The sequence below is a fragment of the Actinacidiphila acididurans genome (assembly GCF_016918855.1).
Lineage (GTDB): Bacteria > Actinomycetota > Actinomycetes > Streptomycetales > Streptomycetaceae > Actinacidiphila > Actinacidiphila acididurans.
On sequence record NZ_JADKYB010000021.1, the window covers coordinates 1 to 57671 of the forward strand.

Consider the following 57671-nt stretch of genomic DNA (forward strand, 5'->3'; position numbering starts at 1 on the left):
GGTGGTGGGGAGGGAGGGGGAGGGGGCCCCACCCCCCGAGGTGCTCGAGCCGGTCAGGACGCCCAGGTCACCCAGCCTGCTGAGATCGCCCAAGTCGCTCGGGCCACCCGTTCCGTCCCGCCCGTCCGACACAGCCGAACCGCTCGCACCAGCCGGGCCGGCGAGACCACCGGCCTCACCCGGGCCGGCGGGCGCACTACCGGCCTCGCCCGCCTCGTTCCCCCGGGCGCGGTCGCCGTCCGGAAGGGTGGTGGTACCGGAGTTCAGGTTCTGAACGGTCAGGTCCCGCGCGGAGTCCGGGTTCACGTCCTGAACGGACGGAGGGGTCACGTCCGGGGCGGATATGGGGGCCGTGGTGCCGGGACCGGCGGTCGGGGACTCGGCGGGGGCGGCGACGGCGACTCCGCCGGCGCCGACGGCGGCCATGGCGGCTATGCCGAGGACGGTGGAGCCGCGGCTGACGGCGCGTTGGCGGGGCAGGCGGGTGCGGTCGCGCGAGGTGGCGTCGTGGGCGTCGTCGTCGGCCACGGGAGCGAGGGGCGGCAGGGGGGCCGGGAAGACCGGCGGCCGCGGGGGCTCGGGCAACTCCGGTTCGAGGGTCGCGGTCGGCGCGGCGGGAGTCGGGTCCCAGGCGCCGGCGGGGTCGCCGTCCGGAGGTGCGGGTGCGTAGGCAGACTGGTTCGACGCCACTGCGGGCGCACTCCTTTCCTTCCCTTTCGCCTACCGGGTTAGCTGACGGGTTCGGAGGAAGAAGGTCTCCTACGGGCCGCGGCGCTGCCGCCCGATTCACCCCTGTTCTGTTGGTTCCCCGGTTCCCGCGCACGGGATTCGGCAAGCGCACGGTACCGCCGGAAAGGGCGGTGACGACCGCGCTGCGTTATCGAACGTTAATAGAGCCCGACGTGTTTTCCAAGCCGAATCGAAGAGTTGGCGGCGGGAACCAATCGGGCGGGAGGCGCGTAGCAGGGATAAAGCAGGCAGGAGACGTGGCCGGGCAGCGATGTGAGCGTGTGTCAGTTGTTACGCGAGGGACGCCGCGGTGACTACGGTGCGTGAATGGATGGTTGCGGGCAGGCCGGTTTCGGGTAGGTGGGGCGGTTTGGCGGGGTCGGGCGCCACCGGTATGGACCTCTGCCAATACGGGAACCGCTTGGCAGGTCAGGGGTGGTGGTCGCAGGATGAACACGCCTCGCAGATTGTCATGCACGCGACCGTCTGATCGCCCGTGAGAGGGAGTCATCGTGGAACGTTCCCGCCATCAGCAACTCCCGTCCGTCCAGCCGTCGTCAGGCCGACCCGGCACCCGTTCCGGCCAGACCGGCGCCGCCGGCGACACCGACCCGCACCCGACCGGCCGCCGTACACCCGCCTCCGCGCCGGCCCCCGCACCCGACCCCGCCCCCGCCACCACCCGCCGTACGATCCTGCGCGGCGGGCTCGCGCTCGGCGCCGCGGCCGGGGCGGCCCTGACCGGTGACCTCTGGACCGGGCAGGGCACAGCGGCCGCCGCCACCGTCGACTACCCGTCGGCGATCTGGGCCCCGGCCAGCACCGCGAACTACACCGCCGCCAGCCGCCCTTCGACGTATCCGATCAACCTCGTGGTGATTCACGTCACCCAGGAAACCTTCGCCGACACCATCTCCCTCTTCCAGGACCCGGCGCACGCCGCCTGCGCGCACTACGTGGTCCGGTCCGCGGACGGCGCCATCGACCAGTGCGTACGGGAGCACGACATCGCCTGGCACGCCGGGAACTGGGACTACAACACCCGCAGCATCGGCATCGAGCACGAGGGCTGGGTGGACCAGCCGGCGTACTTCACCACGGCGATGTACCACGCCTCGGCCGCGCTCACCGCCGCGATCTGCGACAAGTACGGCATCCCCAAGGACCGCAACCACATCATCGGCCACAGCCAAGTGCCCGGCACCGACCACACCGACCCCGGCCCCAACTGGGACTGGGTCCGCTACATACGCCTGGTCAACGGCACCTGACCGGCACCCCGTTCGCACCCCGGCGCCCCGTTCGCACCCGGCGCCCCGTCCACGCCCCGCCCCCGATCCGCATCCGACACCCGATCGGCACCCCCGCACCCGCACCCGGAACCCCGCGCACACCCCCCGTCACCCCAGAAGTGAGCGCTCACCCCGTCCCCTCCGGCAACGGAAACATCACGCTCAGCCGCGGCAGCCTCCGTGCGGCCTCCGGTTCGTCGAGCACGCTCCAGCGCGAACCGGAGGGCGCCGTCGGGCGCAGCCGGTAGGGCCGGTCGGAGTCGAGCAGCACGGTGGTGGCGGCGTGGAAGGAGTCGCCGTCGTCGGTGGCGCCGGTCACCGTTTCGAACGCCTCGGGCGCCAGGTAGCTCAGCGATTCCCACTCGGGCCAGTCCTCGCCCCAGGCCGCCCGCGGCAGGCCGCTCAGCCGCAGCACCTCGGGCGCGTACGCGAGGGCGTCCGGGTCGTGCACCACGGACTCGAAGACCGGCCGGCCCAGGCCGATCATCCACCGCTGGAAGTAGCAGAAGGTGTCGTCGGAGCACCAGCCGCCGAAGACCCGGTCGGCGGCGGCCCACAGGTTCCAGCTGAACGCCTGGTCGGTGACGTGTTCCAGACACGCCTGGAAGTGCACGATCCCGTCCGGGGGCAGCCGGGTCAGTGCGTCGCGCAGCCACGCGTCCCGTTTGTCACCCCTGAGCCCTTGCCGCCGGCACTCCGCGATGAGCGTCCAGAAGGGATCGGTGTCCATACCGGGACTATGCCAGGGGCCAGCACCGATGGGCCCGCTATTTCACGTCGCGGATGCGGCACCCGGCCGAAGGACAGGTTACGGCCGGGCCCGCACCACGACACCGGACATCAGGGTCAGGACGCCGGCCCCGTCCAGTCCGCCGGTACGTGCCCGAGCCGCACCCGCTGCGGGTGGTCGCCGACGGCGACGGAGGCCGCCTTCTGCCCCGTCGCGAAGTCGATCGCGGTCACCTGGTCGGCGCCGGCCTCGGAGATCACGCAGTCCTTGCCGTCGCCGCTCACCGTCGCCCAATAGGGGGTGGCGGCCGGGATCAGCGGCCCCTCCTGGAGGGTGGCCCGGTCCACCACGGTGGCGTAGTTGTCCATGGTGCCGGCCACGCACAGCTTGGTGCCGGCCGGGTTCATCGACAGGCCGTGGTGGCGGGAGTCGTTGATCCAGGTGGTCCGGTCGGGGTTGGTGGCCGGATTGCCCGGCAGGGTCTTGATCCGGGTGATGCGGTCGGACGCGATGTCGTACTCGATGAAGCCGTTGAAGAAGGAGACCTGGAAGTAGAGCGTGGACTCGTCGGGGCTGAAGGCGGCCGGGCGGATGGCGTTGGACAGGTCGCTGCGGCCGGCCGCGTCCAGCCGGGAGCGCATGTCGATGGTGCGGACCGGCTGGTAGGTGTGCGCGTCCACGATCGTGATGTGCCGGTCGCCCTTGGTCCAGTCCCAGATCGGGTCGTCGAGGGCGGTTTCGACGTTGCCGATGGACATGTCCCAGATGTAACGGCCGTCCTTGGTGAAGTAGTTCTCGTGCGGCTCGTCGCCGGTGCCGAAGGACCCGAGTTGCTGCCCGGTGTTGATGTCCAGGACGTGCACGGTACGGGCGGTGGACGCCGAGACCGCGATCCGGGTGCCGTCGGGCGAGACGGCCATGTGGTCGGAGCGGTAACCGGCCACGGGGAAGCGCCAGTTGAGGTGCCCGGTGGCCAGGTCGATGGAGACGACGTCGGCGAAGCTGGGCCGGGAGGCGACCACCGACTTCCCGTCGGGCGTGGTGTACATGTCGTCCACGAACTGGTCGTGGCCCTCGCCGACACCGTTGCGGATGCCGAGGAAGAAGGCGAGCTTGACCGGGTCGAGGTAGATCTCCGCGAGCCGCTGGGCCTTGTCCGGGATCATGTTGATCCGGGCGATCCGGGCGAAGTCCCCGCTGGATTTGATGACATCGGCGGTGCCGTCCCAGTTGTTGCCGACGAGCAGCACCTCGCGCAGGTCGGTCGCACTGACGGCGGTGGCTGCGTTTGCTGGGCGGTGGGCGGTGGCCCCGGCGGGAGCGGCCGTGGCGGCCACCACGGCGACAGCGGCGGCGAGCAGGGCGAGGCTGCGCGGGCCGCGGCGGGCGCGCGGACGGGACGTGATCGGCACGGTCGGCACGGTCGGCTCCTTGGCGTACGAGGGGGGAGGCGGCGGGTGTCACCTTGCGCCCCCGCGGGCACGGTTGACAGGTACGCGGTCACCAAGCCCCGGGGCCGTCGTTGTACGCGGGCCACAACGGCCGCCTGCCGCACGGCATCCGGGCGCGGCGGTACGTACGGCGGGAGGCGGCACGGTACGGACGGCGGTACGGGGGTACGGCGCCGGTGGTACGGCGGTACGCGCACGCCGGCGCGAAGGCGTACGGGCCGCCCGTACGCGACACGTACGCGACACGTACGCGCGGGCGCCGCGTCCGTACTGGCCCGCACGGGAACGGCGGCACCAGGGACGGCCGTACGACCGGGCCGGCGCGCGAGGGAGGGCGGTTGACGATGACGCACCTGGACCACCGGCACAACCCGAACGGTTCGGGCAGGCCGCAGGACGGGAACAGGTCGGGCCGCCCCGGCATCCCGCCTGGCCTCGATGACCGGGACGGCCCGAACAACGGGAACGGCCCAGCCAACCCAGTCGCCCCCAACGACCTGAACGGCGCGAACAACGGGAGCGGCTCCGACAACCCGGCCGCGCTCGGCAGCCCGAGCGACATCGAGAGCCCGAGCGCCCTTGACAAGCCCATCGGTCCGGAAGTCCCGGCCACCCCCGGCAAGCGGAACCGGCCGAACAACCGGAACAGCCCCCACAACCCGAGCGCCCCCGACAGCCCAACCCGTCCCGAAGCCGCCCCCGATCCCCCCGGCCCGCCCCACCCCGTCGCCAAAACCCCGCACCGCGCCCTCGCCGACGTCCTGCATTCCATGATCACCGACCCCTCCGTCGTGGACGAGGTCGTGGCCGCCGCGCGGACCTCGCCGGAGGTGGCCCGGCTGCCGGTGGCCGAGAACCGTCGGCACGTACGGGTGCTGCTGGCGGCCGGGCTGACGACGTTCGAGCGGGCCTACGAAGGAGCCGGCGCTTCCGGGGACAGGGGCGAGCCGGTCGAGGAGGATCCGCGGGCGGCACTGCTGGGGGCCGACCGCGCGGTGCAGGGCGTGCCGTTGACCGGGCTGCTGCGCGGGGTGCAGGCCGGGCGGCGGCGGGCGCTGGAGATCGGGGTGGCGCGGGGGCGGTCGGCCGGGGTGCCCGACGCGGTGCTGCTGGACGCGATGCTGCACTTCGACCGGCACGCCTCCGCCATGGAACGGCAGGTGATCGAGGGGTATCACACCGCCGAGCTGGAGCTGGCCCGCACGGCGCGGGACGCCCGTACACAGGTGCTGCGGCGGTTGCTGCACGGCGATCCGGCGGTGCACCCGGGCGCGGAGGAGGTGCTGGGGGCCGGGCTCCATCCGGACGTGCGGTATCACTGCGTGCTGTCGGACGTGGCCGGGCCGGTGCAGGCGCACGCGCTGGAGCGCCGGCTGACCGTGCCCGGCGGGCTGTTCGGCCTGGTCGACGGCCGGCTGGCCGGGCTGACCCCGCGGTTGCCGGCGCAGTTGGACCCGGACGGCCCGCTGCTGGTGGTCTCCCCCGCGCTGACGCTGGCCGAGGTGCCGGCCGTGTATCCGTTGTGCGAGCGGGCGTTACGGGCGGCGGACGCGGCGGGGCTGCGCGGCCCGCACCACCTGACCGATCTGGCCGCCGAGACCGCGCTGGCCGCGCAGCCCGACCTGGCCCGGCTGCTGGCCGACCGCCTGCTCGGCGCTCTCGACCCGGCCGACGGCTTCCACCGCGAACTCGCCCTGACCGCCCTGGCCTACCTCGACCACGACCGGCGGCTGGACCGTACGGCCGCGGCGCTGCACGTCCACCCCAACACCGTCCGCTACCGCCTGGCCAAGCTCGCCCGCGCCACCGGTGCCGCGCTGGACCCGCCCGCCCCGGCCGGCCCGGACGGCGGCGCCCCCGCCACGGGCCCGGCCGCCGGTTCCGCCGTGCCCGGCACCCTGCGCTGGTGGTGGGCGCTGCGCACCTGGCTGGAGGGCTGAGCCGGGCCCCGCCACAGCCGCCCGCCACGCCCGCCCGCAGGCGCCTGGCATATGCCCCGATGCGGTCGCTTGCCGGTTTTTATCACGGTCCGGCAAATGTCACTCCGCCTGCGGCCGTTGTGGTGGCATGCTCCCGCTCGCTACACAGTGCGAACCTTTGGGGGCTGTTGTGCCGCATCCGGATGTGCCCGGCAGAGTCTCGGCGCCCGACCGCGAGGACGAGGGGGGCCGCCGGCGGGCCCGGCACGGGACCGGACGTCCTCCCGGCCGGGGCTCGGCCGGGTCGGCGCTGCGGGCCGGCCTGCTGGGATTCCTCGGCACGCTGGCCGTCGTCGTGGTGGTCGTGGTCGCGGTACGGGCCGGCGGCGGCGCGCACTCCGGGGGCGGTACGGCGACCCCGGGCGCGAGCCGCGGCTCCTCCCCCGCCACCGCCACGGCACTGCGCGGCTGGTCCTCCGGCGGCGGCACCACCGCCATGGCCACGCTGTCCCGCGACGTGTCCGCCGTCCAGGACGACTCCTCGGCCGGCGACACCACGAGCATGGGCCAGGACTGCGTGACCTTCCAGACCGACCTGCGCGCCGCCGAGGTCTACCCGGCCGTCCCCGAAGCGACCGTTCAGGCCCACTGGTCCAAGGCCCTGTCCCTGCTCGCCCAGGCCGCCGCCGACTGCTCCGACGGCGCCACCACCGGCAATTCCTCGCTGCTGGCCAAGTCCGTGACCGAACTGGGCTCGGGCAGCACCGAATTGGACCTGGCCACCACCCGCGTCGACGAGCTCGCCGGGAACTGACCCTCCCGGCGAGGGTTCCGTGACGTGCGGCGCCGCCGCCCGGCTCCGGGGCGGCCCGGGGCCCGAAGACGGACCGTGCCGGTCCCCGCAGCCGTACAAGCCCACAACCGCAGGAGCCCAGCAGCCGCACGAACCCACGACCGTACGAGCCCCACGGCCCTACGAGCCCGCGGCCGTACGCTCTCCGCGGTCCACCGGCCGCACGAGCCCACGACCGTGCCGGTCCCCGGCCCCGCAGCGGTACGGGCCCACGACCGTAGGACTCCCCTTCGTACCGTCCCCGAAGCCGCACAACTCCCGCGGCCCAGCGGTCGTATGGCTTCCGGTCGTACGACCGCTCGCGCGGCGCCCGGTTCAGCCCGCCGTCGCTGTGGCCTCGCCCCGCACCAAGTGGTCCTCGCGGGGCCTTCGTTGAGGTGCGACCGTGGCCGCCCGGCCGCCGCCGAGATCGGCCAGCGCGCGCACGGGACGGTCTTCGGATACCGAGGGCACGGGCGCCGCCGCGACTGCCGGCACCGGAGCGGCAACGGGCCCGCCCGCCGATGCCGCACGTACCACCCGGGCCGCCTCGACCGCGGCGGGGCTCAGGTCCACGGCGGTCTCGGTGACCGCGATCCGGCCGCCGAGCCGGGGCGCGGGCAGCGGGCCCGCGTCGCCGTGCAGCAGCAGACGTACCGCGGCCCAGGGCAGGTTGACCCCGGTGAAGGCGGTCTGGAAGACGCCCGCCGACGCCCTCGGGTTGGCCTCCAGCAGCACCGGTTCGCCGTGCAGGTGCCGCACCTGGACGTTGGACAGGTACGCCAGCCCGAAGTGCGCCACCAGCCGCCGGGCCAGGGCGACCGGGGCCGGGTCGTCCAGGATGTGCCGGTAGCGGCCCACCTTGGACCGTGCGATGCCGGCCAGCATCCGCCCACCGGGCGCGGACAGGCAGTCCACGCTCACCTCGGGGCCGTCCAGATACGGCATCACCAGCAGTTCGGGCACGGCCTCGCCCTCGTCGGCGGCCTGCCGCAGCGCGTCGGCGACCGCGCCCACGGAGGCCACCGGCAGCGGCGGGGCGAGCAGGTCCCTGACCCGCAGCGGCCCGTCGTCGAGAATCCGGAAGCCGAACGCCGAGTACTCCCCCGCGGGTTTGACGCACACCTTGTCCCCGCCCGCCGCCAGCTCTTCCACGGCCTCGCGGAAGGAGTCGGCGTCGGTGGCCACCCGCCAGGGCGGTACGGGCACGCCGGCGGCCCGCGCCTCCTCGTACGTACGGCTCTTGTTCGTCAGGACACGGATCGCCGGGCGCGGCGAGCACATCAGGTGTGTGCCCACTGCGGCGAAGCGTTCCTCCAGGCCGGCGAGCGCGCCCAGGCGTCTGGGCGGTACCAGCACGTCGATGGCGTGCCGCCGGCAGAAATCCAGTGCGAACTCCGCGTAGTCGGCGTCGCCGACATAGCGGGGTTCGACCTCCCCCACGTCCCCGGCCGACAGCGCGGGGGCGTCCGGGTCCACGTTGGTGGCGTAGATGCGGACGGCCGTCCCGTCCGGGTTGTCGCGCAGCATCCGCATCACCTGCGTGGTGGCCACGCCCGCGCTGCTGAGCCAAATCCGTAGTGCTATCGCGGATCCCCCTTGTCAGCTTCCGATCATGTGTGAGCGAAGCGTAGTACGTCTCTGTGTCAACGAGATTTCGCACACACTTACGGGGGTGACCGCGGGGCGAACGGTAAGGAATCGGGCGCGAGTTGGGCCGTCCCGGGGTGAATTTTGGGGAACTGCCCGGTGGATTCGGTGACGGCGGGGACCGGGAGAGGCCGGCGTCAGTGGCGGTGCGGCCCCGTGGACGAGGCGGCCGGCGAGGTGGAGGGGGACGGGGAGGCGGAGGCGTGGGCCGCGGCCGTGTGGTGGGTGGCGGTCGGCGCCGTGGGGGTGGGCGCGGTGGTGGCGGCCGGCGACGGCGAGCCGGACGGGCTCGGGGTCGTGGTCGGCGTCGAGGTCGGGGTGGACTTCGGCTTGGGGCCGGCGCCGTTGGTGGGGGTGCCCGCGCCGATGACGGCCGCGCAGTAGGAGTCCACCTTCGCCTCGCCGCCGGCGGCCTGGGACAGCCGCAGGCGGATGGAGACCGACGCCTGGTGCCCCTGCTTGGCGGCCTGGGTGTACGACTCGCACAACCCGTGGTTGTCCGTGTCGGCATGGGAGCCGGTGACGGGGTGGGTGGGGTGCGCGGGGTGGGTCGGGGCCGCGGGGTTGCGGCCGGCCGGGGACCCGGCGGCCGGTCCGGCGGTCCCGGCCGGGCGGTTCGCGCCCGGTGCCGTATCGGAGACGGTGACCGGCGGGGCCGGCCTGCGGTGCGGGGTGCCGCCGGAGTGGAAGGGGTGCGGCAGGGCGCCGGTCTGGGCCGCGATCGCCACGCCGCTCAGGGTGAACGCCGCGGCGACCCCGCCGACCAGCGCCTTCACCTGCCGGCGGGAGCGCTGCGGGGCGAGCAGCGGGGCCGCGCCCCGGCGCCGCGCGTCCCCGGGGCGGCCCGCCGCGCTGACCTGCCGGAAGGCGTCGAGCACGGCCAGCTCGTCCTCCGCGCGGCACGGCAGCGGTTCGCCGGCGGCCACCAGCAGCCGCACCAGGCCGGCCAGCTCGTCGTCGGCACCGCCCGGCGCCTGCCCGCTGAGCAGCCGCTCGGCGTCGTCGGCGGCCAGCAGGGCGCCGCGTTCCCGGCTCTCGTTCATCCGTCCACATCTCCCTGGCCGCCGCGGCCGTCCGGGCCGCCCTGACCTCCGTGACCGCCGCCCGTCTGCCGGTCCTGCCGTCCCGGCCCGAACTGGCCGGGCTGCGTCCCGATGCGTTCCGACAGGCGCTTGAGCCCGCGGTGGGCGGCGGTGCGTACGGCGCCGGGCCGCTTGCCCAGCACCCGCGCCGCCATCGGCGCGTTCAGGCCGAGCACGACCCGCAGCAGCACCGCTTCGGCCTGCTCCTGCGGGAGTTCGCCGATCAGGGCCAGCGCCTGCTCGGTGGAGATGTTCTCCAGCGCCAGGCCCTCGGAGTCGCCGGGGGTGGCCGGTTCGGCCGTGATCTCGTCCAGTGCGGTGGTGCGCGGCCGGACCTTGATCCGGCGCAGGTGGTCCAGCGCACGGTGCCGTGCGACGGTGGCCGCCCAGCCCCGGAACGCCTCTCCGTCGCCGCGGAAGCGGTGCAGGTCGCGCACGATGTCGTGCCATGCCTCGGAGGTGACGTCGTCGGCGTCGTCGCCGACCAGCCCGTAGAGGTAGCCCACCAGCCGGGGATGGACCTCGCGATAGACGGCCGCGAACGCGGCCTCGTCGCCGTCGCGGGCCCGCTCGACCGCGTCGCCCAGCTCCCCGTCGCTCATCCTGCCGTGCCGGCGTACCACCGCCCTGCCCACGTATATCCTCTTTGGTCCTTTTTCGGTCCTTTTCGGCTCGCCGGCACCGTACGGCGCCCCCGTCTCCCGATTCCCCCGGGCGCTGCGGCCGTCCGCCGGGATCTCAGGTGCGCGTGCGGGGCCTCGTCTCCCCGCCGTCTCGGGCGCGCACACCCCCGGGCGGTCCGAACATAGCGCGCCGCCCCGAACCGCCGTTCCCCCGGGCCGTACTCGCCCGGGCCTCGCGGCGCGGCCCCGCGGACAGGTGCGGGCCGGGCACGGGCACCGGGGGGGTCACCGGTGGGCACATCACCGCGTGCTCGGCCATCACACCACTCCACAGGGTTGCTCCACCGCGGTCCACGCGGCTTCGAACAGGGGAGCGTACAGCGGCCGCAAATCGTTACTGAGGGCGGGGCGGCACCCGGCGGGGGCGGCGATACGTACCGGATCGCCCCGGATCGCACGGGAGGAAGCCGGCCTCGGTCGCGGTCCTCGGTCGCGGTCCTCGGTGGGAGTCCTCAGTGGGGGGTGTGGGCGCGCACGCGGGACGCCTCGATCTCCGCGTACGCCTGCGCGCGGCCCTCCCAGTGCGAGCCCTCGACGGACTTGCCGGGCTCCAGGTCCTTGTAGACCTCGAAGAAGTGGGTGATCTCCAGCCGGTCGAACTCGCTGACGTGGTGGATGTCGCGCACGTGCTCCCAGCGCGGGTCGTGCGCCGGCACGCACAGCACCTTCTCGTCCAGGCCCTGCTCGTCGCGCATCACGAACATCCCGATGGCCCGGCACTCGATCGCGCACCCGGGGAAGGTCGGCTCGCCGGTGAGCACCAGGGCGTCCAGCGGGTCCCCGTCGTGGCCGAGGGTGCCGTCCACGTAGCCGTAGTCCGCCGGGTAGCGGGTGGAGGTGAACAGCATCCGGTCCAGCCGGATCCGCCCGGCCTCGTGGTCCATCTCGTACTTGTTGCGCGATCCCTGCGGGATCTCCACGATCACGTCGAAGTCCACGGCCGCCTCCTCGCGCCCTCTTTCTCCACCCTGCCCCGCCGGGCGCCGGCCGGCACCCGGAACGCGGCCGGAAAGCACGCGGAAACGTCCGGAAGCACCCGGATGAAGCCGGAACCGCCGGTACGGCTCAGGGTTCGGTACGGCCGCGCACCCCGCCGCGCATCGGGATGCCGCGGAAGGTCTGCACGAGGATCACCACCGACCCGGCCGTCACGCACTGGTCGGCGAGATTGAAGATGCCGGAGTGGCCGATCTGGATGAAGTCCAGGACGGCGCCGCGCCCGAAGCCGGGGGTACGGAAGAGGCGGTCGATCAGGTTGCCGCCGGCACCTGCGAACAGCAGGCCGAGCCCGACCGCCCAGCCGGGCCGCCGTACGGTCGGCGACACCCGCGCGATGACGCCCACGACGACCAGCGCCATCAGCGTGAACACCAAGGTGGCGTGCGGCGCGAACGACCCGGCCGCGCCGGAGTTGCGCATCGCGGTGAAGGTCACCGCGCCACCGAGGGCGTGCGTGGCGCCATGACCTTCCACGAGCACCGCGGCGATGGCCTTCGTGCTCTGGTCCACCGCCAGGCCCGCGCCCGCCGTGACCCACAGCAGTGTCGTCGGCCGCACCGCCCCACCACCTCGCCTCTCCACCACCGGCTCCATGGCGCACCGGCTCTGTGGCCCGCGGCCTCACCGGTGCGTCCGCCCCCGATCGAGCGTACGCGCCCGGCCGCGGAGCCCGGCTGTGCGCTCGGTCTCACGGACGACGTATCCGATCTACGTCTTTTCGGATTTTCCGGGCGCCGGCCCGGCGCGCTCCCCTAGGATTGCGGCTCTCGCCGGCCGACGAAGGCCGGCTGCCGCCAGGGGGCACCTTGTACCGCATCAGGACTGTCGCTGCCGCATGCCGTGCCACGGCCGCCGTGGCCACGGGCGTCGCCGCGGCGCCGCGCCGCTCCACCGGTGCCCGCGCGGACATCTGCTCGTACAACAACCGCTCGCGCAGCCACGTCTACTGCTGACGTCACGGCGTACCGCTGACGCGGAGCCCACACACGCGGAGCCCCGGCCGGGGAGGCGGCCGGGGCTCCGTTCGTTTCCGCCCGCATCACGTAGTCACGCGGGAGCACAACCAGGGGTTGTGGGTTCGATCAACGGCCGGCGCGGCGGCGCGGGGCCAGCTTGAACAGGGCCGTGCCCGCGGCGACCAGCGTGGTGGCGGCGACGAACAGGGCGAGGTTGTGCGCCCAGATGCCGGTGGCGGCCAGGGTGGCGCCACCCGCACCCGTGGTACCCGCGCCGATGACTCGTCCGTACATGAAGGTCCTCCCGAATGAGGCGAATGAGGTGGGAACGTGGTGGTGCGTGATGTGGGGGGACATTCACGGGGGCGGGTGCGGGATCAGGTGGGCACCCAGGTCTCCTCGCTGCGCCGGACCAGGCCCCACAGGGAAGCGAAGTACACGGCGTGCTGGAACAGGTCGTAGAGCATCTCCGGCACCATCATCAGCGCCACGAGGATCGCGGCCGGGCCGGCCCGGCGCACCGAGACGGTCTTCTCGACGATGAAGATCGCGCCGATCGCCGTCCAGAAGGGCGACAGTCCCGGCCAGCCGGTGGTCAGCAGGGTGAGCGCCATGAAGAGCAGGTACGCCAGGAAGCTGAGCGCGCCGAAGCCGATCATGAACTGCTGCGCGAAGTAACGGGACGTCACCCGGGTCCAGCCGTAGTCGCGCAGGTTCTCCAGGGCGCCGCGCTGCCAGCGCATCCGCTGGTGCCACAGCTTGGGCACGGTCGTCATGACCTCGGTGGTCACCGCGCAGCCGGCCGGGGACATGGTGCGGTAGCCGAGCGTCTTGACGGCCTTGGTGATCTCGTCGTCCTCGGTGAGGGAGGCGAGGCTGTAGTAGCCGCTGCCGCCGCCGATCCGCCCGGCCAGGCGGGCCTGCCGTATCTCGCGCAGCACACGGGCCCGGAACATCGTGCCGGTGCCGGTGAGCACCGACGCCTTGCCGCCGCGGCGTTCTATCTCCCAGGCGTAGCGGTGGAATTCCATCCGCTGGAGGAGGCCGAGCAGGCCGCCACCGGCCTCGCCGTAGAAGACCCCGCCGACCGCGCCGACCTTGCGGTTGAAGGTGCCGGCCGCGGTCTGCACGAAGTGCGGGTTGAGCACGGTGTCGGCGTCCTGCACCAGCACCAGGTCGCGTTCGGACAGGTGCGGCAGGATCCATTCGATGGCCTGGTTGAGCCCCCCGGCCTTCTTGTGCCGGTTGCCGACGGTCGTGAACACCTCGGCGCCGGCCCGGCGCGCGACGGCCGCGGTCCGGTCCGTGCAGTTGTCCGCGACCACCACGATCAGGTCCGGCGGCAGCGTCTGCTCGTGCAGCGCCTGGATCGCGTCGCCGACCCGCTCCTCCTCGTTGTGCGCGGGTATCAGCACGACCAGCCGCGGCTTCTCGTCGACGGCCGCCGGCTCGGCATGCGCCGCATGCCCCCGCCTGCGCGCGGCCGTCCGCGGTTCCCCCACTTGCTGCACAGCCACGCTCCGCTTGTGTTCGCAGGCCGTCTCCCCGGCGGGCCTGGGCCACCGCATTCTGCACGACTTCTCCCCAAAGGTGCAAGGTGGCTCCACTTCTTGGACACGTGACAACCCCGGACACCCCCACCCTTCCCGGGCACCCCACCCGTAACGGGTCGCACACGGCGCCCGGATCACCGTGAAACCGGCGAAATCGCCTACCGGCAGGGCCCGTACACGCCATCGCCCCGGCCACCATCAGGCGGCCGGGGCGACAGGTCACTCGTCGGAGTGGGCGGGAAGGATCAGACCAGGTCGAAGCGGTCCAGGTCCATCACCTTGGTCCAGGCGGCGACGAAGTCCGTGACGAACTTCTGCTTCGCGTCGTCGCTGGCGTAGACCTCGGCGAGGGCGCGCAGTTCGGAGTTGGAGCCGAAGACGAGGTCGGCGCGGGTGCCGGTCCACTTGAGGGCGCCGGTGGCGGCGTCGCGGCCCTCGAAGGTGGTGGCGTCCTCGGAGCTGGACTTCCAGGTCGTGCCCAGGTCGAGCAGGTTGACGAAGAAGTCGTTGGTGAGGGTGCCGGGGGCGTCGGTGAGGACGCCGAGCGAGGACTGCTTGTGGTTCGCGCCCAGGACGCGCAGGCCGCCGACGAGGACGGTCAGCTCGGGGGCGCTGAGGGTGAGCAGGTTGGCGCGGTCGAGCAGCAGGTACTCGGCCGGCAGGCGGTTGCCCTTGCCGACGTAGTTGCGGAAGCCGTCGGCGGTGGGCTCCAGCGCGGCGAAGGACTCCACGTCGGTCTGCTCCTGCGTGGCGTCGGCGCGGCCCGCGTGGAAGGGCACCTCGACCTCGACGCCGCCGGCCTTCGCGGCCTGCTCGACGGCCGCGCCGCCGGCCAGCACGATCAGGTCGGCCAGCGAGATCCGCTTGCCCCCGCTCTGCGCGGAGTTGAAGGACTCCTGGATGCCCTCCAGGGTGCGCAGGACGGTCGCCAGCTCCTCGGGGTCGTTGACCTCCCAGCCGCTCTGCGGCTGCAGGCGGATGCGGGCGCCGTTGGCGCCGCCGCGCTTGTCGCTGCCGCGGAAGGAGGAGGCCGACGCCCAGGCGACGGACACCAGCTGCGCGACGGTCAGGCCCGAGGCGAGGACCTGCTCCTTGAGTGCGGCGGCGTCCGCGGCGTCGACGAGCTCGTGACCGACCGCGGGCAGCGGGTCCTGCCACACCAGGGTCTCGGCGGGGACCTCCGGGCCGAGGTAGCGCACGACCGGGCCCATGTCGCGGTGGGTCAGCTTGAACCAGGCGCGGGCGAAGGCGTCGGCGAACGCCTCCGGGCTCTCCAGGAAGCGGCGCGAGATCTGCTCGTACGCCGGGTCCACGCGCAGCGCGAGGTCGGTGGTCAGCATGGTGGGCGCGTGGCTCTTGGCCGCGTCGTGGGCGTCGGGCACGGTGCCGGCCCCGGCGCCGTCCTTCGGCTTCCACTGGTTGGCGCCGGCCGGGCTCTTGCTCAGCTCCCACTCGTAGCCGAACAGGATCTCGAAGAAGCTGTTGTCCCAGGCGGTCGGGGTGTTCGTCCAGGCGCCCTCGAGGCCGCTGGTGATGGTGTCGCCGCCCTTGCCGGTGCCGTACGCGTTGCGCCAGCCCAGGCCCTGCTCCTCCAGCGAGGCGGCCTCGGGGTCGGCGCCGACGTTGTCCGCGGGACCGGCGCCGTGCGTCTTGCCGAAGGTGTGGCCGCCCGCGATCAGGGCGACGGTCTCCTCGTCGTTCATCGCCATCCGGCGGAACGTCTCACGGATGTCGCGGGCCGAGGCCAGCGGGTCCGGGTTGCCGTTGGGGCCCTCGGGGTTGACGTAGATCAGGCCCATCTGGACGGCGCCGAGCGGGTTCTCCAGCTCGCGGTCACCGGTGTAGCGCTCGTCGCCGAGCCAGGTCTTCTCCGGGCCCCAGTACACGTCCTCCTCGGGCTCCCAGACGTCCTCGCGGCCGCCGCCGAAGCCGAAGGTCTTGAAGCCCATGGACTCCAGGGCCACGTTGCCGGCCAGCACCATCAGGTCGGCCCAGGACAGCGACTGGCCGTACTTCTTCTTGACCGGCCACAGCAGGCGGCGGGCCTTGTCGAGGTTGGCGTTGTCCGGCCAGCTGTTCAGCGGGGCGAAGCGCTGCTGGCCGGCGCCGGCGCCACCACGGCCGTCGCTGATCCGGTACGTGCCGGCGCTGTGCCACGCCATGCGGATGATGAACGGGCCGTAGTGCCCGTAGTCGGCCGGCCACCAGTCCTGCGAGGTGGTGAGCACCTCGGCGATGTCCTGCTTGACCGCCGCCAGGTCGAGGGAGGAGAACGCCGCCGCGTAGTCGAAGTCCTCGCCGAGCGGGTTGGCCACGGCGGGGTTCTTGGCGAGGATCTTCAGGTTGAGCCGCTCCGGCCACCACTCACGGTTTCCACCGCCCTGCGTCGGGTGCGGGGCGCGGCCGTGCGGGACCGGGCAGACACCTCCGCTCTCCTCCGCCTTCGGGTCGGTGACGATGGCATCGTGGTTCTCAGACATGGGAATCCTTCCGGACCAAGCGGGTCAGCGGATCGCGGTACTCAAGGCTGGCGGTCACCGTGCCGGGCGGCCGGGAGCGGCGGGGCACGGGCAGCGGCTCGGATGACGCGGGCGGCCACCGGTGGCGGCGCGCCGCGGACGACGGTGGCCCGCAGGCCGGCACCGCACGGCTCCTTGGCGGTGGTCCGTCACGTCATCGTCTCCTGCCCTACGGGAGGCTCCCTGCCTCTTGGCTGTCGCCGGAACCGATCCTACGATCGACTGAGTCCAAGTCAAGAAGTGCACCAAACGCATATCTGATCGGAATCCGGACGTCAACTGGTAAACTGCGGGTATCCCACGAACCTGAATAGGTGAGCCGACATGAGCGACCTGCTGGAACGACTGCGAGGGCGTGGCTGGCGGATGACCTCCCAGCGGCGCGTCGTCGCAGAGGTCCTCGACGGTGAGCACGTTCACCTCACGGCGGACGAAGTGCACGCCCGTGCGGCACGCCGGCTGCCGGAGATCTCCCGGGCGACCGTCTACAACACCCTGGGCGAACTGGTCTCGCTGGGCGAGGTCCTCGAGGTCGCCACGGACGGCCGCGCCAAGCGGTACGACCCCAACGCCCACCACCCCCACCACCACCTGGTCTGCTCCGGCTGCGGCACGATCCGCGACGTCCACCCCACCAACGACCCGCTGGCCGACCTCCCGGTGGAGGAACGTTTCGGCTTCACGGTCTCCGAGGCGGAGGTCACCTACCGGGGGCTGTGCCCGGACTGCGCGTAGCCGCTTCCCGACGTCTCTTCCGGCGTGCGGCCGGGCCCCCGCCGGCCGTCCGGGCACGGTCGCGGATGACGGCGACCGCCGGTGAGGTGGTGAAGGCGGCGGCGACCTGGAGCAGCCAGGCGACCTCGGCGTCGACCGTGCCGGGCACGGGCTGCGGGGCGTGGCCGCGGGGACCTGTGTCGCTCTGCGGCCGGCCGACCCGCTTGTTCTCCAGGGCCGCGGCGATCATGGCGGCCTCCAGGATCGCGCGTTCGCCCGCGCCGCCGTCCGTACCGCTCGTACGGTCCGTGCCGTCCGTACCGTCAAGCGACCGGTCGGGCCGGTCCGGCCGGTCGGACCAGTCCGGCCAGTCGGAGAGATCGCGGGGAAAGTACGGCCGCAGGGCGAGGTGTCCGTCGCGGATCTCGATGACCCGGCGGTAGAGGGCGAACTCGGCCCGGCGCAGCCCCGGAAGCCGGTGCGCCGGGGACGGGTTGAGGGCGATCTGCGGCAGCTCGTCGTGCAGCGCGGACCACAGCGGTTCCAGGCTCCGGTGGCTGCGGTACGCGACCAGCGAGCGGCGCGGCATGCCGAGCGGGCCCTGCCGCAGGGCGGTCCACCGGTCGCCCCACAGGGTCGCGGTGGCCCCCGCGGTGGCGAGCACGGCGGTGACGAGCCCGAGAATTCCGGCGCCGGTCTCCTCCCGGGGGTCCTGCAGCCCCCGGGTCAGGTTGGCCGGCAGGAAGGTCAGCACCCACAGGGTCCACAGGGTGCCGACGACCGCGGCCAGCACCATCAGACGCAGGCCGGTGCGCAGCGGCCCGGGCTCCAGCCGGCGTGTGTGGTGCGTCAGTTCGCGGATCAGGACCAACAGGCACCAGGACCCGTACGTGGCGAAGAGCACGTTGTACGCCGCCAGCAGCCATCCGCGCCCACCGCTCGCCACCAGCAGCCCGTGCTCCGCCCTGGTGTCCGCGGTGAGCAGGATCACGGCCGCCACCACGGCGACGGCGAGCGTGAGCCGGAGCTGCCGGCGTACCGAACGCACGGGCGGCACGGGCACCTTGAGGGACAGTGCCAGGAACAGGATCAGTGACTGGGCGCAGATCCGCAGCTCGTGGGTGAAGATCATCAGCGGCGCGTCCACCGGCCCGAGCCGGTGCAGGACGCCCACCACCACGTGGGCGCTGAACAGCAGCGAGGCTCCCATGCAGGCCGCGAAGCCGGTGATGCTGCGGTGGCCGGGGTCCGCCCCGGCCCACCCGTTGGCCACCGTCTGGTGGAAGGCGAAGGCGAGGAAGACGGCCGCGGCGAGCAGCGTGACGAGGTCAGGCATGCGCTTTCCGTACGCCGCGGCGCTTGCGGTCGGCGCGCGCGCCGAACAGGGCGTAGAGCCGGGACCGGTCACCGGCGGGCGACAGCGGCGCGCCCCCGGTCCTGACCGGGTGGGCCGCGCGGGTCAGGATGAGCGAGGCGACGAGTTCGGCCTCCCGCTCCTGCGGCTCGGTGTAGACGGTCCGCCCCAGCACCCGCTCGATCAGCGAGGTGGGCAGGTGCGGCAGCAGCACCTCGGCGGCGCAGGACATGGCCGGCGTCGCGCTGTCGTGGCCGCAGATCAGGTGGGCCGCCTCGTGCAGCAGGATGTGCTGCTGGTGCAAGGGTGTGGTGTCGGCGGCGTAGAGGATGTAGTCGGCACGGGCGGTGGTGACCAGCAGACCGCACGGCGTGTGCGGCAGGAGCGGGACCGGGAGCAGTTCGATCGGGCGCCCGCGCCGGCGCGCCAGAGCACCGATGAACGCGGCGGCGTCGAACGGGGTGGGCAGATCGAGTCCGTCCACGATCCGGCGGCATCGCCGCCACTGTCCTCTGTCCGGGTCGGTTCTCACGCACCCGTCCTCTCACGCCGGCCGGACTTGCGAGCTGTGCAGAGCCGTACGGAACCGTGCTGTGCCAAGCGTGGGCGTACGGTCAGGGCCCGCTGCCGTTGGTGTCGCGCTCCCGGCGGGCGATCACGTCGATCATGTCGCTGATGGTGCCGACGCCTTCGGGCGAGAGGTTGACGGCGCGCAGGGCCACGCTGCGCACCTCGGCGTCGCGCAGCGCACCGAGCAGCTCCAGCTCCTTGGCGATCTCGGCGCCCCGCACGTCGTCGAAGAAGTACCAGACCGGCACGCTGAAGAACTGGGCCAGGGCCTCGAGGTGACGCTTCGTCGGGTTGTCCCGGCGCCCGGTGCGCAGCTGCCACAGGTAGGTCGCGGAGAAGCTCTCCCCGGTCGCCTCGCGGCAGGCCCGGGCGACCTCCTCGTGGCTGTACTGCTCGCGGTTGGGACGGCGCACCACGCGGAACAGGGCGTCGATCCGCTCGGCCAGCGTCGAGTCGGACGGAGCGGTCACCGCGGGCGTCTGCGGCCCGGCGGTCGCGGGTTCGTCCATCGTCTGCTCCTCCCCTCCGTCGGACCGGTCGCGGGGGCACGTCCATCCCTTCGAACGGTAGCAGGGCAACTGCCGGAATCGGCACCCTCCGTCCCTGTTCACCCCACCCCTGATCATCTGATATAAGTCGAACGCCCTTCGTCATTCATCTCAGCTCATGACTTCCGGGTGAGAGGGTGAGCCAGGTTGGCCGCATTGCCCCGCACCTTCGTACGGTTCTCCATCTTGGGCCCGCTGTCCTTCGAATCGGCCGAGCCCGCCGGACCCGCCGAGCCCTCTGCCGAGGTCCTGCCGCTCGGACCGCTCAAGCAGCGGCTGCTGCTCGCGATGCTGCTGTGCCGCGCCAACTCCCCCGTGTCGCCGGGCCTGTTGACGGACACGCTGTGGGAGGACGACCCGCCGCGCACCGCGCGCAAGAACATCCAGGTCTACGTGTCGGCCTTGCGCAAACTGCTGGACCGCACCGGCGACGGGGGCCGGCTCGTCCACCAGGGCGGCGGCTACCTGCTCCGGGTCGGCGCCGACGAACTGGACGCGCTGCGCTTCCAGCAGCTGGTTCGCAGCGCCCGGGAGGCGACCGGCCACGGCGCGCACGCCCAGGCGTCCCGGACACTGCGGGAGGCACTCGCCCTGTGGCGCGGCCCGTGCCTGTCCGACCTGCGGTTCTCCTCCGCCCTCCAGTCGGAGGCCGAGCGGCTGGACCACCGCTACCTCCAGGCCTACGAGGACTGGGCCGAGGCCGAGTTACGGCTGGGCAACGCGCACGAGGTCGCGGACACCGTCGGCGACCTGGTGGAGCGCCACCCCGAACGCGAACGGCTGCGCGCCGCGCAGATGAACGCCCTGTTCCGGCAGGGCCGGCAGACCGAGGCACTGGCCGCGTACGAGGGGCTGCGCGTGTTGCTGGCCGCGGAGTACGGGCTCCGGCCCAGCCCGCCGCTCGAAGCGCTCTACCGGTCGATGCTCTCCGGCGGCCGGCCGGACACGGGCGGCCCGTTCGCCGCGGCGGGCCCGGGCGCACCCCGCGGGGCGGCCGGCGCGCTCGGCACCCTGCTGCCCCGGGACCTGCCGGACTTCACCGGCCGCCACGCCCAACTGCGGTATCTGCTCGCGCTGTTCGGTTCGCCGGAGATCCGGCGGCCGCGGCTGGCGGTGCTCACCGGGCCGGTCGGCACCGGCAAGACCGCGCTCGCGGTGCACGCCGCGCACCGGCTGGCCGGCGCGTTTCCGGACGGCCGGGTGCTGGTGCCCATGCGGGACGAGGCCGGCGCGCCCCGCTCCCCCGCGTCCGTACTGACCGAACTCACCCGGCTGGCGGGCCTGCCCGGGCCCCGCGGCCAGGACGGACGGGACCTGGAGGAAGCCGCCGCCGCGTGGCGCGAGTGGCTGGCCCACCGCGACGTCCTGCTCGTCCTGGACGACGCCGCCGACGAGTCCGCGGTCCGGCCGCTGGTGCCGGACGCCGGAACCGGCTCCGTCCTGGTGACCGCCAGGACCCAACTGGCCGGCCTGGCCTCGGCCGACCGGCTGGAGCTGACCGCCTTCGACGAGGCCGAGGGCCGCGAACTGCTCGGCGCGATCATCGGCCCCGGCCGGCTGGACTCCTGCCACGAGGAGACGGCCCGCATCCTCGAAGCGACCGGGCGGCTGCCGCTGGCGGTACGCATCTGCGGCCTCGCCCTGGCCGTACGGCGCTACCTTCCGCTGGTGGAGTACGCCCAGCGGCTGGCGGACGGCCGGGCCGTACTCGACGAACTCGTCGCCGGGGACATGGCCGTACGACCGCGGCTGACGGCCGGCTGGCGGGACCTGTCGCAGCCCGCCCGGTCCGCGCTGTGCCTGCTCGGCGCGCTCCCGGACGGCCCCTTCACGCTGCGCCAGGCCGCCGAGGCCCTCAACTGCGGGCAGGACGGCGCCCGCCGCACCCTGGAGTCCCTGATGGACGCCGGGGCGATCCTCGCCCCGGACGACGAAGTCACCTCGCACGCCGCCTTGTACGAGCTGCCGCGGCTCCTGCACGTCTACGCCCGGGAGCAGGCCGCCGGCGCGATGGCCCCGGCGCCGCGGGCCACGGCCTGATCATCCTGCCCGGTGGGGAGGGTCGGCCGGTATGCGGCTCGGCGGGCAGGTCGGCGGACACGCGACTCGGCGGACACCGCCACCTGCGGATTTACCGTTTCCCAACCACTTCCGACCCGTTGCCCAACCGCCGCTGCCGACACTCCGGAAGGAAGGGGGAGGAGGGAGGAGGCCGCGGTGGAACTCGCCGAACTGATGTCGCTTCGCCCCGTCCCGGGTGCGGGCGTGCTGCTGACCGTCACCGGGCGCTGCCCGCTGCACTGCGCCCACTGCTCGACCGCCTCCACCATGGCCTCCGGTGAGCCGGGCGCGGATCAACTGCTGCGATTCGTGGGCTCGTTCGAGGGTGGCGGCCCCGCTGTTGTGATGCTGACCGGCGGCGAACCGCTGCTGCGGCCCGCGCTCAGCGCCGAACTGGCCCGCACCGCACGGGCCGCGGGCACCCGCAGCGCGCTGCTCACCGGCGCTTTCTTCGCCAAGGGGGCCCGCTCCAGGTCGGTCCCGATCCCGCCGCCGATCATGCGGGCCGTCACCGCGGTGGACCACTTCTCGGTGAGCATCGACGCCTTCCACGAGCGCGAGGTGCCGCGGGCCGACGTCTTCGCCGTGTTGCGGCAGGCCCTCGACGCCGGAGTGGCCACCAGCGTCCACGCGGTCGGCTCCGGCCCCGGCGACCCCTACCTCGCGGACGTCACCGCGGACATCCGCCGTACCTTCGACGACCGGGTGCCCGTACTGGTCAACACGCTGCGGGCGGTGGGCCGCGCCGCCTCCTGGTCCGCCGCACGCGCCCCCGGCCCGGCGGGACGGGCCGTCCTGCCGTGCGCGATGGCCGCCTGGCCGGTGGTCGCCGCCGACGGCCTGGTCCTGGCCTGCTGCAACCAGGACACGGTGGACCGCAGACCCGCCCCCGCCCACCTCACGGTCGGCCACATCGCCCGCGACGGCTGGGCCGCGGTCGCCGAGCGCGTGACCGCCTCCCCCGCGCTGCGGATGATCCGAACGGTCGGCCCGAGCCATCTCCTGCACCGCTACGGCACCTCCGGCGACGGCCCGCAGCCCGGCTACTGCGCCGGCTGCCGGTCCCTCGGCGACCACCCCACCGTCCTCGCCGCCGCCGACCGCCTGGCCGGCGGAGCTGCGGGCGCCCTGCTCGACGCCCACGTGGCCCACGAGCAGACCGCGGCCGGCCCCGTGGCGTTCGTCCGGCGCCACGGTGCCGACCGGTACGCCGACCTGGTGGCGCTCGGCGGAGCGCCGCGATGAGCGTCGCTGCCGCGGACTCGGTGGTGCCCGCCCGGGCCGGCGGGGCGCCGGAGCCGGTGCCGGTGATCGGGGGCGGCGGGCCGGAGCCGCACGTGGTCGGCGGTACGCCGAAGTCGGTCGCCGGGCTAGACGCACGGGACGCACCCCGGGCCGGCGGGGCACCGCCGGTCAGCGAGGCCAGCGGGGCGGAGCCGCACGTGGCCGGCAGTACACCGAAGTCGGCCGCCGGGCTAGACGCACGGGACGCACCCCGGGCCGGCGGGGCACCGCCGGTCAGCGAGGCCGGCCGGCCGGAGCCGCACGTGGCCGGCAGTACGCCGAAGTCGGTCGTCGGGCTAGACGCACGGGACACACGCCGGGCCGGCGGGGCACCGGGGCCGGTGCCGGTGATCGGGGGCGGCGGGCCGGAGCCGCACGTGGCCGGCAGTACGCCGAAGTCGGTCGCCGGGCTAGACGCACGGGACACACGCCGGGCCGGCGGGGCACCGCCGGTGAGCGGGGGCCGCGGGGCGGAGCCGCACGTGGCCGGCAGTACACCGAAGCCGGTCGCCGGACTTGACACACGGGACACACGCCGGGCCGGCGGGGCACCGCCGGTCAGCGAAGGCCGCGGGGCGGAGCCGCACGTGGTCGGCGGTACGCCGAAGTCGGCCGCCGGACTTGACACACGGGACGCACCCCGGGCCGGCGGGGCGTCGCCGGTCAGCGGGGCCGGCACACCGGAGATGTACCGGACCGGCAGCGTGCTGGGGCCGGCCGGCGGGCCCGGCCGCCGCCTGGTGGGGGCGTCCGCCGGGGTGGCATTGCGCGCCCGCCTCGCTCTCACCGACCCCGCGCTGCGGGCGGCGAGCGCGCGGATCTGGCGGCCCGCAGGGCTCGACGCGCGCTTTCCGGCGTATCTGGCCGCCATGCACGGGGTGATCCGCGCCTCGGTCCCGCTGATGGAACGGGCCGCCGAGCGCTGCGCCGGCCTCGGCCCGGGCGACCCGGTCGCCGGCCCGCTGATCCGGTACCTGCGGCAGCACATCGAGGAGGAGCGCGGTCACGACGACTGGCTGCTGGCCGATCTGGCGGCGCTGGGCACGGATCCGGCGGCGGTCCTCGCCGGGCAGCCGTCGGCATCGGTGGCCGCGCTGGCCGGGGCTCAGTACTACTGGATCGAACACCACCACCCGGTGGCCCTGCTCGGCTACATCGCCGTACTGGAGAGCTGCGCGCCCGCGCCCTGGCTCGCCGAACGGATCGCCGCCACGTCCGCGGTGCCGCCCGCCGCGCTGCGCACCCTGCGCGAGCACGCCGGGCTGGACGGCGGCCACGCCCGGGCCGTCTTCGACCTGCTGGACGAACTCCCGCCGGCCGCCGCCCTGGTGGACGCGGTCGCGCTGAGCGGGCTGCACACCGTACGCGGCCTGATCGACCTGTTCACCCGTATCGACCGGGCGCCGGGGCGGCCCGGACCTCTGGGAGGCACGAGCACGCCATGACCGATGGGACCGGGCGGACGGACGGCCGCCGCGAGGAGGACCCGCTCGGCGAACTCGAAGCCCACGGCTTCGGCATCGCCGCCCTCACCGACGAACAGCGCGACGTGCTGCGCGGGCTGAGCCGCGAGGAACTCGACCTGCTGCTCGACATCAAGGACCGGCTCGACGAGGTCGGCCCCGAGGTCCAGGCGCACAGCGAGATCGCCGGCGGAGCGCTCTTCTGATCCCGTCGCCGTTCCGGCGGAACAGGCGGGACCAGGCGGGACCAGGTGGGAACGGGCGGGAACGGGCGGGAATCGGCGGTCGGCGTGGACACCGGAGCGCGAGCGAGGAGAGGACGACAGCCATGCGGTGTGCCTCCTGCGCGGGGGAGTTGCCGCCGAACGCGCGCTTCTGCCCGTTCTGCGGTGTGCCCTCCGGCCCGGCCGCACCGGTCGAGGAACGCAGAGTGGTGACCGTCGTCTTCTGCGACCTGGTCGGCTCGACGGCGCTGTCCGGCGTACTGGACCCGGAGACGCTGCGGACCGTGACGCTGCGGTACTTCGACCTGATGCGGGCCCGGCTGGAGGAATTCGGCGGCACCGTCGAGAAGTTCATCGGGGACGCGGTGATGGCCGTCTTCGGGGTGCCGGTGACCCATGAGGACGACGCCGGCCGCGCTCTGGCCGCCGCGCTCGCCATGCTCGACGCCGTACGGGAACTCAACGAGACCGAGCTGCGCCCCACCCTCGGCATCCGCCTCGACGTACGGATCGGCGTCAACACCGGGCCCGTGGTGACCAGCGCCGACATCTCCACCCGGCAGGCTCTGGTCTCCGGCGAGACGGTCAACATCGCCGCGCGGCTCCAGCAGCACGCCGGGGAGGGCCAGGTGCTCATCGGGCCGCAGACCCGCCAGGCGGCCGGCGGCGCCCGTACCGAACGGGTCGGCCCGCTGCGGCTCAAGGGCAAGACCGAGCCGGTGACCGCCTACCGGCTGCTCGGCGTCGTCGAGGACGACCCCGAGGTGTCGCGCCGCTTCGACACGCCCTTCGTCGGCCGCACCGCCCAACTCGCCGTCTTGCGCGAGGCGTTGCGGGATGCCGTCACCGGACAGGGCGACCCGCACCTGCTCGTCGTCCGGGGCGAGGCCGGAATGGGCAAGACCCGGCTGCTCCACGAGTGGCGGCGCGGTTCGCCGCGGGCGTTCCGTTACGGGTCCGGGCGCTGCCGTCCCTACGGTGAGCGCGGCTCCCTGGCGCCGCTGGCCGACGCCGTACGGCAGTTGCTGAGGGCGGCGGCCGAAGTGCCCGAGGCGGCCGATGCGTTGGGGGCGAACCCTTCCGGTGTGGCGGCCGAAGTGCCCGAGGCGGCCGATGCGTCGGCGGCGAACCCTTCCGGTGAGGCGGGCGAAGTGCCCGAGGCGGCCGATGCGTCGGCGGCGAACCCTTCCGGCGTGGCGGGCGACGACCGGCCCGGTCCGGACGAGAGCACCGGCCTCGGCCCGGCGCTCGCGGTGCTCTCGGCCGGCCTGCTGGCGGACGGCACCCCCAGCCCGTCGGTGGACGACACCTGCGCCGCCCTCGTCGACCTGCTGGCCCTCCTCTCCCGGCGCGAGCCCGTCGTCCTGGTGGTGGACGACTGCCAGTGGGCCGGCGACCCGCTACTCGACCTGCTCGGCACGCTGGCCGACGAACTCGCGTCGTCCGCGGTGCTGTTCGTCTGCGCGACCCGCCCGGACCTGTACGACCGCCGGCCCGGCTGGGGCACCGAGTGGCCGCAGGCGCGGTCGCTGACGCTCCCCGGGCTGACCCCCGAGGAGGCCGGCGCGGTGGCCCGGGCCCTGACCCCGGACGGCGCCGCGGCCGCGGGCGTGCCCGGCTCCGTACTGGAAGCGGCCGGCGGCAACCCCTTCCACCTGGAGCAACTGCTGGCCGCCCTCGCGGAACCCGGGTCCGGCTACCGGGCCGACGGCCGGGGCGACCTGCCCACTTCGCTGGTGGCGCTGCTCGGTGCCCGGATCGGCGCCCTCGGCCGGGCCGAGCGAGCGGCCCTTGACCTGGCTGCGGTGGTGGGACGGGACTTCACCGTGGACGACGTGGTGGGACTGGCCCGCACGGACCGCGAGGGCAGGCCCGGCGGCGGCCTGTACGAGGAACCCGGACGGGAGGGCGCCGCCGCGGAGTTGTGGGCCTCGGTACGGTCCGCCGTCGTCCGGCTGCGCGGCCACCGCCTGGTCGGCGCGCCCGACGGCCCCGGGCACAAAGCGCTGTCGCTACGGTTCAGCAGCGGCGTGGTGCACGAGGTCACCTACCAGTCGATGGCCAAGCGGGTCCGCGCCGAACGGCACGAGCGTCTGGCCGTCCTGCTCGCGGCGCACCTGCCGGCCGGGGCCGCACAGACCGCCGAGCGCAGCGCGGCGGCGGCCGGACACCTGGAACGCGCCTACCGCTACCGCACCGAACTCGGCGCCGTCGGCCCGCGGGCCGACGAACTGCGCCGCACAGCCGTCCGTCACCTCGTCGACGCCGGCTCCCAGGCCCTGGCCCGCTCCGACCTGGCCTGGGCGGACACCCTGCTGGAACGCGCCGTCGCCCTTTCCCGCCCGGCCGACCCCGAATGGCCGTCCGCCACCCGCCGCCTCGGCGAGGTCCGCCTCGCCACCGGCCGCACGGAGGAGGGCCGGGCCCTGCTCACATCGGTACTCGCGGCGGTCGAAGGGGCTTCGCCCGCCGTCCCCTTGGCATTTGAGGCGACCTCCGCCAGTGCCCGCCGGACAACCGAAACGACGTCCACCGCCGCCCGCTCGGCTACCGAAGCGGCACTCGCTTCCATCCCCCCGGCGACCGAGGCGACCCCCGCCAGCGTCCGCCGGACAACCGGGGCAGCCCCCACCGCCGACCCCCTGACGACCGAAACGACCCCCACCACCGATCCCCCGGCGGTGGAGGCGACAGCCAGTGTCCGCCCAGCGGTTCAGGTGGACGCCTCCACTGCCGGCCTGGAGACCGAAGCGACCTCCACCGCCGCCCGCTCGGCTACCGAAGCGGCACTCGCTTCCATCCCCCCGGCGACCGAGGCGACCACCGCCAGCGTCCGCCGGACAACCCCGGCGGCCCCCACCACCGACCCCCTGACGACCGAAACGACCCCCACCGCCGTCCCCCCGGCCCCCGCGACGGTGGAGGCCGCCCACGCGCGCCTCTCGCTCGCCACCGTTTCCGCGTCGTCCGGGCGGGGCGCCGCGGCGGAGGCGGCTCGGCAGACCCTGCCGGTGTTCGAGCGGGCCGCCGATGATCTGGGGCAGGCCAGGGCGTGCATCCGGCTGGCGCAGGAGTCCCAGCTCCAGGGCCGGCACCGGGCGGCCGACGAATTCCTCACGCGCGGCCTGGGGCACGCGGCGCGGTCGGGTGCCGAGCCGGAACGGGCCCTGGCGCTGGGCGCCATCGGCATCTCACTGTGGCGCGGCCCGGTGCCGGTGCCCGACGCGGTGGCCAGGGCCCGGGCGCTGCTGGACGAGCACGGCGAACGCCGGCCGACCGTCCGGCTGACGCTGAACTGCCCGCTCGCCGTCCTGCTCGCCCTCCAGGAACGCTGGGACGAGGCGCGCGCCTGCCTGGACCGGGCCCGCCGGTACGGCGACGCGCTCGGGTACGCCGAAGGGGCGGTGGTGCTACCGCTGTTCGGCGCCACCGTCGAGGCCCTGGCGGGCCGGGCCGAGCAGGCACTGCTCCTGCTGGACGAGGCCGCGGGCGCCGCCCGGGCGCTTCGGGCCGGGGCGATGCAGGCCACGGTCGCCCGTGCGGCGGCGCGGCTGCTGGTGGACGCCGACCGGATCGAGGAGGCGGCCGAGCGCCTGGCCGCCGCCGACCGGACGGCCGGCCCGGACCGGCCGGCCCGGTCGGACGCCGCGGACCTCGACGGCCTGCGCGGCCGGATCGCCGCGGCCCGCGCCCTCCCGGCGGAGGCGGACGACCTCTCGGAACGCGCGGTCCGCACCGCCGCCGGCACCGACTCCCCGGCGGTCCAGGCCGTCGCGTGGCTGGACCGCGCCGACGTCCTGCGCCGGACGGGACGGCCGCGGGACGCCCGGGCCGCGGCGGCCAGGGCCGAACGGCGCTTCGCCGCCAAGGGCGATCTGCCGAGCCTCCGGCGGGCAGCGCGGTTCGGCGTGGACCCGACAATCGCCCCGGCCGCCCCACCGCAACAGCCGGACCACCGTACGGAGCCGAGCGCGGACCCCCGTACGAAAACGCACCCGGAACCGGGAGGCCGCTGATGGACCCCGTGAGGAGGGCTCCGCAGCCCGGGCTCGTCTGGAGCCTGCGCGGCAGGGGGCCGCAGGACATCGCCGTCACCGCCGACGGCGAGCGGCCGGACGCCGTGCGGGACTGGGAGGACGCGCGCGGCCATGGCGTACGGGTGTGCGTCGTGGACTCCGGGGTGGAGGGCGACCACCCGCTGGTCGGGCGGGTCGACGGCTCCTGGACGGTGGAGGAGCACGAGGGCGGGATCAGCGTGCGGGAGACGGAGCCGGGCGACAGTTGCGGCCACGGCACGGCCTGCGCGGGGATCATCCGCAGGACGGCGCCGGAGTGCGAGCTGTACAGCGTCCAGGTGCTGGGCAGCGGGTTCGCCGGCACCGGGGACGTGCTGCTGGCCGGGCTGCGCTGGGCGGTCCGGCAGGGCTTCGACGTGATCAACCTGAGCCTGTCGACCACCAGGGCCCGTTTCGCCGAGGAGCTGCGCGCGCTCGCGGACGAGGCGTACTTCCGCCGGACGGTGATCGTGGCCTCCGCGCACAACACGCAGGTGGAGAGCTTCCCCTGGCGGTTCGCGTCGGTCGTTTCGGTCGGCAGCCACATGGAGGACGACCCGGACCTGCACCTGTACAACCCGCAGCCACCGGTGGAGTTCTTCGCCCCGGGACAGAACGTGCAGGTCGCCTGGCTGGGCGGCCGGACCATCCGGACCACGGGCAACAGCTTCGCCACGCCGTACGTCACCGGGCTGTGCGCCCGCATCCTGTCCCGGCACCCGCGGCTGACGCCCTTCCAGCTCAAGAACGCGCTCTACCTTTCCGCCGCCAACGTCCGCATCGGCACCAGGGGGGCTTCGTGAACGCAAGCAGCAGCGAAAGCAGCGCGGAGACGACCGATCCGCTCTCCCGCGAGCTCGTCCAGTCCGTGGTCGACACGGCCCGGGCCCTGTTCGGGGCCGCGGCCAGCTCCGTGTTCCTGCTGGACCGGGAGCGGCACGAGCTGGTCTTCGAGGCGGTCTCGGGCCAGGGCGAGAACCACCTGGTCGGGCGGCGCTTCCCGGCCGAGAGCGGCATCGCCGGCTGGGTCGCGATGTCGGGCGAGCCGATGATCGTCGACGACCTGACCGGCAGCACCGCCTTCGACCGGGACTTCGCCGAGTCCACCGCCTATGTGCCGGACGCCCTGATGGCCGCCCCGCTGACCCACGGCGACCTCGTCCTGGGCGTCCTGGAAGTGCTCGACCCGGCCCCCCAGTCCCGCTCCGACCTCGGCGAACTCGACCTGCTTGCCCTCTTCGCCCGCCAGGCCGCCGTCGCCCTGCGAGTGGTCGTCGACCGCCGCCACCAGTCCGCCGGATCCCGCTCCCGGGCCGACGACCGCGCCGCCGCCCTCCGCATGGCCGAGGACCTCCGCCGGCTCCTGGAGGCCTCCCAGTAGGGCGCGGCTGTATCGGCGCGTCCGGTTCAGCGGCCGGGCCGGGACGCGTCCGCCCCCGGCCCGGTGTGCCGCCGGCGCGCCTGGGCCGCGCGGATACCGGCCGTCAGGCGCAGGGTGCGGGAACGGGCGGCGCCGGAGAGCTCGTAGGGCAGGATCATCAGCTCGTCCGCGCCGAGTTCGTCCGCGAGCCGGGCCAGTCCGGCGGCGACCCGCGGCGGCGCGCCCCGCACCACCTGGTTCTCCTCCAGAGCCCGGTGCGCCAGATACTCCCGGCGTACGGGGGACAGCGCGGCTGCCGAGGGGTTCTTCTCGGGGTGCAGGGCCATGTAGGCGGAGGTCTCCAGGGCCGCGGCCTCCGCTTCCTCGTCGGTCTCGGCGCAGACCACGTTGACGGCGACGACGACGTACGGCCGCGCCCCCTGCGGCCCGGGCCGGAACGCCGAGCGGTAGCGTTCCACGGCCTCCGGGCGGCACTTGGAGCTGCCCTGGTGGTAGCCGTAGGCGAACGGCAGGCCGCGTTCGGCGGCGATCCGGGCGCTGTTCTCGCCCGCGCCCAGGACGTACACGTCGGGCGGGGTGGCGGTGCGCGGCGTCAGCGGCAGGGCGTGGAAGCGGCTGCCTTCGGGCGCGCGGTGGTGCAGGAAGTCCATGAGTTCGTCGATCCGGTCCGCGAACTCGGCGCCCGCTCGCGGATCGCGGCGCAGGGCCGCTTCGAGCAGCCCTTGGGTCGCCCCGGTGCCGCCCGGGGAGCGGCCGAGGCCGAGGTCGATCCGGCCCGGGTACAGGGCCTGGAGGGTGGCGAACTGCTCGGCGACCACGAACGGGGCGTAATTGGGCAGCATGACACCGCCCGAACCCACCCGGATCCGCTCGGTCCGCGCGGCGATGTGCGCGATCATCACCGCGGGGAATCCGCTCGCGGTCATGAGCGAGGAGTGGTGTTCGGCGACCCAGACGCGTTCGTATCCGTAACGCTCGGCGGTCCTGGCGACCTCCACCACGTCCTGGAGGGCCTGCGGGCCGTCGACCTCCAGGAGGCGGGCGCCGAGTTCGAGCACGGAAACCGGAAGGGTCAGCGCGGAGGGAGCCGGTGCGTCCGGCGTGTTCGGCTGAGTGATGGTCATGGTCTGCTCCGGGAGGATGCGGGGTGGGAGGCCGGGCCGGTCAGGGGCGGAAGGCGCCGCCGAAATACAGCAGGGGTTCGCCCGGTGTCCCGTGGGAGAGCCCGAGCACCGAGCCGACGACGATGGAGTGGTCGCCGCCGTCGTGCACGGCGGCCACGGAGCACTCGAGCCAGGCCAGCGCCCCGCTGATCAGCGGGGCACCGGTGACAGGGCCGGGGAAGGTGTCGACCGGGTCGAATTCGCCGCCCTCCCGGGCCCGGTGGTGATCGGCGAAGTGCCGGGCCGGCCGCGACTGGCCGGCCGAGAGGATGGAGACGGCGAAGGCGCCCTCGCCGAGCACGGCCGCGTGCGCCGAGGCGGTGCGCGCCACGCAGACGAGCACGAGCGGCGGGTCCAGCGACACCGACGTGAAGGAGTTCGCCGTCATTCCTCTCGGGGCCCGCCGTCCCGCGGTGAGCACCGTCACCCCGGTCGCGAACTGGCCGAGGACCGTACGGAACGCGTCGCGCCCGGGAGCGCGGGCGCCGGCAGGCAGGGATGTCGTCATCGGCGCGCGGCCTCCCGCGGCCGGCCCTGCCGGATCCCCGCCGCCAGGCGCAGGGTGCGGCAGCGGGCGGCCCCCGAGAGTTCGTAGGGCACGAGCATGAATTCGTCGGCGCCGAGTTCGTCCGCGAGCCTGCCGAGTTCGGCGGCCACCGTGGCGGGCGCGCCGTGCACCACCTGGTACTCCTCCAGCGCCCTGCGGGCCAGGTACTCCTCGCGGACCGGGGACAGGGGGACGTCCGCGATGCTGTCCACGGGGTGACCGACCAGGTAGGCGGCGTTCTCCAGGGCGAGTGCCGCGGCCTTCTCGTCGGTCTCGGCGCAGACCACCTGGACGGACACGATGAGATACGGCCGCGCGCCCTGCGGCCCGGGCTCGAACGCGGTGCGGTAGCGCGCCGCGGCCTCCGGGCGGCAGATCGTACGGCTGAGGTGGTGGCCGTAGACGAAGGGCAGGCCCCGTTCCGCGGCGGCCCGGGCGCTGCCCTCGCCGGCGCCCAGCACGTACACCTGCGGCGGCTCGGCGACGTGCGGTGTCAACGGGAGGGCGTGGAAACGGTGTTGCTCGGGTCCGCGGTGGTGGAGGAAGCCGAGCAGTTCGTCGATCAGGCCGGGGAACCGGGTGGCTGCCTGCGGATCGCGCCGTAGCGCTGCCTCCAGGCGGCGGTGGGCGGTCGTGGTCCCGCCCGAGGAGCGGCCGACGCCGAGGTCGATCCGGCCGGGGTGCAGGGCCTGGAGGGTGGCGAACTGCTCGGCGACGGCGATCGGCGGGTGATTGGGCAGCATGACACCGCCCGAACCCACCCGGATCCGCTGCGTCCGGGTGGCGATGTGCGCGATCGTCACCGCGGGGAAACTGCTGGCGCTGCGCTGGGCGGAGTGGTGTTCGGCGATCCAGACGCGGTCGTATCCGTAACGCTCGGCCGTCATGGCCACCTCCACCACGTCCTGGAGGGCCTCCTCGCCGGTCGCCTCGGGGAAATGGCCGCCGCGTTCGAGCACGGACAGCCGGAAGGGCAGTTCGGAAGGGCCGGCGGGCGGCGTGATGGTGGTCATGCGTCACTCCGGAGGGGTTTCTGGACGGCCGGTGGGGGCGGGCTCCGGCGCGGGCAGGGTGAGGGCCAGGACCGCCAGAACCGCGAAGCAGGCGGCCAGGACCAGGGCGGTCGTGGCGAGCGAGCCGCGGACCAGCAGCAGCCCGGCGGCCAGCGGCGCGCACGGTTGCAGCAGTTGGACGACGAAGTCGTTGGCCGTGCCGACCCGGCCGTAGATCTCCTCCGGGATCGAGGTCGCCATGACGGCGACGACCGCGGCGTTGATCGCCGGGACCAGCAGGCACATCGCCGAGAAGCCGGCGACGAGGGCGAGGGTGCTCCCGGTGAGCCAGGCCGTCACCAGCAGCGCGGTGGCGACCGCGGGACCGGTGGCGACGAGGACCGGCAGCGGCAGCAGGCGCCGCAGGTACGGGGCGGACAGCGAGCCGAGCAGCCCCGCAAGTGCCGCGGTGCTCAGCGCCCAGCCCACGGCCCTGGCGCCGCCGGATTCCCGCCCCACGCCGAGCAGCAGGGTGGACCCGAGCATGGTGAAGGTCACCGTCAGGCCGCTGAAGAACACCGTCGAGCGGCGCAGGAACGGGTCCCGGGCCACGTGCCGCAGCCCCACGGTGAGCCGGCTCCAGAAACCGGGACCCTGCGCGTGCCGCGCGGCCGGTGCGTCCTCCGGTACGGCGGGGGCCGGCCGCAGCCCTCTCACCGTCGCCGCCACGCACACCGCGGAGGCCAGGAAGGACAGGGCGTCCACCGCGAAGGGGACGGCCGGACGCGTACCGATGAGGAGTCCGGCCGCGGCCGGCCCGGCCATGTCGGCCGCATAGGCGCGGGCCTGGTTCAGCGAGATCGCCGACGGGATCTGCCCGGGGGTGACGATCCGCCGGATCAGCCGGAACTGGGACGGCTTGAACACCTCGGTCGCGGCCGCCGAGACCACGACCGCGCCGAGCGCGAGCCACAGCGGCAGCGGCCGTACGGCGACCCACACGGCCACCGTCCCGATGGCGACCAGCCGCAGCAGATCGCAGCCGATCAGCAGAACCCGCTGGTCGTAGCGGTCGCTGATGAGGCCGGCCGGGATGCGGAGGGTGAGCCCGGCGAGCGCCACCGCCGTGCCGACGACGGCGACGGCGGTGGTGGGACGGCCCGCGGCCAGCAGGACGAGCGGCAGCGCCACGCCGGACATCGAGGAGCCGAAGCCGGACAGCACCTGGCCCGCCCACAGCATGCGGAACCGGCGGTTGTGGCGCAGCTTCGGCTCCTGGTGCCGGGCCGACAGGGTCGCGGTGGTCACGAGCCGCCGCCCACGGCGGACGGCGGACCGGGCAGCAGGTCGTCGAGCACAAAGTTGCGGTTGGTGCGCAGGCCCGGGGCGGCGTGGCGGACCCGGTCCAGGAACAGCGCCACCCCGGCCGACCCGGTCGCCAGGTCGCAGCTCTCCCGCAGGGTCTGCTCCCCCGGGAAGACGATGCCCTCCGGCCGCCGCACCGCGCTGCACAGCACCGCTTCGGCCGCCCGCTCCGCGTCGCCCAGCAGCTCCGGGTCGCCGAGGAATTCGTACGCGTCCAGCAGGGCGTTGCCGATGCCGCTGATCCCGTGGAAGAGCTGGGGGAAGGCGGTGTACTTGTGGCGGGCGTCCGGTAGCAGCCGGTCCACCTGCTTGCGCAGCAGGTCGTCGCCGGTGACGTGCCAGTAGCGCAGGAGGGTGGTCAGGACGCCCGCGGTTCCCTCGTCCCAGTAGCTGCGCCGCACCGCGGGAATGTCCCCGGGGCGGTACGACGGGAACTGGGCCAGTCCGCTGGGCGAGTACACGACGCAGGAGAGGTCGAAGTCCAGCGCGGCCCGGCCCAGGGCCAGCGTGCTCCCGTCACCGGTGGCCGCGTGGAGGGCGAGCAGGAACATCGCCACCCCCGAGGCCCCGTTGCCGTATCCGACCGGGACCTCGCCGGCCGAGTCCGGCCAGTACGCCCGGCCGTCCTCCCACCGGGCGGTCGCCGCCAGGTGCTCGCCGGTCTCCCGGGCGCGGTCCAGGAACTCGGGCAGCCCGCTGTCCCGCCACAGCCGCAGGCAGGCCATGCCGTGGCCGGCCGCTCCGGTCAGCACACCGGGCTCGGTGTACTGCAGCGGGTGACCGGCGGCGCCGCGCAGCACGTTCACCGCCTGATCGCGGTGGCCCATGGCGGAAAGTGCCCAGGCCACACCCGCCGAGCCGTAGTAGAGGCCGGGCGGCATCGCCGCGTGCGCGGTGGACCGGCTCAGGGCCCAGGCCAGGAGCGTGTCGGGGACGTCCTGCCGCAGGGAGTGCATCGCGTGCAGGCAGCCGTAGGCGCCGTGGGCCAGCGACAGCGGATTGGTCTCGAAGACCAGGGCGTCCGCCGGGAAGAGCCGGTCCTCGCGCGTGGTGTCCGCCGTACCTTCCATGTACGCGACCACGCCGTCGAGCACCGCGGCGATGCGCCGGTGCAGGTCGGGCGAGCGGGTGGACTCCGCCGGCACCGGGTGGGCCAGCGGCGGCGCCTGGCGCCAGGCGGTGGCGAACGGGAGGTCGGCTATCCGCCGGCGCAGGGCGGCCGGCTCGGGCAGGTCCGCGTCCTCGGCGAAGAGGTCGGTGATCAGCGAGACCAGTTCGGCCGGCAGCGCCAGGTCCGCGGCCACTTCGCCGAGCAGGCGCAGCGGCAGATCGTGTTCGACGATGTCGTTCTGCTGGCAGGCGAAGACGGTGGCGAGCATGACCGCGCCCAGCGCGTAGTAGTCGGTGCGGCGGTCGCCGTGCCGGGCGGCGAGGGCCCGCCGGGTGACCATGCCGGGGGTGCTGAGTCCGGCCCCGTGGTCCACGCCCTCGTGGAAGGCCGACTCCAGGTCGATGATGCGTACCCGGTCGTCCGGGGTCACCATGACGTTGGTCATCGACAGGTCGCCGAGTACGATGCCGCGCTCGTGGGCGTACGCGATCGCGTCGGCGAGCTGCAGCCACAGCCGCTGGAAGCGCTGGTAGTAGTCGACCAGCCGGCCGGGCGTCATGTCGAGTTCGTACAAGGGGTTCTGGGTCGTGGTCAGCGTGCCGAAGTGGGTTCCCTCCACGACTTCCTCGACGAGGAAGGAGTGCTCCCACCGCGTGAAGAAGCCGAGCGGGCGGACGAACAGCCCGCTGTCGGCGAGTTCGGTGAGCAGGGTGTGCTCGTGGCGCAGCAGTTCGACCGCGTCGATGCCGTGCGGTCCGATCTCGACCCCGGGACGGGCCTCGCGCAGCACGACGTCCGCTCCGGTCACCGTGTCGATGCCGTGGTAGATCCCGCCGCGGTTGCTGAACGCGATGGCGCCTTCCACCTCGTACCGCCCGTCCAGCAGCCGTTTCGTGCCCGGTGCGGCGGTCGACGAGGCGGCGGTCGACGACGCGGCCTTCGCGGGGGCTGCGGCTTTCGGCGCGGCGGCGGCCGGGCCCCGGTGGGTCGCCGTCACCGGATCGGTCGCCCACGCCGGCACGGTCCAGTACGGGGTGCGCTCGTCGGGCACGAGGGAGCCGTCCGGGGACTGGATCAGCAGTTCCGGCACGCCGATCGGCTGGAGCCGCACGATGCGGGCGAAGCCGCCGTAGCGGTACGACACCACGCGGGAGCCCGGATAGCGGCGATCGGACAGGACGTACGGTCCGTCGAACCCGCGAAGCGCCTCGGTCAGGGCGCCGGCGACCCGGTGGAAGGACTCCTCGTCCGGCGGATAGACGGTGATGAACTTCCCGCTCGCCGAGCGGGAGAAGCTCTTGCCGTTGAGTTCCGCCATCGCCGCGGGGTCGATCAGGAACTTGAACCGCACGCCCGCGTCGCGCAGCACGGGCAGGCTGCGGCGCAGGGTGTCGACGCTGGTCCGTGAGGTGGCCGAGACATGCAGCTTCCAGCCCTGACCGACCTCGTCCGCCCCGGGCGGCTCCGCGACGAACCAGTAGCTGTGGCGGCGCAGGCCCCAGCTTCCCGGCATGACCGCACGGAACTCGGCGACGTGTGTGCTGTCCGGCCGGCGCCGGCTGATTCCTTCGAACCATCGCGGATGGTACGTCAGGTAGCGCAGCATGGTTTCCCATGTCAGCGGCATGCCAGGTGCTCCTCTCGGCTGCTTCGGCTGCTTCGGTTTCCTCGGCTTCTTGGCCTGCTTCGGGTTCTTCGGGTTCTTCGGGTTCTTCGGGTTCTTCGCGGTCCTCGTCGTCTTCTTCGTCCCGACGAATCCCGGACCCGCCGGGCCGGTGGCCGGTGCCACCGGCCCGGTCGGTGCCTCAACGCTCGTGGATCACATGCACAGGGAGCCCACGCAGGAGCTGCAGCTCCCCGCCTGGCCCGGGCTGGTGAACCCGGCCCGCGACTCCTGGTCGATGCTGATCCCCTGGAGGTCCAGCACCTCCTCCGCGGTCTCCGCGGTGTGCGCCTCGACCTCGGGCGACTCCTCGGTCTCCTCCGTGGTGGGCTCGTTGTCGTCGGCCACGGTGTCCTCCTCTCCCAGCGGGTTCGGCCGGCGGCTGCCGACCGATGGGCTCGACGCTAGGAAGGGCGAATTCGGAATCGGTGAATCACCGGTATGCAAGCGGTATGCGGGCCGACCGGCCATGCCCGCGGACCCGGTCCGCCACCCTGCTTGCCGGTTGTCGCAAGCAGCGCGAAACGACCTCTTTGGTCTAGTCCTCTTGACGCGGACGCCTACTCGCGGTTTGGTATGCACCAACGCCAGGCCTGAGCGGCACCACCCCCCACCACTCCACGCCCAAGGGGCATCCCCGAGAGGGGTAATGTCATGCACCTGGCAAAATTTGCCGCTTCCGCCTGCGCGCTCGCGCTCACCACCGCGGGTGCGGTCGCCGTACTGGCCCCCACCAGCAGTTCGGCGGCGACCAGCGTCTACTCCGTGGCCCCCTACGTCGACATGTCCAACGGCCAGGAGGCCCTGCTCGACACGGCCATCACCGGACACCATCTCAAGGCCTACACCGCGGCCTTCGTCATCGGCGAAGGGTGCAACCAGATCTGGGGCGACACCCTCCCCATCGGCAACGACTCGTTCACCGACCCCGAGATCGCCCGGGCGAAGTCCGAGGGCGCGTCGGTGATCATCTCCTCCGGCGGCGCGGCCGGCGAGCCGCTCGCCTGGACCTGCGGCACGCAGAGCAGCATCGAGGCCGGCTACCAGGCCATCATCAACGACTACGGCGTCAACCAGCTCGACTTCGACGTCGAGGGCGCCGCCGTCGCGGACACCGCCGCCGCGGCCCGCCAGATGCAGGCGATGAAGGACCTCAAGGCGTCCCACCCCGGCCTGCAGTTCTCCATGACGCTGCCGGTGCTGGCCAGCGGGCTGACCAACGACGGCGTCAACATCCTCAAGGCCGCCAAGACCGCGGGCATCAGGATCGACGTGGTCAACATCATGACCATGGACTACTACTCGGGCACGGGCACCGAGATGGGCCAGGGCTCGGTCGCCGCCGCCAGGGCCACCCTCGCGCAGATGCAGTCCGTCGACTCCGGCTACACCTACGCCAACCTCGGCATCACCCCGATGATCGGCAAGAACGACGACGGCTCCACCTTCACCCTGGCGGACGCCCAGACGGTGGAGAGCTTCGCCGCGCAGAACGGCGTCGGACGCCTGGCGTTCTGGTCGGTCAACCGTGACCAGCCGTGCGGCGGCACCGCCAACTCGCTGTCCACCTGCAGCGAGATCAGCCAGAGCCCGCTGGCGTTCACCGACGCCTTCGTGCCGTACACCGGCAGCGGAGGCGGCGGAGGCGGCGGCACCAGCGACTTCTCCCTGTCCGTCGCGCCCGGCTCCGCGTCCGTCGCGCAGGGCGGCTCGGCCACCGCGACCGTGTCCACGGGCGTCACCTCCGGCAGCGCGGAATCCGTCAGCCTCTCCGCCTCCGGCGCGCCCTCCGGCGTCACCCTGTCCCTCAGCCCCACCTCCGTCACCTCCGGCGGCAGTTCGACGCTGAAGGCGACAGTCGGCTCCTCGGTGGCCGCCGGCACCTACCCGATCACCGTCACCGGTACAGCCGCCACCGGCAGCCACAGCGCGACGTACAGCCTCACCGTCACCACCACCGGCGGCGGGGGCGGAGGTGGCGGCTCGCTCACCAACGCCGGCTTCGAATCGGGATCCTTGAGCCCCTGGACCTCCACCGGCGGCAGTTCGGTCGTGTCCTCCCCGGTCCACTCCGGCAGCCACGCCCTCCAGGTCACGCCGGGCTCCAGCAGCACCGGCGAGACCGACCAGACCGTCACCCTGTCCCCCAACCACACCTACACGCTGACCGCCTGGGTGCAGGGCCCCTACGCCTACGTCGGCGTCAGCGGCGGCGCCACCGCCAGTACCTGGTCCAACAACTCGAGCTGGAACCAGCTCACCGTCTCCTTCACCACCGGCAGCAGCGGCACCGTCACGGTGTACGTGCACGGCTGGTACGGCCAGGGCAGTGTCTACGCGGACGACTTCACCCTGAGCTGACCCGGTCGAGCCCCGCATGCGTACGGCGCCCCGCCCGGGTTTCGGGCGGGGCGCCGTACGCGCGTTTCCGGTGTGCGCGGGCCGTCAACCGGATTGGCCGCAGCGCCGATAGCCCTCGGGCGACTCGCAGGGCAGGTGGCCGTGGGACTTCAGCACTTCCTTGCCGCCGCTGGAGAGCGTGTAGTTCAGGAAGCTCTCCGCGAGTGAGCCTTCGGCCGGATCGCCGTAGGTGTACGCGTACTCGATCTCGGCGAAGGGGTAGCTGCCGTCGGCCGCGGCCGCGGGTGCCATGCCGCCGATGCTCAGCACATGCACACCCTTGGCGTCGCGCGCGGCCTGCAATTCGGCGTAGCCAATGCCGCCTTGTGTCCTGCCCACCATGTCCAGCACGTCCTGTGTGCTGGCGAGTTCGCAGCGCAGGGGCCCGATGTTGGACGGGATCGTGGGATGCGCGCAGTCCGAGGAGGTACGGCCGGGCTCGGTGTGGCCGAGAACCCGCTGTTCGAAGATGTTCCGGGTGCCGGACCCGCCCGCGCGGCTCACCAACCTGATCGGCAGGCCGGAAGGGCCGCCGACCTGATCCCATTGCGTGACGTACGAACTGATCCCGTACATTTTCCGGATCGCGCTCAGCGGAAGATCCTTGACCTTCACATCGTCGTTGACCACGAGGGCGAATGCCACCACGGCCACCGGTTTCCCTTGCAAGTGCCGGGAATCCCCCTCGCTTTGACCGTCGGAGAAAACGACCACCGCGGGGGAAGCGCCTTTGGCCTTGTCACCCTCGGCGATCAGTTGCTGCGTGTCCACCTCGCTGCCGCGGCCGGCCACCGTGATGTGCGAGCCCGGACACTGCTGCTCGTACCGCGCGGCCAGATCGGCCGCGGCCGGTTGGAAGGCGGTGGAGCCGGCGACGGTGAGACTCCCGGTGGCGCAGCCCATCGGGTGCATCTGCCGGGTGTCGAGCCGCACGACGAGGGCCCCGAGCACCGCGAGGGCGACGCAGAAGACACCGATGATCCCGTAGGCCGTACGGCTGATCGCGGGCGTCGTGGCGTCGACCGTCCGGGCCTTGTTCTTGTGCACCTTCCCCGCGCGCAGGCCACCGGTGACCCGCACGTCCGCGCCGGCCGGCCCGCCCGAGAGCAGCACGAACAACTTGTAGTACTGGCCCCGGCTGAGCGGGACCCGGGGCAGGTGCACGTGGCTGCCGGCCTCCATCACGGCCCCGGGCGCGGTGAAGTGGTCGTAAAGGTGCTCGTCGCTGAACTGGGCCACCGCGATGCCCCGCACCAGTCGGTCCCTGAACGTCGCCGTGAGGGCGTTCGGGCTGGTGTAGTCGCTCTCGCCGACCGGCACACTGCCGTCGTTCTCGATCCGCAGCAGAACGACCGTCGCGTCGTGCGGCAGTTCCGAGATGTTCTGGAACAGACCGAGCCGGACGTTCTGCTGTTCCACCCCGCCGTTGTCGCCGCCGACCAGAGTGTCGAGCTGTACGCGGTATCCGATGCGCTGACCGCCCCGGCCCCGTAACAGAAGAATCAGATTGACGAACGGCGTCACCCCAAGGGCGATCACCGAGGTGACGATCGCCACAATGCTGTCCACGCTCATCGGGCTCGCCTCCCGGTCCCGGTTTTCCGGATGCGCACCGCATTGTGGGGGAACGGTGGTGTACGTCACCGTACGATCGGCCGGCCGGCGGAAGGAGGGCCTCCCGTGCCCGTTCGCCGCGCATTCACCGAACTTTCGCTGCCCGGTGGTTCAGGAGAGGTCCCGCATTCGGAATGCTGAGTCGGTGGTGCGTGCTTGGTAGCGGGGATCGCCCCGGAATCACGTACCGGAATTACGCGTCGGTCCGGGCGAGGGCGGCCTCCACCGCGACGGTTTCCATCGCCCGGGCCAGCGCCTCGGTGCCGGCCGGCGAGATGAAGTGGGTGTCGACGCGGAACTCGTAGCGCGGGCCGTCGGGAGTGTCGTCGATCGTGACGAAGAGGCGTTCGGTCGGGGTGTCCTGGCGGAGTGTCCAGCGGAACTCGGTGTCGGCCAGTGCCGTACGCAGCGTCCGCGCGAGCTCGTCCGGGGCCGGGAGCGGGGCGTCCGGCACGGGAAGGCTGCGGTCGTTGAAGAAGCAGCCGACGGTGACGTCCGTACCCCGTTCCCGGGAGACGCGGGCGACCAGATCGGCCAGCCGCTCCGGGTGGAAGTAGGCGTGCTTGTACGCGGACAGGGTGCTGCGCATGGCCCGTTCGACCGCCTGGTCGACGTCCGCGCCCTCCACGTCGAGCAGGCAGACGCCCGACTGGGCGACCATGCACACGACGTCGGCCAGGGCGGGCCGGAAGCGGTTGTTGACGACCGGCCGCACCGCCACCGACCCGATCCCGGTGGTCCGGTGCAGCGCGACCGCGAACAGGGCGAGCCGTACGGTGGCGAGTTCCGCGCCGGTCCGCGCGGCGATCACCGGCAAGGCCGCCGTCAGCGCGGGTGACCGCAGTTCGGCGTGCCAGTGGCGCGGGCTGCGCAGGTCCGTCGGGCCGGGCAACTGCCGGTCCGGCACGGCGCGCAGGACGCCCTCCCAGTACCGCAGCGCCCGCTCGTTCTGCCGCTGCCCCGCCGGTGACCGCTGCCACCGGGCCTGTTCGAGCTGCTGCATGCCGGTGACCGGCGCCGTCCGCCGCGCCTTCACCTCGCGCTGCATGATCTCCCCGCCCAGCGCGTCGGTGACCAGGTGGTTCATGACGGCGACCAGGTGGGTGGGCCGGCCGTCCCGCCGTACCACCGCCATCCGCAGCGGCCACTCGGCGGCGTAGTCGAAGTCGGTGCCCCGGTACGTCTCTTCGACCGCGGCGGCCACTTCGTCCGGGTCGCTCGCGTCCGCGGCGTCGTAGATCTCCAGGCCGATCGTGCCGGAGGCGAACAGCTCCTGCCGGGGTGGGCCGTCGGAGCCGAACCTCAGCCGGGTCCGCATCGAGGGGAAGCGGCTCATCAGGTAGCGCAGTTCGGCCACCACGCCGGCGACGGTCGTGCCCGCGGGCAACGGGGAGCGGCCGCCCAGCGGCAGCGCGCTGCGCTGGCTCTGCATCGCCCGCCAGATCTCCAGCATCCCCCAGGACATCTCGTCCACGCCCGACCCGTCACCGGCGAAGTCGACCGCGAGCCGCTCGGTGGCCTCGGGCAGTTGCGGGACCTGTCGCGTATCCGTCCCGCCGTCGGCGAGGGCCGCCCGTCCGGTCACCCCGGTACCCGCATCGGTCACGGCTTCCCCCCTCGCACGCCCATGCGACCACCGAAGGCCACCGACGGCGCGGTGAACGGCCCGGCTCGGACGCTCAAGGCTGACAGCCCGTCAGGGGCCGATCAACCCTTGATGCCTGGCCGACTTCGGACACGGCGGAGACGGCGGACCGGCGTCGCCGCATCCCGCCCCGGGGATACTCGGTGGCCGCCGCGCCCGGGCCGTCGGTACCGTCGGGCGCGTGACCGACCGGCAGCAAGCGACGACGACCCTGTGGCGCCCCACCGGCCCGCGGGAGCTCGAGCTCGTCCGCGAGCTGGACTGGCGTGCCTGGCCGCCGCGGCTGCCCGAACAGCCGATCTTCTACCCGGTCCTCAACGAGGACTACGCGGTGCGGATCGCTCGGGACTGGAACGTGCCGCGCGACGGCGCCGGCTTCGTCACCCGCTTCGAGGTCGAGTCCGACTTCCTGCGCCGCTGCCCCGTCCAGCAGGCCGGCGGCCGGACGATCCTCGAGCTGTGGGTGCCGGCGGAGGAACTCGAGGAGTTCAACGCGCATATCGTCGGCAGGATCCAGGTGGTCCACGAGTTCCGCTGAGCGCCGGCGCGACGGCGCCCCGTCCCTGGGGGCAGGGGCGGGGCGCCGCGCGGGGTCGACCGTAAGGGGGCTCGACTGCCTCAGCAGTAGAGGTTGTTGCCCGCGGGCACGCCCAGGATGGACGTGAAGTTCTGGTAGGCGTTGACGCGGTCCTGGACCTCGGCGGGGTTGCCGCCGTTGCACTCGATGCTGCCGTTGATGCTGCGGATGGTCTCACCGAAGCCGGCGCCGTTGACCATGGCGTTGTGCGAGGTCATCGTGCCGGGGCCGGTCTGGGTGTTCCAGTACCACAGGCCGGTCTTCCAGGCGACGGCCGCGTCGGTCTGGACGAGGTTCGGGTTGTCCAGCAGGTCGATGCCCAGCGAGTCGCCGGCCGCCTTGTAGTTGAAGTTCCAGCTCAGCTGGATGGGGCCGCGGCCGTAGTACGCCGACTGTCCGGCGGGGCAGCCGTACGGCTGGCTCCAGTCGCAGTAGTGCGAGTAGTTGGCGGTGTTCTGCTCCACGATGTAGACCAGCCCGCCGGTCTCGTGGCTGACGTTGGCGAGGAAGGCGGCGGCCTCCTGCTTCTTGACCGTGTCGCTGCCGGTGGTGGCGAAGCCCGGGTACGCGCTGAGCGCCGCGGTCAGCCCGCTGTAGGTGTAGAAGGAGTTCCGGCTCGGGAACATCTGGTTGAACTGCGCCTCGCTGACCACGAATCCGCCGGCCGGCGGCGGGTTGGTGCCACCCGAACCCCCCGTACCGCAGGTGTACGGGCTCCAGTACCAGGTGCTGATCGTCGGGTCGTAGCCCGGGTTGTCGTGGGTGGCGATGTAGAACAGGCCGTTGGTGTACTTGACGATGTCGCCGGTGACGTAGGAGTGGCCCGCGACCCAGGCCGGGTAGCTGCAGCCGCTACCCCCGGTCGTACCGCCGCTGCCGCCCGTACCACCGGTGCACGCACCCTGGTCGGCCCACACGTCGGCGGCGCCGGGCGTCTCGCCCTGCGTCCACCACTTCGCGGACCAGTTGTGGCTGTTGTACGAGGCGGTCATGCCGCCGGTGTAGACGGACGACGAGTTCCACGGCGCCGCGCAGTCCGACGCCAGGGCGGGGGACGACATGGGGACCAGGATCGCCAGACCGACGATCGCCGCGATGGCGGCCAGGAACGCGATGAGCCGTTGCCTTGACAATTGACCACTCCTTATGGGGGTTGAGTGGGGTCGAAGCACACTTCAACGTATTGGTCTGGACCTGTCAACCCTTCCGTCCCACACGTCTCCCCATTTCCGCACACAACCAGCCGCCCCCGACCGCGCACGCACCCTTGGGTCCCCCCATGCGACCCGGCATCAGCCGGCTTGCTCCTGCGGCCGGAGCCGAGGAACCAGCGCGGGGGCCGAGCCGTCCTTGCCCGTGAAACTGCTCCGCAAGCGCTGAGCAGCCCGGGGGGGGGCGATGAAGTGATCAGACACGGCATCATGTTCGTGATCGGCGGCGCGGTGCTGGTGGCCGCAAGTGCCGCGCTCGGCACCGCCGTTGTGCGCGGCATACGCCGGCAGCGCAGGACCCTGGCCCGCGGACTGACGGCCGAGGCCCGCTGCCTGGAAACCTACGTGACCCACGACGGCGACCACAGCAGCAGCACCCGCCACGTCATCCTGGGCTTCCGCACCCAGGACGGCAGCGAAATCCGCATCGAGGACACTTCCCGCGTCCCCCGCGTCGTCGGCGACGTCGCCCAGGTCCGCTACCTCCCCGACCGCCCCCACCGCGCCATCGTCATCGGCTCCTCCCCCATGATCTTCGGCTGGACCCTGCTCACGATCTTCTGCCTGCTCCTCGCCTGCGGCAGCGCCCTCTCCTTCATGAAGGGCTACGGAGTCTTCGACCCCACCCACCCGACCGACCCCTCAACGGTGTTCCCGAACCCGGATGACCCCTTCCCGACCTTCCCCTGGCCCACCTACTGAACCGAGCCGCGCCCCGTCAGACGACGGATTGGCCTTGCGGCAAAAAAAGGCGCCCGCTCCGGAACGTGTCCGGGCGGGCGCAGAGCGCACGCAGGCCCCCTTAGGAGACCCTTCACCTGCTGAGGATTAAGGGGCCCGCGCCACAGCCGTGGCCTGTCCTGGGGCGGGCAACAGGGAACCTACGGGGTGATTTCCCTTCGCCGGCATTGTCCGGATCAGGTATTAGGGGTCGCCTCCGGACCCTCGCTACATGGTCCTTCGGCCTCTCAGTCCGATCGTCGACCGAGGTACCAGCGGCAGACCTCGATCTGTCACCACTGCCTCCTGCGGTCGAACTCCCTCGCTCATCCCGTAGGTCCATTACTCACACTACGCCGCAGACAGGACGATGCAAGAGGGTTTGCGGCATTTATTCGCCTTCTGGTAGTGCTCGACCCACGGACCGTCACAATCAGCAGCGCCCCTGGACAGTAAGTGATGGGGTAGCCGTCATACCCGGCCCTGGCGTCACTAGGCTCGCAGCCATGAGCCACTTTCTGCAGGTGTCCACCGCGACGGAGACGCGGGAGCAAGCCGTTCGGCTGGCGGAGTCGGTGGTGCGGGGTCGGCTGGCGGCCGGGGCGCAGATTGTCGGGCCGGTGACGTCGGTGTTCTGGCACCTCGGGAGGTTCGGGACCGGCGAGGAGTGGCAGCTTCTGCTCAAGACCACCGCGGAACGGTATCCCGCACTGGAGGCCCACTTGCTGAAGCACCACCCCTGGGACAAGCCGGAGGTGGCTGCTGTGCCGATCATGGCGGGGTCGGAGGCGTACCTGCGCTGGGTCGAGCTGAGCACGGAGTCGCCGAAGCCGGCGTAGGCGTCGGGTATCACCCATCGAGCGCGCTCACGCCTCAGCGGCACCGTCATGCAAGAACTTGGGCAGATGAAGGCGAGTTGGTCGTCCGAGGGGTCGTACGGAGGAACCCAGTCGACGACGAGCAGGCCATGGAGGGTTATGACCACGCCGAGTTCTTCCGGGCTCGACGCGCACGGGCTCACACAAGTGGCGCACCAACTCCGTGCCCGAGCCGACCTCCTGGGGCAGCAGATCGTTCCCGCGCTCGGCCCGGCCCGCACCGACTGGGGCACCACCGGACCCCGGCGCAACTGTGCCCCGACCGTCGTGCGACAGCCGGGGCACCGTATCCGCAGGTCAGCGACCCCGCAGAGGGATCGACCTCGTAGGCCGTGTGGGACTCGAACCCACAACCAATGGATTAAAAGTCCACTGCTCTGCCAATTGAGCTAACGGCCCGCACACCGCAGCATAGCCGGGATCTACCGGTGGGTCCGAGCCATATCGGGGTGGGCCGCCGCCGGGAGGGGGACGGCTCCGAGCGGAGGCCGTCCCCCGGGGACGAGGGGGCGCCCCCGGGGAGTGGCCGCGGTAGCCCGAGGGCGCCGGCCCCGGAGGGAAGGGCACCCTCCCTCCGGGCGGAAAAGCGTCAAGCCCTCACAGGAGCACGCGATAGGCCCCGTATCCCGTTCCCACCCGCACCCGGCTGGACAGGTTGCCGTTGGAAGCGACCGCGTAGCGCCACAGGACGCCCGAGGGGTCGCGGGCCAGGAGGTCGGCCAGGCCGTCGCCGGTGAGGTCGCCCGGGGAGAGGACGGTGTTGTACATGGTCCAGCCGGAGCCGATGCGGACCCGGGAGGAGAGGTGGCCGGCGGAGGCAACGGTGTAGCGCCACAGGACGCCCGCCTTGTCGCGGGCCCACAGGCCGCCCGGGGAACCGCCGGACGTGGCACCCGGGGCGCCGAAGAGGAGGGAGTAGATCTGGTAGCCGGTGCCGATGAGGACCCGCGGGGCGAAGCCCTCGGCGCCGTTGTCCGCGTAGAGGTAGAGGTTGCCGGAGGTGTCGCGGGCCACCAGGTCGTCGCGGCCGTCACCCGTCAGGTCACCGGCCGACGTCAGAAGGTTGTAGCCCTGGAAGCCCGAGCCGACCTGGACGTGCGGCTGCGACGGAGTGAAGGACGACCCGCGCCGGCCCGGGAAGAGCCACAGCCGCCCCGCCGAGTCCCGCACCAGCAGGTCGTCGACCCGGTCCTGGTTCAGGTCGCCGAAGGGCACGAAGGTGGTGAACGTTCCCCACCCGGTGCCGGTCGGGCCGGACGTCGCCGGGCCGCCCGACGAGGTGCCCGCCCGCAGGTCCAGGTGGCCTGCCGAGGTGAGGCCCAGCAGGTCGCCCCGCGCGTCGCCGGTCCAGTCGTGCCGCGCCGGGCCACCGGTCAGCGTCACCGTGCCGGAGGACACCGCGGCGGCCCCCTGCCCGTCCAGCGGCTGCGCCGTCAGCTTCCAGCCATACCGTCCCCCGGGCACGTAGCGGCCGGGGCCGGCCGTCAGATCCCACGACGACGTGACAGTCGTACCGCCGGCGGCCCCCGTACCCGTACGGGTCGCCACCACCTGCCCCACGGCATTGGTGAAGCTCAGCGTCCACGCGCCCACCGGCCGCGAGAACACCCACTCACCGGAGAACGGCACGTACGAGGCCCCGGCCGCCCCCAGCGCACCCCCACGGGTCGTGGCCCGCAGCACCGAGACCCCCTGCCGCGGCACCGAGGCCAGCGGCAGCAGGTGCACGTTCCCGTCGGCGTCGGCGTACGCGACCCCGCCCCCGTACTTGTCGACCGTCCAGGTCACTCCGCGGTCGTCGGCGAGGCCGCCGGCCGGAACCGCCGCCAGGGTGCTGGAAACCGCCGTGCCGGTATGGAAATCGGTCAGCGTCAGAGTGCCGGACGAGTGCCGCACCAGGAACCCGTCGCCGAGCAACGCCGGCCCGGGCCCGGCCGGCACCGGGATGTTGCGGCCCGCGCTCCAGTCGTAGATCCCGGCCGTGCCCCCGCACGACCAGTACAGCCACCGCCCGTCGGCCTGGAGTTCGGTGAAGGACGCGCAGGTCGCCGGGGTCTGGAAGGTGGTGCCGAAGGTGTGGCTCACCAGGTCGTACGGGCGCACGCTCCCCTTGCCGGCCGCCCCCGGCACCCACAGGATCCGGCCCCACAGGGCGGCGGCACTGGTCGTACGGCTCACCGCGACATCGCCGCCCGAGCCCTGGCGCAGGTCGATCACCCACTGCTTGCCCTTGGCGGGGCTGGTGACCAGGACGTAGTCGCCGGAGGCGTCGCTGACGGCATTGTCCGTGGCGCCGCTCTCGCCGACGTACATCGTGTTCGCCGAGCCCGGCACCGGCGACTGCACGAAGTCGGTGCCGGGCTGGGTCCAGGCGACCGAGCCGTTGCCGAGGCCGCTCATGGGGGCGCACAGCACGCCGGTGGCGCAGGCGGCCAGCGACGGCGCGCTGTTCCAGAGGGTGACGGGGTCGGTGACCGTGCCGTCCGGCGCCACCGTACGGGCCCGCAGCTGCGGCGCCGAGGTCGCGTCGCTGGCGTACACGAGCTTCCCCGCGCTGTACGCCAGCCCGAAGATCCGGGCCGGCACGGGCGCGAGCGGGCGCACCACGGCGAGTTGCGGGTCGGCGCCTGGCGCCGCGGTCACCCGCCGCACCGCCCAGTCCTGCGGCCCGGTGCCCCCGGCCACCAGCACCGAACCGTCGGGCGCGACCGCGTACGACGACTCGGCGTCGGGCAGCAGCGTCTGCACCGCACCGCCACCAACCGGTTCGCTCACCAGCGGCTTGCCGGCCAGGCCGCCGAGTCCGGGCTGCGAGCCGAGCACGGTGGTCTCCTGACGCAGGAACAGCACCTGGTCGCCCACCGGCACCGGCGTGGTCCCGTTGAGGTCGGCCGCGCTGCCGGCCGGGAACGGGGTCTGCTCGACCGTGGCGGCGGGGTCGTCGAGCCGTACGGTGTACGCGGTCGGGCCGCCCGTCTGGTAACCCAGCACCCGGGTGCCACCGATGATCACATGAGCGACCGCGGCCGCGGGCACCCCGGCGAAGACCTCCCGCAGCGAGGCCCCGGCGAAGTCCAGCAGGTACGTGTGGGTGACGCCGGCCACGGCGAGGCGGATCACGGCGTAGTCCGGCCCGAGCGCGGCCGGTCCGGCGTACGACGCCCCGTCCGGGACACCGGTGACGAGCTGGTCGGTGGCCGGGCCGCCGTCGGTCCCGGCCCGCAGCAGATGCAGCGTCATCGAACCGCCGACGGGCTGCGCGGTGGTCAGGACGGCGTCGGACCGGAAGACGTCGGTGTACCGCTCGCCGGACGGTACGGCGATGGTGGCCGTCGCCGTGCCGGTGGACAGGTCGGTGACCGTGACGGCCGACCCGGACAGCGTGGCCTTCAGCCCCGTGTTCGGCAGGCCCGGCGCCGGTACGGACGGACCCTCGGCCCCGGTGGCGGCGTCGACCCACCGGGTGGTGCCCGCCTCGTCGGTGGCCAGGTAGCCGGTGTCACCGGCGGTGAGCAGCTTCTCCTGCCGCGGCTCCCAGCGGGGCGCGGCGGGCAGGACGGTCTCGTCCTGGGCCGATGGGGCGGCGGCTTGGGCGGCCGGTACGTCTGCGGCCTGCCCGCCGGACGCCGCGTGCGCGGTACCGAGCAGGGCGGCCGGCACCAGGCCCGCGCCGAGAACGATGGTGGTGGTCGCGGCGGTGATGCCGCGGGTGAGCGCGCGTCGAGGCACTCGGTCTGCCCTCCCAGGACGACTTCCGGCCCCCGCGGGACCGGAACCGAACGACGTTAGCAGTCGCGGGAGTTGACGGATCGGCGGGGTACGGCGCCCGGCGCCCGCACTGCGACGACGGGCCGGGCCCGGGAGGTACGCGAGTGCGTACCTCCCGGACCCGGCCCGTGGCCGATCAGGTCTCCCGGAGGCGGGGCCCCGGCTCAGCCGTTGCGCTTCCAGCGGGGCTTGCGCTCGTGGGAGGAGGGGCCGTTGTCACGGCTGTTGTTGTACGAGGTGGGACGGTCGCGGTCACGGTCGCCGTAGGAGGGGCGGCGGTCGCGGTCGCCGTAGGACGGCCGGGAGTCGCGGCGGTCGCGGTTGAACGGGCGGTCGTCGCGGTGCTGGACCGGGCGCGAGTCGCGGCGGTCCCGGTCGCCGTACGAACCACGGGAGTTGTAGCCGCTGCCGTACGAGGAGCTGTGCCCGCCGCCGTACGACGGCCGGCGCTCGTCACGGCCGTAGCCACCGCTCGAACGGCGGTCGCCGTCACGGTCGCCGTAGGACGGCCGCCGGTCGCGATCACGGTCGCGGTCCCGCTCGCCGTACGAAGGCCGCGCGTCACGACGGTCACGGTCGCGATCCCGGTCACGGTCCCGGTCGTAGGAGGAGGACCGGGAGTCACGGCGCTCGTACGAGGAGCCGCGCTCGCCGTTCGACGAACGGTCCCGGTCGCCGTACGACGGCTTGCGGTCGTACGAACGGCGCTGCGGGGCGGACCGCTCGTCGTCGCGGGAATCCCGGGAGTCACGCGAATCACGAGACGGACGGGAGTCGCGGGAATCACGGTCCCGGTACTCGCGCGGCTCGCGCTGCTCCGGCACGGCGGGCTGCGCCGCGGCGGCCTCGGCAGCGGCTGCTGCCGCGGCCTCCGCGTCGGCGGCCTTGGCGGCGATGGCCTCGTCCGGGTCCTCGCCGCGCTCGCGGGCCGAGCGGGCGGTGAGGCGGTTGGCCTCGTCGCGCAGTTCGGCGGCGCGGCGCTGGACCCGCTCGAGCTCGCGGGCGACCTCGGCGACCTCGCGCTCGGCCTGCACCGCGGCGTTCTCCGCGGCGTCAGCCTGGACGTCGGTCAGCGAGCGGGCGCCGGTGATCCGGGCCACGTCCTCGTCGAAGGCACCGGCGCCGCCGATGATGTGGCGGGCTGCGTCCACGCCGGCGTCCTCCATCAGGCGGAAGATCTGCCGGCGCTGGTGCGGCAGGGCCAGCGAGACGACCGTGCCGGACCGGCCCGCGCGGGCGGTACGGCCGGAACGGTGCAGGTAGTCCTTGTGGTCACCGGCCGGGTCCACGTTGAGCACCAGGTCGATGTCGTCCACGTGGATGCCGCGGGCCGCGACGTCGGTGGCGACCAGCACGCTGACGTGGCCGGACTTGAAGTCCTCCAGGGTGCGGGTGCGGGCGCCCTGGGTCATGCCGCCGTGCAGCGCGTCGGCCTGCACGCCGGTCTCCCGGAGCTGCTCTGCCACCCGGTCGGCGCCCATCTGGGTGCGCACGAAGACGATCGTGCGGCCCTTGCGGGCGGCGATCGCGGCGGTCACCGGCGCCTTGTCCTTGGGCTTCACGATCAGGATGTGGTGGCTCATGGTGGTGACCGCGCCCTGGGCGGCGTCCACCTCGTGCGTGACCGGGTCCACCAGGTACCGCTTGACCAGGGTGTCGATCTCGTTCTCCAGCGTGGCGGAGAACAGCAGCCGCTGGCCGCCGGCCGGGATCAGGTCCAGGATCTCGGTGACCTCGGGCAGGAAGCCCATGTCGGCCATCTGGTCGGCCTCGTCCAGGACGGCGATCTGCACCTGGTCCAGGACGGCCGCGCCGCGGTTGATCAGGTCGCGCAGCCGGCCGGGGGTGGCGACCAGCACGTCCACGCCGCGCTCCAGGGCGTAGATCTGGTTCTGCATGGAGGTGCCGCCGCAGACCACCTTCATCCGCAGGCCGAGCACGTCGCCGTACGGCTGGAGGGCGTCGGCCACCTGCATGGCCAGCTCGCGGGTCGGGGTGAGGATGACGCCGCGCGGGTGCTTGCGCTCGGTACGGCCGCCGGCCAGCAGGGTGAGCAGCGGCAGGCCGAAGGACAGGGTCTTGCCGGAGCCGGTACGGCCGCGGCCCAGGATGTCCCGGCCGGCCAGCGCGTCCGGAATGGTGGCGGCCTGGATCGGGAACGGGGTCACGACGCCGCCGGCGGAGAGCCGGCGGACGATCGCCTCGGGCAGGCCGAGGTCGGCGAAGGTGATCTCCGCCGGAGCGTTCTCGGTGTGCTCGGTGTGGTCGGCGTGCTCGGCGTCCTCGTGGGCCAGGACCTCTTCGGAGACCTGGGCGTCGAGGACCTGGGTGTCGTCGGTCATCGGGGCGTTCGAGGGCAGGGCGGAACGGTCTGCGCTGTCAACGGACATGCGGAAAGTGAACCTCTCGGAGTCTTACGGCACGCGCCGGCTCCGCGGATTTACTTGCCACCGCCTCGATGCGGTCAGCCACCGGAGTCAGGAAACGCGCCACGCGGCGCGTCTTGGATCGGCGCCAGGCAAATGGAAGAACAGGACATGGGATCAAACGATCTACCAGCATACGCACCCGGCGACGCTTTCCCAAATCATTTGCCTGGCCTGCGGTGATGCGCGCTCCGGGCGGCCCGCTCAGGCGCCCGACCCGGCCGGCGGGGAGCCGCCGGGGTCGGGGGTGGCGCTCTGGGTGGGCGGGTCGGTGGGCGGCGGGGTCGTCGGGTCCGGGGAGGGCGTGGCCGAGGCGGGCGGCTCGGCGGTGGGGGACGGGCCCTGGGCGGGCGGCTGCGGGGCGGTGGTGCGGGTGCCGGGGCCGGCTCCGGGCGGGGGCGGCAGGGCCCGTCCGGCGGGGCCGGAGTGGTCCTGGGGGGCGGCCGGGGCGGAGGCCGAGGACTGCGGGCCGGAGGGCGAGGCCGACGGCGAGAGGGCGCCCTTGTCCCCGGCGTCCCCGGCGGCCCGGCGGGCGCCACCGGGCCCCGCGTCCCCGGGCCGCCCCCGGTCCGTGCTCCCGGGTGCCACGGTCACCCGGCCGCCGGGCGCCTTCTGCTCGGGGGTGGCGTCCGTACTGACGCATGCCGCGGCCCCGGCGGCCACCAGGGCGACGAGTACGGCGGCTCGGGCGGCCCGGGCGCGGGCGGCAGCAGATGGGGTCATGCCATGTTCAACGTCCCCCGTGCCGCGCAGGACACGCCCGGGGAGCGCCTTGGCGCACAGCGGCCGTACGGACGCCGTACGGACCGGGGGCTGGCTTGGCGTACGGACCCGTACGGACGCCCTGACGACCCGCGCGGGCCGCCGTGCCGTACGGACGCCGCGCGGGTGGCCGTACATCCCCGGCGGCCCGGTCAGCCGTAGCCGAGGGCGTGCAGGCGGGCGTCGTCGATGCCGAAGTGGTGGGCGATCTCGTGGACGACGGTGATCTCGGTCTCGGCGATCACCTGCTCACGGGTGCGGCACATCCGCAGGGTGGGGCCGCGGTAGATGGTGATCCGGTCGGGCAGGACGCCGGCGTACCACTCGCCGCGCTCGGTCAGCGGAGTCCCCTCGTACAGGCCGAGCAGCGGGGGGCTTCCGGCGGGTGGCTCGTCCTCGACGAACACGGCCACGTTGTCCATCAGGCGGGTCAGCTCGGGCGGGATCCGGTCGAGTGCCTCGCCGACCAGTTCCTCGAACTCCTCGCGGCTCATCTCCAGCACAGCCCCATTGTGACCCGCGCCGCCCCCCGGTGACCGGCAAACCGTTTTGGCGATCCCCCGCCGCATCCCATATGCTTCTCGCGTCCCCGACGTGCGCCGTCCGGCGCCCACGGCGGGCCTCTCAGCCCTCATCGTCTAGTGGCCCAGGACGCCGCCCTTTCAAGGCGGTAGCACGGGTTCGAATCCCGTTGGGGGCACCTCATGTTTGCGTTGCCGCAGGTCAGAGCCACTTGACCTGCGGTTTTTCGTTGCGTCATGGCGCGGTGGCCGCCCGGCAACAGCCTTGTCCGAACGGCCACTTGTACGCCGACGGGCCGGTGCGTGGATCGCACCGGCCCGTCGGGGGATTCAAGGGATTCGGGTGTCAGCGGTGCCTGGCGCGACGCTTACGGGTCGTGACGGCGAATGCCGTACCCGCGCCGAGGAGCAGGGCGACGAGGGCGAGCAGCCGGCCGATGTCGGACGTGCCGGTGTGTGCGAGGGAACCGCTGGGTTCCGGGCCGGCCGGGGCGGCCGGGCTGGTGGGCGGGGCGAGGGTCGGCGGGACCGAGGTCGGGGGCGCCGACGTCGGCGGGGTGGTCGTGGGCGGAGGGGAGGTCGGCGGGGTCGGCTGGGGGATGTAGACGCCAGCGTCGATCGTGTGGTCGACCCCTCCCGGCTGCGCGGGCGCCGTGACCGGCGCGGTTCCGTCGCACAGCTCCCCGGTGGTCGGCGGGATCACGTTGGAGTCGTGGGCCCGGTCGGCGCCGGCCAGCGGAAGGGTGAACCGCAGCTTGGTGGCCGCCGGCTGACCCGGCACCTTGGTGGTGTCCGCGGTGCACACGTCGAACTGCACGGTGTACTTCGCGCCCGGCGTGAGCTCGTAGCCGGCACCGACCCCGCCGAAGTAGTACTCGCCGTCGGCGTCGGTCGTGGTCGTGGCGACCTGCTTGCCGGTGGAGTCGAGCAGGTTGATCGTCGCGTCCGGCAGCAGCACCTGCCCGGGGTCCTGGATCCCGTTGTGGTCGCCGTCGTACCACACCACGTTGCCGATCTGGATCGGCGCGTTCGCCGCGGCGTACGCGATGTCGCCGAGGCCGCCGGCCTTGCCGAACCCGTTCTGTTCCTGCCCGACGAACTGGTACGCGTTGGCGGACGTGTTGTTGCCCGGGCCCTCACCGGTCGTGATGTTGTGGTAGCCGGTGCCCGACGTCTCGATGTTGACGCTCGGGTCGAACTCCGTGCTGACGACCCACTGCTGCTGCGGGATGTAGGCCACCGAGCCCAGCGCGGTTTCCTGGTGTCCGCCGGCGAAGAAGTCGCCCGGGAAGTACTCGGCGACGCCGCTTTCCTCGTTGTCGTCGTTCGCGGGAGTGGCGTGGTTGGGGCAGTCTCCGGTGCCCTCCCACGCGTACCCGCCCTTGGGGTCGGCGCAGGCCATGTTGATGTCGCCACCGGACATGCCGAGCTCCGGTGCGCTGTTCTGCGGGCGCGGGTCCAGCCCCTTCGCGCTGAGAACGTCCATGAACCGGTCGCGGAAGCCGAGGATCATCGAACCGTCGCGGCCGAAGGCCATGCTGGCCAGCTCCGGCTGCGGATCGATGAAGGCACCGCCGATCTTCCGGTCGTCCCAGGTCGCGAGGCTGGTGTTCCACGGGTTCCAGTGGGTGGCCTGGTCGACCGTACCGGCACCGGTGAAGACGGTGCCGCGCTTGTCGGTCAGCGCATGCGTCAGCACTTCGGTGAACCGCTTGCCGTCGTAGGAGTAGACGACGGCCTTGAGGTCCGCGCGGTTCTGCGTGCTCTCCGCGTCGCACACGCCGCCGACGTACAGCGTGTTGTCGTGGACGGCGAGACCGAACGGCCGCCAGTCGGTGGACGACGCGCAGCCCGGATCGGGGATCGGCACGGTCGCCTCGGGCGCCGAGGCGGTCTCCCCGGTCGCGTCGAAGCTGACCAGGCTGCGGGTGAGCAGGTTCACCGCGTACAGCGTCGACCCGTCCTCCGACAGGGCCATGCCGCCGATGCTCTCCTTGCCCGGCGCGTCGATGAACCCGGGGTCCTTGAGCATGTCGGCGGTGTCGTGCGGCGTCACGGCCGCGCCCGCCACCTTCGCGAACAGCTTCGGGGCGCTGCCGCCGTCGGTCGGCACGGTGTAGATCGCGTCACCGCCGTCCGGCCCGTACAGGGCGTACCGCCGGGCGAACTCCGCCTGGAACAGCCGCTTGCGGTACTTGTCGTAGGCCAGCCCGAAGGTCGTGCCCACCTGGTCCTGCGTGTCCAGGGCGGTCGGGCACGCCACGTCGGTGGGGCAGTTGCCCCGGGTGGTCGTCCCGAAGGCCACCAGGGCCCGGGTGTCGGTGCCGTTCGCGCCGTTCTGGACCGGCACGAAATAGCGGGAGTCCGGCAGCGCGTAGTCGGCCGCGTCCCAGACCCCGGTGATCACCGAGGCGTCCTTGCCGCCCGCGACGTCCACGAACGTGGTGAAGCTGTCGAAGTGGTTCGGCGCGGTCGATGCGGGCGCCGCCCGCAGATACTTGTCGTAGGGCGCCGGGACACTGACGTCGACGCGGTATCCGCCGCCGGTCAGCTCGGTCGACGGCGGCACCACGACCTTTCCGGTGGCGTCCGTGACGCCGGTGACGTGGTGGTCGGCGAGGTCGGTGACCTCGACCTTCATGCCCTGTTGCGGCACGTCCATCGTCGCGTTGATCACGCCGGTGCCGAAGAAGTCCCGCAGCACCTGGACGGTCAGTGTGCCGTCACTGGTCGAAGCATTGGCCGTCCCGGCGGTCGTCACCAACGTGCCCGTGGCGCCGCCCACCAGCAACAGGGCCAACCCCACCCGCACCAGCCTACGTAATGGCATGGCATTCCTTCGCGTCGTTCGCAGACTCAGCAACCTCACAAGTCACCGTACAAGTTGACTGAACGTCATGTATCGGAAACGCTCGGTTTCAGGCGGGCCTCGGTGAAGAACTGTTAGCATCGCGCCGCGTGCGGAGCATGAGCATCAGGAAAGGTCTCCCGCGGGGCACGGCAGGCCGGCGCCGCCGCTGGCCCCGGTTACGGTGGGTGGCGGCCGCCCTCGCCCTCGCGGCTGCCGCGACGACCGCGGTCGTCCTCATGGGCGGCAGCGGTGGCGCCGCCGGGCGGCACGCCGTGACCTCGGACGAGGCGAACCGGCTGGCGATCACCCGGTTCCGCAACTACCAGGCGGGCGGGCGGGCGATGACGATCACCGTGCCGAGCACCGGCGGCGGGCTGGTCGTCACCGGGTCCGTCGACTACCGCGCCAGGATCGGGTACGGGGTGGTGCGCGGCGCCGGGCGCGACACGTCCAGCGACGGGCTGATCGAGTGGACGTCCACCACCGTGTACGTCCACCCCATGGCCGCCGTCTCGGCGGAAGCACCGGTGTCGCCGCCCGCGTCCGGCTGGTACGGCCGTCCGCTGACGGCGTCCGGCAGCTCGCTGGACAGCTCGCTGGCCATCGCGCTCGGCCTCGGCAGCGACCGGCCGGACAACGCCGAACTGCTGCCGCAGAACGGCGCGGCCCGGGTCGGGCGGGCCACGGTGCACGGCCACAAGGCGGACGTCATGACCGGGCCCAGCGCCCGTGCCAAGGCCGGTACGTCGGACACCGTGCGCTACTGGATCGGCTCGGACGGCACCATGTACCGGGTTCAGGCCGGGGTGGCCTCCGAGTCGCAGCCCGTGGTCATCGACTTCGACACCCAGAAGTACGTGCCCGTCCGGCCGCTGCCCGGCGTCATACCGGCCAAGTAGCCGCCGCTCACGACGTCGGCACCCGCGCGCCGGCGGCGAGCAGCGAAGGCGCCGGCAGCGGAATGCTCGCCAGGTCCGGCAGCGCCGGGACGGCCGGCACCGCGGTGGCGCCGGCGGTGGTGGCGTTCGGGAACTGCGACTGCGGGCCGGGCGCGGCCACGTCGGTGAACGGGATGCCGGCGGGCGCCGTCGGCCTCGCCCACGTACCCGAAGGAGTGAGCGAGGTGGCCGGCACCGGGCAGGACGCGGTCGCGGCGAGCCGGGCGGGCGCGGTCGTACGCAGCGTGTTGCCGTGCAGGCAGTTGCCGTGCCCCTTGGTCGCGGTGGGGAACGTCCAGCCCACGTCGACGCCGTTGGCGGCGAAGGCGTTGTCCGTGATCTCGTTGCCGTCCGGCGGCAGGTCGGCGGTCGCGGTGATCACGAACCCCGCGTCGGCGTTGCCGGCGATCCGGTTGCGGACGAACTGGTTGCCGCTGCCGCCGTCGACACCGACGCCGATGCCCCAGCCG

44 protein-coding genes, 2 tRNA genes, 1 pseudogene and 1 riboswitch (1 of these 48 running past the window's edge) are annotated in these 57671 nt (G+C 73.2%); of the genes and pseudogenes, 17 read left to right on the forward strand and 30 right to left on the reverse strand.

Annotation, left to right across the window (positions count from 1 at the left end):
* Positions 1-690: pseudogene (locus tag ITX44_RS30815) on the reverse strand (hypothetical protein); the annotation flags it as partial.
* 12 nt (positions 691-702) lie between these two features.
* A riboswitch (cyclic di-AMP (ydaO/yuaA leader) is annotated at positions 703-844 on the reverse strand.
* A 577-nt stretch (positions 845-1421) separates the two neighbouring features.
* Between ITX44_RS30815 and ITX44_RS30820 the strand changes: the two are divergent.
* Positions 1422-2000 carry an N-acetylmuramoyl-L-alanine amidase gene (locus tag ITX44_RS30820; protein WP_205361548.1) on the forward strand — a complete coding sequence of 193 codons (579 nt, stop codon included), beginning with the start codon at positions 1422-1424 and terminating at the stop codon, positions 1998-2000.
* 148 nt (positions 2001-2148) lie between these two features.
* Here ITX44_RS30820 and ITX44_RS30825 read toward each other — a convergent pair whose 3' ends face one another.
* Positions 2149-2751 carry a DUF4240 domain-containing protein gene (locus ITX44_RS30825; protein WP_205361327.1) on the reverse strand — a complete coding sequence of 201 codons (603 nt, stop codon included), beginning with the start codon at positions 2749-2751 and terminating at the stop codon, positions 2149-2151.
* Between the two features lie 116 nt (positions 2752-2867).
* Positions 2868-4112, reverse strand: a complete 1245-nt coding sequence (locus tag ITX44_RS30830) for a YncE family protein (RefSeq protein ID WP_236062040.1) — start codon at positions 4110-4112, stop codon at positions 2868-2870.
* Positions 4113-4546: 434 nt separating this feature from the next.
* On the opposite strand from ITX44_RS30830, the gene ITX44_RS30835 reads away from it, so the two are divergent.
* Together ITX44_RS30835 and ITX44_RS30840 are read left to right on the forward strand one after the other, a co-directional pair.
* Entirely contained in the window at positions 4547-6142 is a 1596-nt protein-coding gene (locus tag ITX44_RS30835; protein WP_236062041.1) for a PucR family transcriptional regulator, read from the forward strand.
* Positions 6143-6326: 184 nt separating this feature from the next.
* On the forward strand, positions 6327-6935 hold the full coding sequence (locus tag ITX44_RS30840) for a hypothetical protein (RefSeq protein ID WP_205361329.1): 609 nt from the start codon (positions 6327-6329) through the stop codon (positions 6933-6935).
* Positions 6936-7289: 354 nt separating this feature from the next.
* On the opposite strand, the gene ITX44_RS42380 is transcribed toward ITX44_RS30840, so the two are convergent.
* The 8 genes from ITX44_RS42380 to katG form a co-directional block, all read right to left on the reverse strand.
* Positions 7290-8507: an ATP-grasp domain-containing protein gene (locus ITX44_RS42380; protein ID WP_307795577.1), complete on the reverse strand. Its 1218-nt coding sequence runs from the start codon at positions 8505-8507 to the stop codon at positions 7290-7292.
* A gap of 233 nt (positions 8508-8740) precedes the next feature.
* Complete coding sequence (locus ITX44_RS30850; RefSeq protein WP_205361330.1) at positions 8741-9646, reverse strand: hypothetical protein; 906 nt, start codon at positions 9644-9646, stop codon at positions 8741-8743.
* Positions 9643-10320: an RNA polymerase sigma factor gene (locus ITX44_RS30855; RefSeq protein ID WP_372441043.1), complete on the reverse strand. Its 678-nt coding sequence runs from the start codon at positions 10318-10320 to the stop codon at positions 9643-9645. The genes ITX44_RS30850 and ITX44_RS30855 overlap by 4 nt, the downstream gene beginning before the upstream one ends.
* A gap of 500 nt (positions 10321-10820) precedes the next feature.
* Positions 10821-11306 (reverse strand): inorganic diphosphatase, encoded by a 486-nt coding sequence (locus ITX44_RS30860; RefSeq protein WP_205361331.1) that lies wholly within the window; start codon positions 11304-11306, stop codon positions 10821-10823.
* A 127-nt stretch (positions 11307-11433) separates the two neighbouring features.
* Complete coding sequence (locus ITX44_RS30865; protein WP_205361332.1) at positions 11434-11925, reverse strand: signal peptidase II; 492 nt, start codon at positions 11923-11925, stop codon at positions 11434-11436.
* Between the two features lie 524 nt (positions 11926-12449).
* On the reverse strand, positions 12450-12617 hold the full coding sequence (locus ITX44_RS30870; protein WP_205361333.1) for a hypothetical protein: 168 nt from the start codon (positions 12615-12617) through the stop codon (positions 12450-12452).
* 83 nt (positions 12618-12700) lie between these two features.
* On the reverse strand, positions 12701-13840 hold the full coding sequence (locus ITX44_RS30875; protein WP_372441044.1) for a glycosyltransferase family 2 protein: 1140 nt from the start codon (positions 13838-13840) through the stop codon (positions 12701-12703).
* 281 nt (positions 13841-14121) lie between these two features.
* Positions 14122-16356: a catalase/peroxidase HPI gene (katG, locus tag ITX44_RS30880; RefSeq protein ID WP_205361345.1), complete on the reverse strand. Its 2235-nt coding sequence runs from the start codon at positions 16354-16356 to the stop codon at positions 14122-14124.
* A 363-nt stretch (positions 16357-16719) separates the two neighbouring features.
* On the opposite strand from katG, the gene ITX44_RS30885 reads away from it, so the two are divergent.
* Positions 16720-17130 carry a Fur family transcriptional regulator gene (locus tag ITX44_RS30885; RefSeq protein WP_205361347.1) on the forward strand — a complete coding sequence of 137 codons (411 nt, stop codon included), beginning with the start codon at positions 16720-16722 and terminating at the stop codon, positions 17128-17130.
* Here the strand turns inward: ITX44_RS30885 and ITX44_RS30890 are convergent.
* The 3 genes from ITX44_RS30890 to ITX44_RS30900 all read right to left on the reverse strand — a co-directional run bounded on the left by ITX44_RS30890 (position 17096) and on the right by ITX44_RS30900 (position 19542).
* On the reverse strand, positions 17096-18445 hold the full coding sequence (locus ITX44_RS30890; protein WP_205361349.1) for an MAB_1171c family putative transporter: 1350 nt from the start codon (positions 18443-18445) through the stop codon (positions 17096-17098). The genes ITX44_RS30885 and ITX44_RS30890 overlap by 35 nt on opposite strands.
* Positions 18438-18947: a ParH-like protein gene (locus tag ITX44_RS30895; protein WP_307795578.1), complete on the reverse strand. Its 510-nt coding sequence runs from the start codon at positions 18945-18947 to the stop codon at positions 18438-18440. The genes ITX44_RS30890 and ITX44_RS30895 overlap by 8 nt, the downstream gene beginning before the upstream one ends.
* A gap of 130 nt (positions 18948-19077) precedes the next feature.
* A complete protein-coding gene (locus ITX44_RS30900; RefSeq protein ID WP_205361351.1) occupies positions 19078-19542 on the reverse strand; it encodes a helix-turn-helix domain-containing protein in 465 nt (154 codons plus the stop codon).
* Positions 19543-19728: 186 nt separating this feature from the next.
* Here ITX44_RS30900 and ITX44_RS30905 point away from each other — a divergent pair, with 186 nt between their 5' ends.
* From ITX44_RS30905 to ITX44_RS30935, 7 genes are all read left to right on the forward strand, one after another.
* Complete coding sequence (locus ITX44_RS30905; RefSeq protein WP_236062034.1) at positions 19729-21621, forward strand: AfsR/SARP family transcriptional regulator; 1893 nt, start codon at positions 19729-19731, stop codon at positions 21619-21621.
* A 177-nt stretch (positions 21622-21798) separates the two neighbouring features.
* Complete coding sequence (locus ITX44_RS30910) at positions 21799-22887, forward strand: radical SAM protein (protein ID WP_205361354.1); 1089 nt, start codon at positions 21799-21801, stop codon at positions 22885-22887.
* A gap of 725 nt (positions 22888-23612) precedes the next feature.
* Positions 23613-24371, forward strand: a complete 759-nt coding sequence (locus ITX44_RS30915) for an iron-containing redox enzyme family protein (protein WP_205361356.1) — start codon at positions 23613-23615, stop codon at positions 24369-24371.
* Positions 24368-24595 (forward strand): aroma-sacti cluster domain-containing protein, encoded by a 228-nt coding sequence (locus ITX44_RS30920; RefSeq protein ID WP_205361358.1) that lies wholly within the window; start codon positions 24368-24370, stop codon positions 24593-24595. Before ITX44_RS30915 ends, ITX44_RS30920 begins: the two co-directional genes overlap by 4 nt.
* A 122-nt stretch (positions 24596-24717) precedes the next feature.
* The gene (locus ITX44_RS30925; protein WP_205361359.1) at positions 24718-28629 is read left to right on the forward strand and encodes an adenylate/guanylate cyclase domain-containing protein; all 3912 of its coding nucleotides are present in this window, start codon (positions 24718-24720) and stop codon (positions 28627-28629) included.
* A complete protein-coding gene (locus ITX44_RS30930; protein ID WP_205361360.1) occupies positions 28629-29471 on the forward strand; it encodes a S8 family peptidase in 843 nt (280 codons plus the stop codon). Before ITX44_RS30925 ends, ITX44_RS30930 begins: the two co-directional genes overlap by 1 nt.
* Positions 29468-30049, forward strand: a complete 582-nt coding sequence (locus ITX44_RS30935) for a GAF domain-containing protein (RefSeq protein WP_205361361.1) — start codon at positions 29468-29470, stop codon at positions 30047-30049. Before ITX44_RS30930 ends, ITX44_RS30935 begins: the two co-directional genes overlap by 4 nt.
* Before the next feature lie 26 nt (positions 30050-30075).
* Here ITX44_RS30935 and ITX44_RS30940 read toward each other — a convergent pair whose 3' ends face one another.
* From ITX44_RS30940 to ITX44_RS30965, 6 genes are all read right to left on the reverse strand, one after another.
* Positions 30076-31173 (reverse strand): MsnO8 family LLM class oxidoreductase, encoded by a 1098-nt coding sequence (locus tag ITX44_RS30940; RefSeq protein WP_205361362.1) that lies wholly within the window; start codon positions 31171-31173, stop codon positions 30076-30078.
* 40 nt (positions 31174-31213) lie between these two features.
* Positions 31214-31720 (reverse strand): flavin reductase family protein, encoded by a 507-nt coding sequence (locus ITX44_RS30945; protein WP_205361364.1) that lies wholly within the window; start codon positions 31718-31720, stop codon positions 31214-31216.
* Positions 31717-32772 carry an MsnO8 family LLM class oxidoreductase gene (locus ITX44_RS30950; protein ID WP_205361366.1) on the reverse strand — a complete coding sequence of 352 codons (1056 nt, stop codon included), beginning with the start codon at positions 32770-32772 and terminating at the stop codon, positions 31717-31719. The genes ITX44_RS30945 and ITX44_RS30950 overlap by 4 nt, the downstream gene beginning before the upstream one ends.
* Before the next feature lie 3 nt (positions 32773-32775).
* Positions 32776-34059 carry an MFS transporter gene (locus ITX44_RS30955; protein WP_205361367.1) on the reverse strand — a complete coding sequence of 428 codons (1284 nt, stop codon included), beginning with the start codon at positions 34057-34059 and terminating at the stop codon, positions 32776-32778.
* A complete protein-coding gene (gene lanKC / locus ITX44_RS30960) occupies positions 34056-36854 on the reverse strand; it encodes a class III lanthionine synthetase LanKC (protein ID WP_205361368.1) in 2799 nt (932 codons plus the stop codon). Before lanKC ends, ITX44_RS30955 begins: the two co-directional genes overlap by 4 nt.
* A gap of 192 nt (positions 36855-37046) precedes the next feature.
* Positions 37047-37238: a hypothetical protein gene (locus ITX44_RS30965; RefSeq protein WP_205361369.1), complete on the reverse strand. Its 192-nt coding sequence runs from the start codon at positions 37236-37238 to the stop codon at positions 37047-37049.
* A 306-nt stretch (positions 37239-37544) separates the two neighbouring features.
* On the opposite strand from ITX44_RS30965, the gene ITX44_RS30970 reads away from it, so the two are divergent.
* The gene (locus ITX44_RS30970; RefSeq protein ID WP_205361370.1) at positions 37545-39251 is read left to right on the forward strand and encodes a carbohydrate binding domain-containing protein; all 1707 of its coding nucleotides are present in this window, start codon (positions 37545-37547) and stop codon (positions 39249-39251) included.
* An 84-nt stretch (positions 39252-39335) separates the two neighbouring features.
* Here the strand turns inward: ITX44_RS30970 and ITX44_RS30975 are convergent, their stop codons facing one another.
* On the reverse strand, positions 39336-40865 hold the full coding sequence (locus tag ITX44_RS30975; protein WP_205361371.1) for a substrate-binding domain-containing protein: 1530 nt from the start codon (positions 40863-40865) through the stop codon (positions 39336-39338).
* A 232-nt stretch (positions 40866-41097) separates the two neighbouring features.
* A complete protein-coding gene (locus ITX44_RS30980) occupies positions 41098-42510 on the reverse strand; it encodes a condensation domain-containing protein (protein ID WP_205361372.1) in 1413 nt (470 codons plus the stop codon).
* Positions 42511-42730: 220 nt separating this feature from the next.
* Between ITX44_RS30980 and ITX44_RS30985 the strand changes: the two genes are divergently transcribed.
* Positions 42731-43087 (forward strand): hypothetical protein, encoded by a 357-nt coding sequence (locus ITX44_RS30985; protein ID WP_205361374.1) that lies wholly within the window; start codon positions 42731-42733, stop codon positions 43085-43087.
* Positions 43088-43167: 80 nt separating this feature from the next.
* On the opposite strand, the gene ITX44_RS30990 is transcribed toward ITX44_RS30985, so the two are convergent.
* Positions 43168-44259 (reverse strand): glycoside hydrolase family 19 protein, encoded by a 1092-nt coding sequence (locus ITX44_RS30990; protein WP_372441046.1) that lies wholly within the window; start codon positions 44257-44259, stop codon positions 43168-43170.
* A 270-nt stretch (positions 44260-44529) separates the two neighbouring features.
* Here ITX44_RS30990 and ITX44_RS30995 point away from each other — a divergent pair, with 270 nt between their 5' ends.
* Both ITX44_RS30995 and cutA read left to right on the forward strand, forming a co-directional pair.
* A complete protein-coding gene (locus ITX44_RS30995) occupies positions 44530-45039 on the forward strand; it encodes a DUF3592 domain-containing protein (RefSeq protein WP_205361375.1) in 510 nt (169 codons plus the stop codon).
* A 524-nt stretch (positions 45040-45563) separates the two neighbouring features.
* Positions 45564-45896 (forward strand): divalent-cation tolerance protein CutA, encoded by a 333-nt coding sequence (gene cutA, locus ITX44_RS31000; RefSeq protein WP_205361376.1) that lies wholly within the window; start codon positions 45564-45566, stop codon positions 45894-45896.
* Positions 45897-46261: 365 nt separating this feature from the next.
* Here cutA and ITX44_RS31005 read toward each other — a convergent pair.
* The 5 genes from ITX44_RS31005 to ITX44_RS31025 all read right to left on the reverse strand — a co-directional run bounded on the left by ITX44_RS31005 (position 46262) and on the right by ITX44_RS31025 (position 53394).
* Positions 46262-46334: transfer RNA gene (locus ITX44_RS31005), tRNA-Lys, on the reverse strand.
* 198 nt (positions 46335-46532) lie between these two features.
* Entirely contained in the window at positions 46533-49664 is a 3132-nt protein-coding gene (locus ITX44_RS42855; RefSeq protein ID WP_205361377.1) for an FG-GAP repeat domain-containing protein, read from the reverse strand.
* Positions 49665-49867: 203 nt separating this feature from the next.
* Positions 49868-52093: a DEAD/DEAH box helicase gene (locus ITX44_RS31015; RefSeq protein ID WP_205361378.1), complete on the reverse strand. Its 2226-nt coding sequence runs from the start codon at positions 52091-52093 to the stop codon at positions 49868-49870.
* Between the two features lie 240 nt (positions 52094-52333).
* Positions 52334-52852, reverse strand: a complete 519-nt coding sequence (locus tag ITX44_RS31020; protein WP_205361379.1) for a hypothetical protein — start codon at positions 52850-52852, stop codon at positions 52334-52336.
* A gap of 191 nt (positions 52853-53043) precedes the next feature.
* On the reverse strand, positions 53044-53394 hold the full coding sequence (locus ITX44_RS31025) for a metallopeptidase family protein (RefSeq protein ID WP_205361380.1): 351 nt from the start codon (positions 53392-53394) through the stop codon (positions 53044-53046).
* Positions 53395-53518: 124 nt separating this feature from the next.
* Here ITX44_RS31025 and ITX44_RS31030 point away from each other — a divergent pair.
* A tRNA-Glu gene (locus ITX44_RS31030) sits at positions 53519-53591 on the forward strand.
* A gap of 167 nt (positions 53592-53758) precedes the next feature.
* On the opposite strand, the gene ITX44_RS31035 is transcribed toward ITX44_RS31030, so the two are convergent.
* Positions 53759-56242 (reverse strand): SdrD B-like domain-containing protein, encoded by a 2484-nt coding sequence (locus ITX44_RS31035; RefSeq protein WP_205361381.1) that lies wholly within the window; start codon positions 56240-56242, stop codon positions 53759-53761.
* Between the two features lie 257 nt (positions 56243-56499).
* Here ITX44_RS31035 and ITX44_RS31040 point away from each other — a divergent pair, with 257 nt between their 5' ends.
* Complete coding sequence (locus ITX44_RS31040; protein ID WP_205361560.1) at positions 56500-57162, forward strand: hypothetical protein; 663 nt, start codon at positions 56500-56502, stop codon at positions 57160-57162.
* A gap of 7 nt (positions 57163-57169) precedes the next feature.
* Here the strand turns inward: ITX44_RS31040 and ITX44_RS31045 are convergent, their stop codons facing one another.
* On the reverse strand, positions 57170-57671 hold the end of the coding sequence (locus tag ITX44_RS31045; RefSeq protein WP_205361383.1) for a right-handed parallel beta-helix repeat-containing protein. 842 nt of this gene lie beyond the right edge of the window; 502 of the gene's 1344 nt are visible here — the last part of the coding sequence; the start codon falls outside the window, past its right edge; it ends in the stop codon at positions 57170-57172.

Bases quoted from the DNA above. Each gene is read 5' to 3' on its own strand.
- ITX44_RS30970 (WP_205361370.1), top strand. From the start codon at position 37,545: ATGCACCTGGCAAAATTTGCCGCTTCCGCCTGCGCGCTCGCGCTCACC.
- cutA (WP_205361376.1), top strand. From the start codon at position 45,564: ATGAGCCACTTTCTGCAGGTGTCCACCGCGACGGAGACGCGGGAGCAA.
- ITX44_RS30825 (WP_205361327.1), bottom strand. From the start codon at position 2,751: ATGGACACCGATCCCTTCTGGACGCTCATCGCGGAGTGCCGGCGGCAA.
- lanKC (WP_205361368.1), bottom strand. From the start codon at position 36,854: ATGCCGCTGACATGGGAAACCATGCTGCGCTACCTGACGTACCATCCG.
- ITX44_RS31040 (WP_205361560.1), top strand. From the start codon at position 56,500: ATGGGCGGCAGCGGTGGCGCCGCCGGGCGGCACGCCGTGACCTCGGAC.
- ITX44_RS31015 (WP_205361378.1), bottom strand. From the start codon at position 52,093: ATGTCCGTTGACAGCGCAGACCGTTCCGCCCTGCCCTCGAACGCCCCG.
- ITX44_RS30835 (WP_236062041.1), top strand. From the start codon at position 4,547: ATGACGCACCTGGACCACCGGCACAACCCGAACGGTTCGGGCAGGCCG.
- ITX44_RS30945 (WP_205361364.1), bottom strand. From the start codon at position 31,720: ATGACGACATCCCTGCCTGCCGGCGCCCGCGCTCCCGGGCGCGACGCG.
- ITX44_RS30920 (WP_205361358.1), top strand. From the start codon at position 24,368: ATGACCGATGGGACCGGGCGGACGGACGGCCGCCGCGAGGAGGACCCG.
- ITX44_RS30975 (WP_205361371.1), bottom strand. From the start codon at position 40,865: ATGAGCGTGGACAGCATTGTGGCGATCGTCACCTCGGTGATCGCCCTT.
- ITX44_RS30890 (WP_205361349.1), bottom strand. From the start codon at position 18,445: ATGCCTGACCTCGTCACGCTGCTCGCCGCGGCCGTCTTCCTCGCCTTC.
- ITX44_RS30870 (WP_205361333.1), bottom strand. From the start codon at position 12,617: ATGTACGGACGAGTCATCGGCGCGGGTACCACGGGTGCGGGTGGCGCC.
- ITX44_RS31035 (WP_205361381.1), bottom strand. From the start codon at position 56,242: ATGCCATTACGTAGGCTGGTGCGGGTGGGGTTGGCCCTGTTGCTGGTG.
- katG (WP_205361345.1), bottom strand. From the start codon at position 16,356: ATGTCTGAGAACCACGATGCCATCGTCACCGACCCGAAGGCGGAGGAG.
- ITX44_RS30900 (WP_205361351.1), bottom strand. From the start codon at position 19,542: ATGGACGAACCCGCGACCGCCGGGCCGCAGACGCCCGCGGTGACCGCT.
- ITX44_RS30915 (WP_205361356.1), top strand. From the start codon at position 23,613: ATGTACCGGACCGGCAGCGTGCTGGGGCCGGCCGGCGGGCCCGGCCGC.
- ITX44_RS30885 (WP_205361347.1), top strand. From the start codon at position 16,720: ATGAGCGACCTGCTGGAACGACTGCGAGGGCGTGGCTGGCGGATGACC.
- ITX44_RS30930 (WP_205361360.1), top strand. From the start codon at position 28,629: ATGGACCCCGTGAGGAGGGCTCCGCAGCCCGGGCTCGTCTGGAGCCTG.
- ITX44_RS30940 (WP_205361362.1), bottom strand. From the start codon at position 31,173: ATGACCATCACTCAGCCGAACACGCCGGACGCACCGGCTCCCTCCGCG.
- ITX44_RS30850 (WP_205361330.1), bottom strand. From the start codon at position 9,646: ATGAACGAGAGCCGGGAACGCGGCGCCCTGCTGGCCGCCGACGACGCC.
- ITX44_RS30950 (WP_205361366.1), bottom strand. From the start codon at position 32,772: ATGACCACCATCACGCCGCCCGCCGGCCCTTCCGAACTGCCCTTCCGG.
- ITX44_RS30925 (WP_205361359.1), top strand. From the start codon at position 24,718: ATGCGGTGTGCCTCCTGCGCGGGGGAGTTGCCGCCGAACGCGCGCTTC.
- ITX44_RS31020 (WP_205361379.1), bottom strand. From the start codon at position 52,852: ATGACCCCATCTGCTGCCGCCCGCGCCCGGGCCGCCCGAGCCGCCGTA.